The sequence below is a fragment of the Roseibium salinum genome, from assembly GCF_026240905.1.
GTDB lineage: Bacteria > Pseudomonadota > Alphaproteobacteria > Rhizobiales > Stappiaceae > Roseibium > Roseibium salinum.
The window spans coordinates 4263187-4320629 of the sequence record NZ_JAPEVI010000003.1 but is presented as its reverse complement, the minus strand read 5'-3'; the positions used below and the strand labels follow the sequence as shown (position 1 = coordinate 4320629).

53 protein-coding genes and 1 pseudogene (2 of these 54 only partly in view) are annotated in these 57443 nt (G+C 62.9%); 21 read left to right on the top strand and 33 right to left on the bottom strand.

What is annotated here, in order from left to right:
• The 10 genes from ON753_RS24640 to ON753_RS24600 form a co-directional block, all read right to left on the bottom strand.
• On the bottom strand, positions 1 to 550 hold the start of the coding sequence (locus tag ON753_RS24640; RefSeq protein ID WP_265966488.1) for an MGH1-like glycoside hydrolase domain-containing protein. The gene continues 740 nt to the left of window position 1, outside the view; 550 of the gene's 1290 nt are visible here — the first part of the coding sequence; the start codon lies at positions 548 to 550; its stop codon lies off the left edge, out of view.
• 46 nt (positions 551 to 596) lie between these two features.
• On the bottom strand, positions 597 to 1829 hold the full coding sequence (locus ON753_RS24635) for a carbohydrate ABC transporter permease (RefSeq protein WP_265966485.1): 1233 nt from the start codon (positions 1827 to 1829) through the stop codon (positions 597 to 599).
• A complete protein-coding gene (locus ON753_RS24630; protein WP_265966483.1) occupies positions 1826 to 3130 on the bottom strand; it encodes a carbohydrate ABC transporter permease in 1305 nt (434 codons plus the stop codon). Before ON753_RS24630 ends, ON753_RS24635 begins: the two co-directional genes overlap by 4 nt.
• Positions 3131 to 3342: 212 nt before the next feature.
• Positions 3343 to 4692 (bottom strand): ABC transporter substrate-binding protein, encoded by a 1350-nt coding sequence (locus tag ON753_RS24625; protein WP_265966481.1) that lies wholly within the window; start codon positions 4690 to 4692, stop codon positions 3343 to 3345.
• 11 nt (positions 4693 to 4703) lie between these two features.
• Positions 4704 to 5801, bottom strand: coding sequence for a LacI family DNA-binding transcriptional regulator (locus ON753_RS24620; protein ID WP_265966480.1), 1098 nt, complete (start codon positions 5799 to 5801; stop codon positions 4704 to 4706).
• A 647-nt stretch (positions 5802 to 6448) separates the two neighbouring features.
• Positions 6449 to 6727, bottom strand: a complete 279-nt coding sequence (locus ON753_RS24615; protein WP_265966478.1) for a GIY-YIG nuclease family protein — start codon at positions 6725 to 6727, stop codon at positions 6449 to 6451.
• 148 nt (positions 6728 to 6875) lie between these two features.
• Positions 6876 to 7286 carry a D-ribose pyranase gene (gene rbsD, locus ON753_RS24610; RefSeq protein ID WP_265966476.1) on the bottom strand — a complete coding sequence of 137 codons (411 nt, stop codon included), beginning with the start codon at positions 7284 to 7286 and terminating at the stop codon, positions 6876 to 6878.
• A gap of 79 nt (positions 7287 to 7365) precedes the next feature.
• Positions 7366 to 8547, bottom strand: a complete 1182-nt coding sequence (locus ON753_RS24605; protein WP_265966474.1) for a GAK system CofD-like protein — start codon at positions 8545 to 8547, stop codon at positions 7366 to 7368.
• Positions 8548 to 8631: 84 nt separating this feature from the next.
• Positions 8632 to 8895 carry an MOFRL family protein gene (locus ON753_RS26770; RefSeq protein WP_418068013.1) on the bottom strand — a complete coding sequence of 88 codons (264 nt, stop codon included), beginning with the start codon at positions 8893 to 8895 and terminating at the stop codon, positions 8632 to 8634.
• Between the two features lie 50 nt (positions 8896 to 8945).
• Positions 8946 to 9887, bottom strand: coding sequence for a glycerate kinase type-2 family protein (locus ON753_RS24600; RefSeq protein ID WP_323054782.1), 942 nt, complete (start codon positions 9885 to 9887; stop codon positions 8946 to 8948).
• A 254-nt stretch (positions 9888 to 10141) separates the two neighbouring features.
• On the opposite strand from ON753_RS24600, the gene ON753_RS24595 reads away from it, so the two are divergent.
• Positions 10142 to 10531: a DUF427 domain-containing protein gene (locus ON753_RS24595; protein ID WP_265966472.1), complete on the top strand. Its 390-nt coding sequence runs from the start codon at positions 10142 to 10144 to the stop codon at positions 10529 to 10531.
• Between the two features lie 54 nt (positions 10532 to 10585).
• Here the strand turns inward: ON753_RS24595 and ON753_RS24590 are convergent, their stop codons facing one another.
• Genes ON753_RS24590 through ON753_RS24570 form a run of 5 tightly spaced genes read right to left on the bottom strand, consistent with a single transcriptional unit; the run spans position 10586 to position 14341 of the window.
• Positions 10586 to 10957: a hotdog family protein gene (locus ON753_RS24590; RefSeq protein WP_265966470.1), complete on the bottom strand. Its 372-nt coding sequence runs from the start codon at positions 10955 to 10957 to the stop codon at positions 10586 to 10588.
• The gene (locus ON753_RS24585; protein WP_265966468.1) at positions 10954 to 11343 is read right to left on the bottom strand and encodes a MaoC/PaaZ C-terminal domain-containing protein; all 390 of its coding nucleotides are present in this window, start codon (positions 11341 to 11343) and stop codon (positions 10954 to 10956) included. The genes ON753_RS24590 and ON753_RS24585 overlap by 4 nt, the downstream gene beginning before the upstream one ends.
• Positions 11340 to 12887, bottom strand: a complete 1548-nt coding sequence (locus tag ON753_RS24580; protein WP_265966466.1) for an AMP-binding protein — start codon at positions 12885 to 12887, stop codon at positions 11340 to 11342. Before ON753_RS24580 ends, ON753_RS24585 begins: the two co-directional genes overlap by 4 nt.
• A 43-nt stretch (positions 12888 to 12930) precedes the next feature.
• A complete protein-coding gene (locus tag ON753_RS24575; protein WP_265966464.1) occupies positions 12931 to 13704 on the bottom strand; it encodes an enoyl-CoA hydratase/isomerase family protein in 774 nt (257 codons plus the stop codon).
• Between the two features lie 10 nt (positions 13705 to 13714).
• Positions 13715 to 14341, bottom strand: a complete 627-nt coding sequence (locus ON753_RS24570) for a TetR/AcrR family transcriptional regulator (protein WP_265966462.1) — start codon at positions 14339 to 14341, stop codon at positions 13715 to 13717.
• Between the two features lie 381 nt (positions 14342 to 14722).
• On the opposite strand from ON753_RS24570, the gene hemA reads away from it, so the two are divergent.
• Positions 14723 to 15940: a 5-aminolevulinate synthase gene (gene hemA / locus ON753_RS24565; protein ID WP_265966460.1), complete on the top strand. Its 1218-nt coding sequence runs from the start codon at positions 14723 to 14725 to the stop codon at positions 15938 to 15940.
• Positions 15941 to 16150: 210 nt separating this feature from the next.
• The gene (locus tag ON753_RS24560) at positions 16151 to 16885 is read left to right on the top strand and encodes a DUF1194 domain-containing protein (RefSeq protein ID WP_265966458.1); all 735 of its coding nucleotides are present in this window, start codon (positions 16151 to 16153) and stop codon (positions 16883 to 16885) included.
• Positions 16886 to 17024: 139 nt separating this feature from the next.
• Here ON753_RS24560 and ON753_RS24555 read toward each other — a convergent pair whose 3' ends face one another.
• From ON753_RS24555 to ON753_RS24525, 7 genes and pseudogenes are all read right to left on the bottom strand, one after another.
• On the bottom strand, positions 17025 to 17834 hold the full coding sequence (locus ON753_RS24555; protein WP_265966457.1) for an alpha/beta fold hydrolase: 810 nt from the start codon (positions 17832 to 17834) through the stop codon (positions 17025 to 17027).
• Positions 17831 to 18892, bottom strand: a complete 1062-nt coding sequence (locus ON753_RS24550) for a branched-chain amino acid ABC transporter permease (RefSeq protein WP_265966456.1) — start codon at positions 18890 to 18892, stop codon at positions 17831 to 17833. Before ON753_RS24550 ends, ON753_RS24555 begins: the two co-directional genes overlap by 4 nt.
• A gap of 10 nt (positions 18893 to 18902) precedes the next feature.
• On the bottom strand, positions 18903 to 19931 hold the full coding sequence (locus tag ON753_RS24545; protein WP_265966454.1) for a branched-chain amino acid ABC transporter permease: 1029 nt from the start codon (positions 19929 to 19931) through the stop codon (positions 18903 to 18905).
• Entirely contained in the window at positions 19928 to 20653 is a 726-nt protein-coding gene (locus tag ON753_RS24540) for an ABC transporter ATP-binding protein (RefSeq protein ID WP_265966452.1), read from the bottom strand. Before ON753_RS24540 ends, ON753_RS24545 begins: the two co-directional genes overlap by 4 nt.
• Positions 20653 to 21435, bottom strand: coding sequence for an ABC transporter ATP-binding protein (locus tag ON753_RS24535; RefSeq protein WP_265966450.1), 783 nt, complete (start codon positions 21433 to 21435; stop codon positions 20653 to 20655). Before ON753_RS24535 ends, ON753_RS24540 begins: the two co-directional genes overlap by 1 nt.
• A 134-nt stretch (positions 21436 to 21569) precedes the next feature.
• Positions 21570 to 22734: pseudogene (locus ON753_RS24530) on the bottom strand (substrate-binding domain-containing protein).
• Between the two features lie 404 nt (positions 22735 to 23138).
• The gene (locus tag ON753_RS24525) at positions 23139 to 23915 is read right to left on the bottom strand and encodes an IclR family transcriptional regulator (RefSeq protein ID WP_265966449.1); all 777 of its coding nucleotides are present in this window, start codon (positions 23913 to 23915) and stop codon (positions 23139 to 23141) included.
• A 190-nt stretch (positions 23916 to 24105) separates the two neighbouring features.
• Between ON753_RS24525 and ON753_RS24520 the strand changes: the two genes are divergently transcribed.
• The 5 genes from ON753_RS24520 to ON753_RS24500 all read left to right on the top strand — a co-directional run bounded on the left by ON753_RS24520 (position 24106) and on the right by ON753_RS24500 (position 29226).
• A complete protein-coding gene (locus ON753_RS24520) occupies positions 24106 to 24870 on the top strand; it encodes an SDR family NAD(P)-dependent oxidoreductase (RefSeq protein ID WP_265966447.1) in 765 nt (254 codons plus the stop codon).
• Positions 24867 to 25802, top strand: a complete 936-nt coding sequence (locus tag ON753_RS24515) for a 2-dehydro-3-deoxygalactonokinase (RefSeq protein ID WP_265966445.1) — start codon at positions 24867 to 24869, stop codon at positions 25800 to 25802. The genes ON753_RS24520 and ON753_RS24515 overlap by 4 nt, the downstream gene beginning before the upstream one ends.
• On the top strand, positions 25799 to 26413 hold the full coding sequence (locus ON753_RS24510) for a 2-dehydro-3-deoxy-6-phosphogalactonate aldolase (protein WP_265966443.1): 615 nt from the start codon (positions 25799 to 25801) through the stop codon (positions 26411 to 26413). Before ON753_RS24515 ends, ON753_RS24510 begins: the two co-directional genes overlap by 4 nt.
• A gap of 5 nt (positions 26414 to 26418) precedes the next feature.
• Complete coding sequence (locus ON753_RS24505) at positions 26419 to 27258, top strand: SMP-30/gluconolactonase/LRE family protein (RefSeq protein ID WP_265966441.1); 840 nt, start codon at positions 26419 to 26421, stop codon at positions 27256 to 27258.
• A 66-nt stretch (positions 27259 to 27324) separates the two neighbouring features.
• Positions 27325 to 29226, top strand: a complete 1902-nt coding sequence (locus tag ON753_RS24500; protein WP_265966439.1) for a beta-galactosidase — start codon at positions 27325 to 27327, stop codon at positions 29224 to 29226.
• Between the two features lie 51 nt (positions 29227 to 29277).
• On the opposite strand, the gene ON753_RS24495 is transcribed toward ON753_RS24500, so the two are convergent.
• The 3 genes from ON753_RS24495 to iolG form a co-directional block, all read right to left on the bottom strand.
• On the bottom strand, positions 29278 to 29967 hold the full coding sequence (locus ON753_RS24495) for a DsbA family oxidoreductase (protein ID WP_265966437.1): 690 nt from the start codon (positions 29965 to 29967) through the stop codon (positions 29278 to 29280).
• Between the two features lie 86 nt (positions 29968 to 30053).
• The gene (locus ON753_RS24490; RefSeq protein ID WP_265966436.1) at positions 30054 to 31178 is read right to left on the bottom strand and encodes a Gfo/Idh/MocA family protein; all 1125 of its coding nucleotides are present in this window, start codon (positions 31176 to 31178) and stop codon (positions 30054 to 30056) included.
• A 171-nt stretch (positions 31179 to 31349) separates the two neighbouring features.
• The gene (iolG, locus tag ON753_RS24485; RefSeq protein WP_265966434.1) at positions 31350 to 32348 is read right to left on the bottom strand and encodes an inositol 2-dehydrogenase; all 999 of its coding nucleotides are present in this window, start codon (positions 32346 to 32348) and stop codon (positions 31350 to 31352) included.
• Positions 32349 to 32467: 119 nt separating this feature from the next.
• Here iolG and ON753_RS24480 point away from each other — a divergent pair, with 119 nt between their 5' ends.
• The 8 genes from ON753_RS24480 to iolB all read left to right on the top strand — a co-directional run bounded on the left by ON753_RS24480 (position 32468) and on the right by iolB (position 42339).
• Positions 32468 to 33328 (top strand): MurR/RpiR family transcriptional regulator, encoded by an 861-nt coding sequence (locus tag ON753_RS24480; protein WP_265966432.1) that lies wholly within the window; start codon positions 32468 to 32470, stop codon positions 33326 to 33328.
• A 143-nt stretch (positions 33329 to 33471) separates the two neighbouring features.
• On the top strand, positions 33472 to 34413 hold the full coding sequence (locus tag ON753_RS24475) for a sugar ABC transporter substrate-binding protein (RefSeq protein WP_265966430.1): 942 nt from the start codon (positions 33472 to 33474) through the stop codon (positions 34411 to 34413).
• Positions 34414 to 34700: 287 nt separating this feature from the next.
• Complete coding sequence (locus ON753_RS24470; protein ID WP_265966428.1) at positions 34701 to 35828, top strand: ABC transporter permease; 1128 nt, start codon at positions 34701 to 34703, stop codon at positions 35826 to 35828.
• A gap of 1 nt (position 35829) precedes the next feature.
• Positions 35830 to 36609 carry an ATP-binding cassette domain-containing protein gene (locus ON753_RS24465; protein WP_265966426.1) on the top strand — a complete coding sequence of 260 codons (780 nt, stop codon included), beginning with the start codon at positions 35830 to 35832 and terminating at the stop codon, positions 36607 to 36609.
• Between the two features lie 46 nt (positions 36610 to 36655).
• A complete protein-coding gene (locus ON753_RS24460) occupies positions 36656 to 38602 on the top strand; it encodes a bifunctional 5-dehydro-2-deoxygluconokinase/5-dehydro-2-deoxyphosphogluconate aldolase (RefSeq protein WP_265966424.1) in 1947 nt (648 codons plus the stop codon).
• Complete coding sequence (gene iolD, locus ON753_RS24455; RefSeq protein ID WP_265966422.1) at positions 38599 to 40440, top strand: 3D-(3,5/4)-trihydroxycyclohexane-1,2-dione acylhydrolase (decyclizing); 1842 nt, start codon at positions 38599 to 38601, stop codon at positions 40438 to 40440. The genes ON753_RS24460 and iolD overlap by 4 nt, the downstream gene beginning before the upstream one ends.
• Positions 40441 to 40642: 202 nt before the next feature.
• Entirely contained in the window at positions 40643 to 41539 is an 897-nt protein-coding gene (iolE, locus tag ON753_RS24450) for a myo-inosose-2 dehydratase (RefSeq protein ID WP_265966420.1), read from the top strand.
• A complete protein-coding gene (iolB, locus tag ON753_RS24445) occupies positions 41536 to 42339 on the top strand; it encodes a 5-deoxy-glucuronate isomerase (protein WP_265966418.1) in 804 nt (267 codons plus the stop codon). Before iolE ends, iolB begins: the two co-directional genes overlap by 4 nt.
• Positions 42340 to 42558: 219 nt before the next feature.
• On the opposite strand, the gene ON753_RS24440 is transcribed toward iolB, so the two are convergent.
• The 6 genes from ON753_RS24440 to ON753_RS24415 form a co-directional block, all read right to left on the bottom strand.
• Positions 42559 to 43470, bottom strand: coding sequence for a sugar kinase (locus tag ON753_RS24440; RefSeq protein ID WP_265966417.1), 912 nt, complete (start codon positions 43468 to 43470; stop codon positions 42559 to 42561).
• A gap of 204 nt (positions 43471 to 43674) precedes the next feature.
• Entirely contained in the window at positions 43675 to 44463 is a 789-nt protein-coding gene (locus ON753_RS24435) for a DeoR/GlpR family DNA-binding transcription regulator (protein WP_265966415.1), read from the bottom strand.
• A 350-nt stretch (positions 44464 to 44813) separates the two neighbouring features.
• Entirely contained in the window at positions 44814 to 45905 is a 1092-nt protein-coding gene (locus ON753_RS24430; protein WP_265966413.1) for an ABC transporter ATP-binding protein, read from the bottom strand.
• A gap of 33 nt (positions 45906 to 45938) precedes the next feature.
• A complete protein-coding gene (locus tag ON753_RS24425) occupies positions 45939 to 47087 on the bottom strand; it encodes a carbohydrate ABC transporter permease (protein ID WP_265966411.1) in 1149 nt (382 codons plus the stop codon).
• Between the two features lie 13 nt (positions 47088 to 47100).
• Positions 47101 to 48342: a carbohydrate ABC transporter permease gene (locus ON753_RS24420; protein ID WP_265966410.1), complete on the bottom strand. Its 1242-nt coding sequence runs from the start codon at positions 48340 to 48342 to the stop codon at positions 47101 to 47103.
• Between the two features lie 230 nt (positions 48343 to 48572).
• Entirely contained in the window at positions 48573 to 49946 is a 1374-nt protein-coding gene (locus ON753_RS24415) for an ABC transporter substrate-binding protein (RefSeq protein WP_265966408.1), read from the bottom strand.
• A gap of 249 nt (positions 49947 to 50195) precedes the next feature.
• Here ON753_RS24415 and ON753_RS24410 point away from each other — a divergent pair, with 249 nt between their 5' ends.
• Positions 50196 to 51239, top strand: coding sequence for a LacI family DNA-binding transcriptional regulator (locus ON753_RS24410; RefSeq protein WP_265966406.1), 1044 nt, complete (start codon positions 50196 to 50198; stop codon positions 51237 to 51239).
• 29 nt (positions 51240 to 51268) lie between these two features.
• Here the strand turns inward: ON753_RS24410 and ON753_RS24405 are convergent, their stop codons facing one another.
• On the bottom strand, positions 51269 to 51940 hold the full coding sequence (locus ON753_RS24405; protein WP_265966404.1) for a GntR family transcriptional regulator: 672 nt from the start codon (positions 51938 to 51940) through the stop codon (positions 51269 to 51271).
• Positions 51941 to 52424: 484 nt separating this feature from the next.
• Here ON753_RS24405 and ON753_RS24400 point away from each other — a divergent pair, with 484 nt between their 5' ends.
• From ON753_RS24400 to ON753_RS24385, 4 genes are all read left to right on the top strand, one after another.
• A complete protein-coding gene (locus ON753_RS24400) occupies positions 52425 to 53861 on the top strand; it encodes a TolC family outer membrane protein (protein WP_265966402.1) in 1437 nt (478 codons plus the stop codon).
• A gap of 152 nt (positions 53862 to 54013) precedes the next feature.
• Positions 54014 to 54427: a VOC family protein gene (locus tag ON753_RS24395; RefSeq protein WP_265966400.1), complete on the top strand. Its 414-nt coding sequence runs from the start codon at positions 54014 to 54016 to the stop codon at positions 54425 to 54427.
• Positions 54424 to 55371 carry a 2-hydroxyacid dehydrogenase gene (locus ON753_RS24390; protein WP_265966399.1) on the top strand — a complete coding sequence of 316 codons (948 nt, stop codon included), beginning with the start codon at positions 54424 to 54426 and terminating at the stop codon, positions 55369 to 55371. The genes ON753_RS24395 and ON753_RS24390 overlap by 4 nt, the downstream gene beginning before the upstream one ends.
• Before the next feature lie 80 nt (positions 55372 to 55451).
• On the top strand, positions 55452 to 56270 hold the full coding sequence (locus ON753_RS24385; protein ID WP_265966397.1) for a sugar phosphate isomerase/epimerase family protein: 819 nt from the start codon (positions 55452 to 55454) through the stop codon (positions 56268 to 56270).
• A 224-nt stretch (positions 56271 to 56494) separates the two neighbouring features.
• Here ON753_RS24385 and gndA read toward each other — a convergent pair whose 3' ends face one another.
• Positions 56495 to 57443, bottom strand: partial view of an NADP-dependent phosphogluconate dehydrogenase gene (gene gndA / locus ON753_RS24380; protein ID WP_265966395.1) — the 3' portion only. It continues 476 nt past the right edge of the window; only the last 949 of its 1425 coding nucleotides appear in the window; its start codon lies off the right edge, out of view — the gene reads right to left on this strand; it ends in the stop codon at positions 56495 to 56497.

The following is a 57443-nucleotide window of genomic DNA, read 5'->3' as shown; positions in this document are numbered from 1 at the left end:
AGGGCTCGATGTCCCTGACCTCCACGGCGCGCAGGGCCTCGTCCCAGTCCGGCAGGTTGTCCCGTCCGGACTCCCAGGGGTGAATGACGGCGATGACGCCAAGCTTGTCCGGGTCGCGATAGCTGAGATACCAGCGGTGCCAGGCCATCAGCTTCGGCAGCAGCGCCGCGGCATGCTCCGGTGCCCTGCCCGTCCGGTCGTTCTCCACGAGGCTGTTGACGACCGACGCGGCGACCGGCGGCTGGGAATGGCCGGAACTGGGGATCGCGCCGCCGTCGGTTCCCCAGACGGACGGGCCCGGGAAATAGCTCGGGTCGTCCTTGCGGAACAGGATGTGCGGCACCATGCCGTCGCGCCACTGTCCCTCGAACAGCATCTCGATTTCTTGCCAGGCGCGGTCCTGGTCGAACGTGGAGAAGCCGAGGGCGACAAAGACGGAGTCCCAGTTCCACTGGTAGGGGTAAAGGCCCCTGGTCGGGATCGTGTACCCGCCCTGGTCGTTCTCGATCAGGATCGATCTTGCCTGTTTGTCTAAATCACTATGCGACACAAGTAACTCCCTTGGGCGTCCTGATGAGCCCTTCGAATGATCGGTCCTATCCCTTGACGCTGCCGGCCGTCAGGCCCTGGACAAGGAAGCGCTCGAACCAGAGAAAGAGGACAAGGACGGGCACGGTCGCGATGACCGCGCCCGCCATCAGGTGCTGACGCGGCACCTCGGAGGAATTCAGGGAAACGACACCGCGCGACAGGGTAAAGATGCCCGGGTCGTCGAGGAACATGAAAGCGAACAGGAACTCGTTCCACGCGATCATGAAGACGTAGAGCGAGACGGATGCCAGCGCCGGCAGCGACAGGGGCAGCGTGATCTTCAGGATCACCCCGACGCGCGACAGCCCGTCCATCAGCCCGGCCTCTTCCAGCTCCGACGGCAGCCCGCGGAAATAGCCCTGCAGCATGTAAAGCGCGACGGGAATGGTGGTCGCCGGATAGACGATCAGCAGCCCGGTCAGCGTGTTGCGCAGGCCGAGTTGCGAAAAGACCGCGTAGAGCGGGATCACCAGGACGATCGCCGGGACCATGTAAATCAGCAGCACCGAGCGCGACAGGAAACCCTGGCCCGGAAACCGCAGCCGGGCGACCGCGTATGCGCCCGGCACGGAGAACAGCAGCGTCAGCAGCACGGTCGCAATCGAAACATAGGCGGAAACCAGCAGGTAACGGCCGAAATTGAATTGGGTAAAGAGCTCCCTGTAGGAGCGCAACAGGCCGTCCAGCCCCTGCGAGACGTCGATCGAAAGATCCAGCGGATTTGCAAGCAGCGCCTGCTGGCTTTTCAGCGAGGTCATCACCATGACGTAGAAGGGCAGCGCCACGATGATCGTAAAGACGACGAAGCCGATACCCTTCAGGACGCGGATATAGATGACCTCGCGCTCATAGCGGCTCATGGCCTCCAGCCGGGCATCGCGCAGGCAGAGCCGGAGGGCGGCCGTCACGCCGCCGATGAAGGTCACCAGCGCCAGCCCTTGCCACACGGTCACGGTTCCCAGAGGCAGGCCGAAGGGCGCGGCGAAGGACGCCGTCATGAGCACCAGGAACACCGCCGTCGCAGCAATGGCCCAGGCCGGAATGCCGCCGGTGCTTTCGCGCGACTGCCGCCAGACGAGGGCGAGAGCCCCGGCCAGACCCGCCAGCCCGGCCGCGGTCGCCTGCGGCAGCGCAACTGCGCCGGTGATCAGTGTCAGGGCGACGCCGAGCACCACCATGGCGGTGACGCCGCAGATGAGACCGGTGACGGCCGCGATGACGACGCTGCGCGGGCTCATAACCCCTCCTCCTTCGGCGCGAAGTGAATGAACAGGGTGGCGAAGGTGACGAGGACGACGAAGACGACCACCGCCACGGCGGCGCCGGCACCGAGATTGGCAAGCGCGAAGCCCTGCTCATAGACATCCACGGTCAGCGTGCGCGTGCCCGCATTGCCGCCGGTCAGGAGGAAGATGTCGTCGAACTTGTTGAAGGTCCAGATGAACCGCAGCAGGAACAGCACCGAAAGAATGCCCATCAGTTGCGGCAGGGACAGATACCAGAATTGCTGCAAGGGCGTTGCGCCGTCCATTTCGGCCGCCTCGTACATGTCGGTGTTGATCGACTGCATGCGCGCCAGAATGAACAGGAAGGACAGTGGGAAATAGCGCCAGGCCTCGAAAGCGATCACTGTCGACAGGGCCAGCGGGAATTCGAAGGGAATGCCGAAGAGCGAAAAGCCTATGGCCCGCTGGCCGAAGAAATTGATCGGATCGGTGATCACACCCATCTTCGTGAGGAGCGCGTTCAGCGTTCCGGAGAACGGATCGAACAGCACCACCCAGGTGAAAGCCACGGCAATCACCGGAGAAACGTAGGGAAACAGAAACAGGCCGCGCAGGAAACCGCGACCGGCAAAGGCGGTGTTGAGAAGCTGGGCGGCAAACAGCCCGAGCACGACAGCCCCGCCCGTTCCGAAGATCGTGTAATAGAAGGTGACCCGCAGCACGGACCAGAATTCACGCGCGCTGAAGATCCTGGAGAAATTCTCGAACGTGAATTCGAAACTGGTGAGCACGTTGTCGGCATCGCCCGTGACGACGGCGACGCTTATCTCTTCCGGGTCGTCGGTTGCAAGGAACGCATTGGAGACGGTGCCCTCGAGCCGCAACCGGTCGCGCCAGCCGGGCTCGACCGTCCCGAGCATGCAAGTCAGACGGTTGTCCTCAAGGCCGCAGCCGTCCGGCAGGCCGGTAACATTGAAGCCTTCCGGCACTGCGTCCCTCAGCACGACATCGCGGATTTCCTCGTCCTGGGACGAATTGCGCAGCCGATATTCCAGCGTTGCGCTGTCGCCCGCAGCCTCCGGGTTGCCGCGCACCCGTTCGTTCACCAGCACGGCAGGCGGGCGCAGGTCGCCGAGTTGAACCGGCTTGACGCTGATCCAGAAATTGGCCAGCAGCGGACCTGCAACGATCACCAGAATGATGGCGAAGGTCGGCAACAGCATCAGATACGCCAGCCACATCTCACGGCGCTGCATCGGCCCGATGCCCTTGGGCGGACCTGAAGAAGCTTCTGCTGGGGTCTTTGTGCTCATCGTTCCGCTTCAGCGTTGACGTTCGGATTTGCCCTCTTTGCCGCCACTCCGTCGGGAGAGGGCCGGTGCGAGGGAATTTCATGCGGTCGGAAGGCGACTCATGGTCCCGCCCCTCACGCGGAGCGAAGCGGACCGGGCAGTCCCATTTGGAGTTGCCCGGCCCGGTCCCGGGTGGAGAGTGGTGCCGCCCCGATTCATCGGGGCGGAAACCTTTACTGGATCTTGGCCAGTTCATCGTTGAGCCGCTCGACCGTTGCGGCCGCATCGCGCTCGCCATCGATATATTCGCGCACGAGGCGGTTGATCACCTGGCTGTTGATCATCTTGGACGCAAGCGAAAGCTGACCTTCCTTGACGCCCCAGCGGCTGGCCGTGTCGAGACCGGACACCACGGTCTTGATCGTCTCCGGATCATAGACGTCGGTCAGGGCTGCCTTGCGGTCTACACCGACCGGCAATTTGGCCCAGCCGTCGACGAAGGCGGTCGGGTTTTCGGAGTTGCCGCGGCGGATCGGGAACTTGCCTTCAGGAGCGATCGACAGGGTCGTCAGATATTCGTCGTCCATGGAGAACTCGACGAACTGCATGGCCGCATTCGTGTCCGCATCGTTGGTGATGCCGAAATAGCGAATATCGGCCCAGGCTGCGCCCTCCGGATTTGACGGGCCGCTCAAGGTCGTGACGACGCCGGTTTTGGAGGCCAGTTCCGAGGATGTCGGGTCGTCGGTGATGGTCGGCGGCGCATCATCGCGCAGGCCTGCCAGTTCATCCAGGATAAACGGCGACCAGATGATCATCGCCGCCTTGCCGGCAAAATAGAGTTCACGCGACTGCTTCCAGTAGAGATCCCCCGGAGGTGATGCCTCGGCTATGGCCTTGTAGAACTCCAGCGCCTCGACGGTCTTCTTTTCGTCCAGCGGCTTGAAGCCCTCCTCGTCGACCGGGGAGATCCCGTTGGCGAGCAATACATGCTCCAGCACCTGGCTCATGAAGTTCTCGTCGACCTTGGTGGCCGCGACGAACCCGAACATTTCCGGCGGATTGTGCAGCTTTTCAACCGCTGCCAGTATGTCTTCGTAGCTGTCCGGTGCGGCAAGGCCGTTCTCTTCGAAAAGGTCCTTGCGGTAGACGACCATCTGCGTCCAGCCATCCACCGGAACGGACGCAATGCCGTCCTCGACGGAGGCCATGGCAACGGCGCCCGGGGCGAATGTGTCGGCGCCGAGCTTTTCAAATACCTCCGTCGCCGCTTCGGTATCCAGGATACCGGCTTCCGCCCAGGGCAGCGCATACTGCACGGTGTGATAGATCACATCCGGCAGATCGCCCGCGGCAAATGCCGCGGTTGCCCGCGTGCCGAGATCGCTTTCGCTCACCGGAATAACGCTCACGTCGATGCCGGTCTTTTCCTTGAATGCGGCGGCTATTTCCTCCTGCTTGGCCAGCCGTTCCGGCTGCTCTTCCGTCGTCCAGAAGCGCAGCGTGTCGGCCTCCGCCGCTGACAGACCAAACGCGAGCATGCCCGCTATGGTCGAAGTCAGGAATGTCGTCCTCCCAAACATCTCAACTCTCCCTATTTGCCAGAATGTGGCTGCTGGTTCAGCCGGTTCCGGAGCAGCCTCGACAGCGCCTCCGGTGTCATGGACGGCGCTCCGTCGGAGGCGCGCCGGATCAGGGTCGCTTTTGCGAGCGCCTGCAAACTTGTGGGTTCCTTGCCGTCCAGAACGTCGATCAGCATGCGGGCGACCCGCCCGCCCGCTTCCTGCGCGCTCTGGGAAAACGTGGTCAGCGGCGGATCCAGATACTCGCCCACCGGCAGGCCGTCATACCCGATGATGGTGACGTCCGAACCCGCTTTCAGGCCGTATTTCCGGCAGAACTGGACGGCGCCGATGGCCAGCGCATCGGTGACGCACAGCAGAGCGGTGGGCGGATTGTCGAGGGACAGCAATGCTTCGGCGCCGGCAAAGCCGCCCTTTTCGCTCAAGGCCTGGAGGCTTTCCAGGCTCGGGTCGTGAGGCACGCCGAGCGCCTCCAGTCCCTGCCGGTAGCCGTTCCGGCGCTGCAGCGAGAAATTCAGCTCAAGAGTTCCGCCGACAAGGCCGATCCGCTCGTGACCGAGACTGTAGATGTGGCGGACGCCGTCGGCGAAGGCGGCTTCGTTGTCGATGTCGAACCAGGCATATCCGGAAGGGTCTCCCGTGCGGCCATGGGCGACGAACGGAAAGTTCTGCTCGGTGAGATAGGCAATGCGCGGATCGTTGACCCCGGTGCGGGTGACGATGAACCCGTCCACCTTGCGGCGTGCGATCAGGCGCTTGAGCGTTTCGATCATGTGTTCGCGCGAGTGGGCGGTCGTCACGAGCAGGTCGAGCCCAAGCTCATCGAGTGCGCGGGCAATGCCGTCGATGAATTCCGACAGAAACGGATCCGCGCCGCTGCCATGGCCAACGGGGATCACGATGCCGAGCGTGTCCTGCCGGCCCCGCTTGAGATTGCGGGCCGTCGCCGACGGCTGGTAGCCGAGGTCCCTCACGGCTTTCAGGATGCGCTTGCGGGTCTCCTCGGAAATGTCCGTGTAGTTGTTGAGGACGCGCGACACGGTGCCCTTGGCGACGCCCACATGGCGGGCCACATCGTCAATCGTGACGGAACCGTGTGTCCGTGGCATTCATCCTCCCCCGGGGTGCCGGTCGGCCCCTCCATACCGTCGCGCCTTGCCGGACACATCGATCCAACAGCCGCGCTTTCTTGAAAAGAAGGCTTGCAAAACCGATTTCGAAAGTCAACAAAATCGGTTTCGGCGCCCCTGAAGAAATTTTCCGCACAGCGGGAAGATACTGTCTTTAAAACGAAACAAGCGGGAGCGAAGTTTCGGCGGATGCCGCCCTGAAGCGGGGCATTTTGCGTCAGCATAAGGCCGGCGAGATCAAGAGCGGACTCAGCCCTGTTCCTCGCTGGGCGAACGCGGCGAGACACCGAGGCCCATTTTGCAGAGCGATTCCTGTCTGAACGCGGCCAGTCCGGCGCTGTTCTCGTCGGCTTTACCGAGCAGACCAGCGAGTAGGCCCCGGCTCTGCGCTGCGCTGGGCCGGGGCGACACCGAGGAGGATTCGTCACGTGACTGCGCTGAACCCCTCCGAGTCACCCCGGGCAAGCGTAGCGAGACCCGGGGCCTACTCGTTTGCAGAGCGTTTACTGTCTGGACGCGGCCGGTACGACGCTGTTCTCTTCGGCTTTACCAAGCAGACCGGCAAGTGGGCCCGGCTCTGCGCTGCGCTGGGCCGGGTGACATCGAGTGTTTGGCGCCCTCGGCATTTAATGGGTAAGCAGGTCGTGCCAATCCGGATTGGATTTTTCAATCAGCTGTATCTTCCACGCCCGCCGCCACTTTTTGAGCCGCTTTTCCATGCCGATGGCGTCCTCGATTTGATCGAAGCCTTCCGCATGGACGAGCCTGTGAACAGCGTTCTTCCTCGTGAAGCCGGAGCCGATTCCCTGCCGGTGCTCTTCCACGCGGCGGGCCAGATCATTCGTGACGCCGACGTACAGCGTTCCATTCATCCGGCTTGCGAGAATATATACGAAGTAAGCCATTGATAGTTCTTACACTATCGGCTCGAGCTTGCGCTCGAAAAACTCTCCGAGTCACCCCGGGCGAGCGCAGCGAGACCCGGGGCCTACTCGTTTGCAGAGCGGCTCCCGTCTGGTTGCGGCCGTGCTGGGGTGACCCGGACGCGCTCCGCTAGAACGGCACTCCGGACACCAGGATGACATTCGCGAACGGCGTGAATTCGCCCGTGCGGATGACAGCGCGGGCGCGGGCGGTTCTAGTCTTCAACGCCTCGTGGGAACAGCGGATATGTTCGATCGGTTTGCCCGCATCGGCCGCCCAGTGCGCCAGTTTCACTTCGATCTGGGTGACGAGCTCAGCGGAAGCCTCGTCGGCGAAGATGGCTTGCTCGACGACCATCTCGTTGGCCAGGGCGTCGAGAACATCGAAAAGTCCGGGAATGCCGGGGGAGACCGCCAGGTCGATGACGCCGACATTGGCGGGAACCGGCAGGCCTGCGTCGGCCACAACGATTTCGTCCATATGCCCGAGCGATGCCACGAGCTTGCTCAGGTGGCGATTCAAAAGCGGCCTGCGTTTCATGACGTCTTCCTCTTGATCGATTCGACTATACCGGGTCCGGCTGGCGACAGGGTACCATCAGATCCAGGCCTTCCGGTTGTCATACCAGCGAAACCAGTGCATCGCACAGTGCCGCCGGATCGTAATAGGGCGCGGACTGCTCGCTAACGAGATCCAGCCTCACGACGGCGACACCCAACGCGCTGACCTCGGCAGCCTCGCTTTCAGGAACGCTTTGGTCGGCGACCACCAGATTGAGCAACCGGTTCACCGGACAATCGGATCCGGCGTCCTTGCGCAGATAGGCGAGCAGGGTCCGCACCCGGTGGGGCAGATCCATGCCGCCGGCTTCCGGGTCCGCGCCCATCGCGGGCACATAGACTTTCGGCACCGTGCGCGCGGCGATCGACCGGCCGGCGCCGTCGGCCAGCAGGTTGGCAACCAGGCTGGTATGGAAGCTTCCCGGAGCATAGCAGATGAGGTCTGCCGAACTGATAAGTTTGCGGTTCCGTTCCGGAATCTGCGAACGGGCGGGCGTCCGGCCTCTCAGGCCGAGGTTCAGGAAGAGATCCCTGATCGGCGAGGTGAGCGGCGGATGCTCCTTGCCGGTGAGGAGATGCTGGCCGATGACAGTCTCTCCGTTTTCCAGCACCGCTCCAAGATGCAGATTGTCGTCCGTTACCGCACGGACGGTGCCCTGGACGCCGACGAGTTTCGAGACCAGGAAGATGATCGGTTCGAGTTGCTGGTTCTGATGGAGATAGCCGCCCGCCAAGATCAGGTTGCCGATGCTTGCCCCCCTGAGATCGAAGCTCTCCGGGCAGGCGGCGCGGAATCGGTCGAGCTGGTTCTGGATCAGCGTGCGCATGGGAACTTCGATCGCTTCCACCAGGGGATGGGTCCCGGCAATCATCGCGTCGAGTTCACCGGCAAGGTCCGTCCCGGGAGCGGATTTGGCAAAGCGGTGGGTGAACAGGCGGAAGACGTCCGGATGGCCCAGCACCGTTTCATCGGCCAGCGCCATCAGCCGGCTGCGAAGGTCGCCGATCGCCGGCATGTCGAAGGCAACCCGGAGCCCTTGCGAGCTGCCGCCGCTGTCGAACGGCGTGACGAGATGAATGGAATTGTGAGTGTAGCGCTTCAGACGCTGCGCGACGCCGTTGAGCGCCGAGCCGCCGCTGAAGAACAGCAGCCTCGGCCCGAGTTTCGGATTGGACAGAAAGCGCTCGATCCGGAACGGATCGGGCATGCGGACGGCCCGCGTTATGGTGACTTCAGACAATACCAATCCCTATCCAAACCCGGCCCGCAACAGATGCACCATAGTCGAAGCTGCGCTTCAACAGGTTCCCAAATGGGGCCATACCTAGCAAATCCATATCGCACGGAAGTCGTTCACATTGGTCAAGGTCGGCCCGGTGACGACCTGATCGCCCAGGGTCTCAAAGAAGCCATGGGCGTCATTGTTGTCCAACGCCCTGTCGACCGAAACGGCTGCCTTTTCCGCCTTCGACAGCGTCTGCGGCCCGATGACAGCGCCGGCAACCTCGGCCGCGCCGTCGACGCCGTCCGTATCGCAGGCAATGGCGTGGATGCCGGGTGCGCCCTTCAGCGCGAAGGCAAGCGCCAGGGCGTATTCGGCATTCGGTCCGCCGATGCCGTCGCCCCGGCGGGTGACCGTCAGTTCCCCCCGGACATCAGGATCAGCGGACGGCTGCTGCCGGACCGGGCCTCTTGGCGCTTGAGGGCGAGGGCCGCGTGTTCCTGCGCAACGTCGCGCGCTTCCCCTTCCAGCGCATCACCGAGGATTTCCACATCGCATCCGTTTTCTTCCGCCAGCAGCCGAGCCGCCTCGAGAGACTGGGACGGGGCCGCGAAGATCGTGTTGGTGACACGGGAAAGCCTGTCGTCATCCGGCGCAAGAACGCCGGTCCGCCCCGCCAGAACCTGACTGACCGAGGCCGGCACGTCGATCTTCCAGCGCTCCAGAATGGCTTTGGCGTCTTGCGGCGTGCTCGCATCGCCGACCGTTGGACCCGACCCGATCTCCGCTGGATCATCGCCGGGGACGTCGGACAGAAGCAGCGCCAGCATGCGTGCGGGATAAGCGGCTGCCGCAAGCTGGCCGCCCTTCACCCGGCTCAGGTGTTTGCGTACGATATTCATCTGCCCGATGGGCGCCCCAGAAACGAGCAGTTTCTGGTTGATATCCTGCTTTTCGCCCAAGGAGATGTCGCCGGCTGGCGCCGTCAGCAGGGCCGACGCGCCCCCGGAAATCAGAGCCAGGACAAAGTCGTCTTCGCCGAGACCTTCCAGCAGATCGAGCATCCGCTGCGTGGCGGAATGACCGATTTCATCGGGCACGGGATGGGCTGCCTCGACTATCTCGATGCCCTTGCATGGCCGGGCGTATCCGTAGCGGGTGATGACCAGCCCTTCGCACGGACCCCAGACCGCCTCGACCGCTTCCGCCATCCGGGCCGAGGCCTTGCCGGCCCCGACGACGACGACCCGTCCCGCCGGCTTTTCCGGCAGGGAGGCCGCGAGGCTCTTCATCGGATCTGCCACCTCGACGGCCCTTTGAAACAACCGCCTCAACAACTCCGTTACCTGCTCACCCATGAAAACCGCCTTGCTGCATGACCTGTTCTCTCTTGAATGTGGTTTCAGCAGATTTTTCAAGCGTCAGCCAGCCGCTTTCGGTTCTGTGAATGCCAAAACCGGCCGAAACATGTCTTCACGGCAATGTCACATGCTTGCCATTGCCCACCCGGGCCAGGCACCTCACGTACTGTATTGAACAAGCGACACCTGAAACCGTTGGGGTCGCTGAAAGACCCAGCCATTTCCCGGCGAGTAGACATGAGGAGAGCACGATGGCGACCCTGGAGAGCCCCGCATTGGACGAAGCGATCCGCAACCCCGATAACCCCTCCCATCTCATGGTGGTCAAGGACGTTCCCCGCCGCATCCGCGTCTACGCAGGCGACAAGCTGCTTGCCGACAGCACGAATGCGCTCCGCGTGATCGAGTTCGGCAAGTCGCTGTATGACCCGGTGATCTATGTTCCCGAAGCCGATCTGACCGCCTCCTTCAAGACGGTAGACAAGACCACCCATTGCCCGATCAAGGGCGATGCGAGCTATGTTGCCCTGGGCGGCGAGGAGATCGGCTGGGTGTACAAGGAACCAGACGCAAAGACCGACCGGATCGCCGCGCACTACGCGTTCTGGCCCGGCAAGACGCGTTTGGTGGAAGGCGATTAGCATCAGCGACCAGATCTGCAAGAGACTGCATAGCGAGAGCAGGCGGGGTCGCGTCTATTCCTTGCCGACGTCCTCGACATAGACCAGCGCCCGCCCCTGGCAGATGCGCGTGCCGTCTGCGGCCTCACAGACGGTTTCGAGATCGACCAGATGCTTTTCGGGCCTGAGGCGGGTGATCGTGACGGACGCCGTCAGTTCTTCGCCGACGGGAGCCGGCGCCAGGAATTCCAGGCTCTGCTTGAGATAGTTCGTGCCGCGCCCGGGCAGCCTAACGCCGAGCAGGTAGGAAAACAGGCCGCCGATCAGCGGGCCGGGAACCGTTTCAGGAACCTTCGTGTCATCGCCTGAAAGAAGCGCGAAGTCGCGCATGTCCTGGTCCGAATAGGTCCGGCTCAGTCGTGCCTGCTGTCCAGGTTCGAGGGTCATCGGTCTTCTCCAAGGTCGCAGGTTCCGGACAGCGCGACAGCGCCGTCCGCGCTGCGCCTGACCTCGATCACGATCTGATCGGGCCTGTCCGGATCACCGCTGAAGAAAAATGTCAGCTCCTCATCCGCATAGGCGGGATTGGGGAACATCAGGGTCTGCAGCTTGTGTGCCCTGCCGGGATAAAGCTCCTGAAGATGCGCATGGACGCGGGTGTAAAGCAGCATGCCGTGCGACACCGTGCGGCCGAAACGCGTGCGGGCGGAAAAGTCCGGATCGACATGGATGGGGTTGTCGTCCCCGGACAGCCTGGCGAAGGCGTCGAAATCGGCCTGCCTCGGAATCCAGGTGAAAGAGGCGCGTAGCGGCGCATCTGCGGTGAGGCTCATACTCGGGCATCCTCCGGTGTCGTTTCGGTCAGAAAGGCGTCCTTCACGACGTTCTTGCGCACTTTCCCTGCGGCCGTGCGGGGAAGATCCGCCACGACGGAAAAGCTCTTCGGGATCTTGTAGGGAGCGAGCTGCTGGCGGCACCAGCCGGACAGGCTGTCCGTGTCCAGCTCTTCGCCGGGCCGGACGATCAGGAAGGCCGCACCGACTTCGCCCCATTTTTCGTCCGGAACGCCGATGACCACGGCCTCCAGGACCGCCGGATGGCCGACCAAGACCTTCTCGACTTCCGCAGGGTAAACATTCTCGCCGCCGGAGATGTACATGTCCTTGATCCGGTCGACGATGTAGTAATAACCGTCCTCGTCGCGCCGGGCGACATCCCCGGATTTCAGCCAGCCGTCCACCGTGAACGCGGCCGCTGTCGCTTCCGGATTGTCCATATAGCCGGGCGTGACATTCGGACCGCGGAACTGGACTTCCCCCTCGCCCGGCCCTTCCACGATCCCGCTGTCACCGTCGGCGAGCCGGACGTCGGTCAGGATCTGCGGCTTGCCGACCGAGCCGATTTTTTCCGCCGCGTGCGCCTTGTCCATCAGGAACACGGTCGGCCCCGTCTCCGTCATGCCCATGCCGTTGCAGATGGTGACGCCGCGTTTGCGGAAATCGTTGAGAAGGTGCCGGGGAACCGGCGCGCCGCCGCATCCCAGCGAGCGGACGCCTGAAAAATCCGTCTTGCCAATCCTGGGTGAAAGCGCCAGCGCCTGATAGATCGCCGGCACGCCAAAGAAATTCGTTACCTCGCCCGCATCGATCAGATCCAGAATCCTGTCCGCATCGAACTTGCGCAGGACCGTCGAAGAGCCTCCGTTCAGGAAGATCGGCAGCGTCGGCAGATTGATGCCTGCCGTGTGGAACAGCGGCAGGAAGTTGACGCCCTTTTCGCCGACCGTGAGACCGGTCGCCTGACTGTAATTGATCATGTTGGCATAGGCCATGCCCGCGGTCTGAATGACCGCCTTGGGCAGGCCTGTGGTGCCGGAGGTAAACAGCAGATACCAGGGCGCATCGGCCCTGATCCGGCCGCAGCCGATTGCGGCCGGGCTTGCGTTCCTGAGCAGGGCGTCCAGCGCACTGCCGGCGTCCCGCGTGGCGCCGAGCGGCAGCAGGCGGATGCCGGTGTCGGAGACCAGGTCCCCGGCCGTTTCGGCGCAGTCGCCGTCGTGAAACAGGACCCTTGCTCCGGAAGCTTCCAGGATGGGCGCCAACTCCGCCACTGGCTGGCGCCAATTGAGCGGCACCAGTTGGATCCCGGTCTTCTGAGCCGCAAACAGCAGAACGAAGAAATCGGGATGGTTCAGGCAAAGAACCGCCGCCCGGTCGCCCTTTCCAAGTCCCCGGTCCAGCAGCAGGTTGCCGAGCCGGCTGGCGCGGCTGTTGACCTCGCAGAACGTGAAGCTGCGGCCGGTGTCGTGATCGGTAAAGGCGACCGCCTCCGGCGTCAGTTCGGCCCGTTTGGCCGCCATGTCTGTCAAAAACTCCATGTGTCCTCCCCAACACCTGGTGTTCGAATCTCTTCTGAAGGCCTCAGGCGCGCTGCCGTGTGAAGCGTTTCATGCCGTCGAGCGTTTCCGGCCGTTCGACAAGCTCCAGAAACCGGGCCCTCTCCAGGTCGAGACGGCGGCGGACCTCTTCCCGCCTCCGCTCATCCCAGACCCCTTGCCGGGTGACCCGGTGCGTTCGGGCAAAGCCCTTGCCGAGGTCATCCACCCAGGCATCGATCTGTGTCGCCAGTTCCGAGCGCGGGCAAACGCTTGAAGCCAGCCCGAGGGCCAGGGCTTCGGCGGCGCCGATCCGCGCGTTGCGGTACTGGATCTCGAGCGCCTTCGACGGACCGACCCGGTCAGGAAGGAGCGCGGTCCAGCCGCCATCGGGCGCGAACCCGACCTCGCAATAGTAGGGCTGCAGGAACGCGCGGTCCGACATCGCGACCATGTCGGCAGCAAACAGCAGCCCCGCCGATCCGCCGGTCACGGCACCATTGACGGCGGCAAGAACCGGCGCGGGAAACGCGAGCAGCTCGAGAATGGCGTCATGCAGGTCGCCGACCAGGCCTTCCGAATAGTCCCTGAGCGCCTGCCGCGAGCCCGCGTGTTCCAGGAAACCGGCGATGTCGCCGCCGGTCGAAAAACTGTGTCCCCGGCCGGACAGCACCAGCGCGGCAGGTTCCTGCTCCGCCAATTCCGCGAGGGCGGATCGCAATGCGCCCGTCAGCGGCGGCACAAGCGCGTTGTGGCGTTCGGGCCGGTTGAGCCAGAGCCAGACCGCGCCATGCCGCCATTCTGTTTCGACAAGGCTCACGGCATGGGCCTCACGGCTTGATACCGTTGGCAATCAGGTCGTATGCGCCGGCAACGAGCTCGGGGATCGGCCTGCCGGTCTTGAAGACGACCAGTTGCTCGCCAAGCGCGCGGCCGATCCCCATCAGCGCCCAGGCCCTGATCTCGGCATCGCCCGGCGAAATCTGTCCGGCCTGTTCGGCCGCGATCAGTCCGGAACGGTAGCCGGCGGCGAAAGTCTGGTAGTATTCCCGGTAGGCCTGCGGGTCGACGAAAAGAGCTTCCTGGACGATCCGGTAAAGATCCGGATGGGCACAGACGAATTCCAGAAACGCCGTCAGGCCGGCCTTTTCGGCCTCCAGCCTGTCGTCAATTCCCAGAGTTGCGTCCGCGATCGTGTGGCGGACGAGGCGGCCCATTTCCAGCACCAGCTCGGAGAACACCTGTTCCTTGGTGTTGAAGTAGATGTAGAACGTGCCTTGGGCGACACCTGCCTCACTGGTAATGTGGCCGATGGAAGCGTCGTTATAGCCCCTCGCGCCGATAACGCGTTCCGCCGCGGAGAGAATCGCCTTGCGCGTTGCTTCGCCGCGAGCTGTTTTCGGTTGATTGCCGGACGCCTTCTGCAGCGCCTCCGCATCTCCGGCCGATCTGTTCACGTCCGGACCCTCCCAACGTTCCTGAAACATGAATCAGTATTCATGTTTGCTCCGGGAAAGCAAGAGACTTGTTGGCAACACTCGCATTTCCGCGCGGCCTGCCTATATTTTCGCTAGAATTTCCGAAGGGGTGTTTTAGCGGTTTGCGAGCGAATTCAGGCAGCTGCACCCGGTCCGAGGACCTATGGCGTTTGGACGCATCTGCGTCATTTGACCTTGATCAAGGACGGAAGTTTGGTAATGCAGTTTTGAATAGCTACAAGTTACCTGCTAGGCTGGGGTTGGACGCCATGGTCTCAGGCATGTGAAAAGCCGCAGATGCGCGCGGCATAGAGAGAGAGGGCGCTGCGGTACACGCGCAGCGAAGAGAGGACCGGTTTCATGGACGTGAATGCGTATCTGGAAGAACGCCTTAACAAACTTCATGACAACGGAAATTACCGGATCTTCGCCGACCTGGAACGCCAGGCCGGAAGCTTTCCGCGTGCCACGCGCTACCGTGAGGACGGCTCCGTTCAGGAGGTCACCGTCTGGTGCTCCAATGATTACCTCGGCATGGGCCAGAACGAGAAGGTCGTCGGCGCCATGCAGGAAGTCATCGCGAAATGCGGCGCAGGCGCGGGCGGAACGCGCAATATTTCCGGCACCAATCACTATCACGTCCTCCTGGAGCGGGAACTGGCGGATCTGCACGGCAAGGAAGCCGCGCTGATCTTCACCTCCGGCTATGTTTCCAACTGGGCGGCTCTCGGCACCCTGGCCTCCCAGGTCCCGGGCATAATCGTCTATTCCGACTCCCTCAATCATGCTTCCATGATCGAGGGCATCCGCCACGCGCGCTGCGAAAAACGCATCTTCAAGCACAACGACGTTGCCGACCTGGAACGGCTGATGGCGGCCGATGATCCGGATGCGCCGAAACTGGTGGCATTCGAAAGCGTCTACTCCATGGACGGGGACATTGCCCCGATCAGGGAGATCTGCGACGTTGCCGACAAGTACGGCGCGCTGACCTATCTCGACGAAGTGCACGCGGTCGGCATGTACGGCCCGCGCGGCGGCGGTGTAGCCGAACGCGAAGGCCTGATGGACCGCCTGACGATCATCGAGGGCACGCTCGGCAAGGCCTTCGGCGTCATGGGCGGTTACATCACCGGGTCCAGGACGGTTGTCGACTTCATCCGCTCCTTCGCTTCCGGCTTCATTTTCACCACGGCTCTGCCGCCGGCACTTGCCGCAGGCGCGGCCGCATCCATTCGTCACCTGAAAGACAGCCCCTTCGAGCGCAAGGCGCACAAGGCGCGGGTCGCCCAGGTGCGCGCCGCCCTCGACAAGCGCGGCATCCCGCATATGGACAATGACAGCCATATCGTTCCGGTGATGGTGGGTGATGCCAAGAAGTGCAAATGGCTCTCCGACATTCTGCTGGAGACCTACGGCATCTATGTGCAGCCGATCAACTATCCGACGGTTCCGGTCGGCACCGAGCGCCTGCGCTTCACACCGACCCCGCTGCACACGGCCGATGACATCGAACACCTCGCCAGTGCGATCAACGACCTGTGGTCCCAGTGCGCCCTCGCCCGCGCCGTGGCGTGAGCTGATCCAGTCAAATGATTTGGCAGGCCCGCTCTCATAGAGGGCGGGTTTTTCTGTTTCGCCCCGCTAAACCTGTCATTCCGGCTGGAGCAACTGGCGTTCGCGCCCGCCGGCGGCACACCTCAGCAGCAAATCCACACGCCACCTTTTCCTTTTCCGCTGTCACGCCCTAGCTAATCAAAAAGTGCCTGATTGCCGGAGCGGATCGTGATGCGGATGTTTTTGGCCGTAGTTGCCTGTTTCCTGTTTCTCTCCAGTCCTGCCCGCAGCGATGAGGTGGATCTCGAACTGGTCCTGCTGGCGGATGCCACGGGTTCGATCGACGACGGTGAAATCCGCTTTCAGCGGTCCGGATACGCCGAGGCGATCACCGATCCGTCGGTGCTGAGCGCTATTACCGGCAACGTCCATGGCAAGATCGCCCTCACCTATGTGGAATGGGCCGACATGGCCTCCCAGCATGTCGTGGTCGATTGGATGGTGGTCGACGGCATGGCGTCGGCACGGGACTTTGCGGCAAGGCTGATGGACGTGCCGCGTGAGGCCTATGGGCGAAATGCGATCGGCGCCGCCCTCTTGAGGGGCAAGGACCTGATCGACACCAATGAGCACACCGGCCTGCGCCGCGTCATCGATCTTTCCGCCGACAGCGCCAACAACTGGAACGGCCCGACCATTGCCGAAGCCCGGGAGACGGTGGTCTCCTCCGGCATCGTCATCAACGGTCTTGCCGTCCTCTGCCGGCACTGTTCGGGCCGCCCGGTTGCCTATGATCTGGAGGACAGGTTCTACCGCGACATCATCGGCGGGCCGGCAGCATTTGTGGTAACGGCGGACAGCCCCGCGACCTTTGCCGATGCCGTGCGCAAGAAACTGATCCTGGAAATCGCCGCCCGCCCCGCCGATGCGGATCAGCTGCTCAATCAACTGGCGCAACGCCGCTGAAGGCACCGCTGGACGTCGCGGCAACAAAGTCCTCATCTTGAGGAGGTCCGACAGGACCGTCTCAGGATGAGGCTGCGTGCCCAGCTTCTCGCGAGTTTAGATCAACCTGCGTTCAGGTTGTTCCGCGCCTGCTGAGAGCCTAGCACCTGATCGGCTTCCCCCGGATCACATCCAGCAGCAGCCTATTGAACCTCGCCGGCTCTTCCAGATGCGGCGCGTGGCCGGAGCTTTCAAACTGGTGGAGGTGAAGACCCGGCACGTGTTCCTGATGCCAGCGGTGCACGGCCGGCCCGTAGAGCTGGCTCCGCAGGCCGGCCGCCAGATGGAGCGGCACGGGGAACTCCTTCAGGAACGGCCGGAAATCCTGCGCGGTGAGCGAGGCCCACATCGGCTTCAGAAGGGCCGGGTCCGCCGCTTCGATCTGCGCTGTGGCAAAGGCCAACAGCTCGGGATCGGTCGGCAGATCGTCCGCGAACAGCCGCCTTGCGATCCTGCCCGGCAATCTGGCCCAGTCGGCGACCATGACGTCCAGCACATGGGCGTTGAGCTCCGCGGTCAGGCCGCTGATGGTTCCGTTCCGCCAGTCTTCGCTGTTGAGCACTTTCGGTGACATGTCGATGGCAACGACAGAGGCGATGCGTCCGCTCCCGTGGCGTTCCAGCATTGCATAGGAAACCAGCGCGCCCATGGACCAGCCGCACAGCACCGCGTTGCGCACATCCCGTTCCTCCAGCGAGGCGTGAACGGCATCGGCGGCCGACTCGATGCTCAGCGGCAGCCGGCCGCCGGTTTTTCGGTGGCCGGGCAGGTCCGGCACGATGCAGTGGGCATGGGATTTCAACGCGTCCATCTGGCCCTGAAAGAACTGGCCGGGACAGGACCAGCCGTGGATCATCACCAGCGGGCGCCCCGCGCCCTCCTCCCGGATATGAAGCAATTGACCGCTCACCCGCGTCCTGCCCTGAGCCGCCCGACAATTCCGGTGGGGAAGAAGTAGACCGACAGGATGAACAGAATGCCCAGCCAGAGCAGCCAGCGTTCCGGCGCCACAAGCATCGAGACGAGCGGAACCGCGCTGGTCGCTTCGGACGCGGCGCCCATCAGGTCCTGCAGATAGGTCTGCGCCAGAATGAACAGGGTCGCCCCGAGGACGGCTCCGTAGAGCGTGCCCATGCCACCGATCACGACCATCAGCAGGATGTCGATCATGATCTCCAGGGAAAGCGTCGTCGCCGGACCGGTGTAGCGCAGCCAGATCGCCAGCAGCGAGCCTGCAAGCGCCGCCATGACGGCGGAAAGCACGGTAGCTGTCGTCCGGTACCAGACGACGCGGTAGCCGATCGCCTCGGCCCGGAACGCATTGTCACGCACCGCCTTGAGCGTGCGGCCGAAGGGCGAATTGACGATCCGGAGCATCACCAGAAACAGCATCACCGAGACGAAGAACACCAGGTAATAGGCGAGCAGCTTGCCGTTGATGCGCACGTCGAAGATCTTTTCGTCGATCAGCTTGAAGGCCGGCGTCAGCTCGCGCGGGATCTTGTAGTTGAGCCCGTCCTCGCCGCCGGTCAGCCAGGAGAGCTGCGACACGAGGACCGCAAAGGCGCTGGCAACCGCCAGCGTCACCATTGCGAAGAAGATCGCCTTGACGCGCAGGGAAAACAGCCCGATGGCAAGCGCGAAGAGCGCCGCCACGCCGGCCCCTGCCGCCATTCCCCAGATCAGCGCCCCGTATCCCGGGCCCGTCGTCGACAGGGCGAGGGCCGTGCCGTAGGCGCCGATGCCAAAGAACATCGTATGCGCGAAGGAAACGATGCCTGTGTAGCCGAGCAGGAGATCATAACTCGCCACCAGCACGATGAAGATGCAGATGCGCGCCGCAGTTTCCACCGACTTGGTGCCGGGAAAGAGAAACGGCGCGAAGGCGAGCGAGATCAGGATGATCAGCAGGAGCGCCGTCAGGAGGCTGCTGCGCGGCGTGTCGCCGGAAAGAAGTCTGGTGAGCATGTCCGCGTCCTCACTTCGCCTTGACGACCGGGTAGAGCCCCTGCGGACGCCACATCAGGATGACCACCATCAGCGCGATGGTCGAGACAAGGGCGACCTTCGGAGCAAGGAATGCGGTGTAATTGGCCAGCAGGCCGACCAGCATCGCGCCGATGAAACAGCCCTCGACCGAGCCGAGCCCGCCGATAATGACCACGATGAAGACCGGCACCATGATGTCCGAGCCCATATGCGCCGTGATCGTCTCCTGATAGAGCCCCCACATGACCCCGCCGAGACCGGCAAGCGCCGAACCGGTCATGAACACGATGAGGAACAGGCGGCGGATACGATAGCCGAGCGCCTCGACCATCTCGCCGTTCTCGACGCCGGCCCGGACGAGAAGCCCGACCTTGGTGTACTTGAGAACGTGGCGCATGGCCAGGAACAGCGCGAGCCCGACGCCGACCGCCACGAGACGGTATTTCTCGATGGCCGCCTCGCCGATCACCAACGCGCCCTGAAAGGCCTCCGGCCGGGAAAGGTGCAGTTCATCCGGCCCCCAGACCACATAGATCATCTGCTGGGCGACGATCAGCCCGCCCATGGTCACCAGGATCTGTTTCAGATGCTCGCCATAGACGGGCATCACGATCACCCGCTCGAAGGCGATCCCGAGCAGGCCGGTGACGACCATGGCCGCCAGAATGGCGATCAGCACCGCCGCAAGGTTCAGCATCACGCTGGGAGACGCCGTCCAGCCCGCCAGCCAGGCCAGCACCGTGAAGCCGACAAAGGCACCGACCGCCACGAAGGCGCCGTGGCCGAAATTGATCACGTCCATCAGTCCGAAAACCACGGTGAGGCCCGAAGCCATGATGAAGACCATCATGCCCATCGCCAGCCCCGCGACCGTCAGCGTCAGCCAGCTGGCCGGATCGCCGATCGCGACAAGCCCGACGACCGCAAGCAAGGGCACGAGCAGGACCGGCAGCTTCTGGAAAAACTGCTCCTTCAGCGGGATCCTCTCGATCCGCGGTTTGATTGCTGTCCCGTTCATTGGTGCGCCTCCAGGCTCAGGCCCATCAGTTTTTCCTGCAAGGCGGCGTCCGCAGCCAGTTCCTGCATGGATCCGGAATGAATGATACGGCCGTCGTCCATCACGGCGACGGTGTCGCCGATGCTGGAGGCCATGGCGAAATTCTGTTCCACCAGCAGGATGGTCGTGTCGGTTTCCTTCAACTCCCGCAAGGCATCGCTCATCGCCTTGATGACCGCCGGCGCCAGACCCTTGGTCGGCTCGTCGATCAGGATCAGCCGGCGCGGCTCGATGATCGCCCGGGCGACGGACAGCATCTGCTTCTGTCCCCCGGAAAGCGTGCCGGCGGAGGAATTCCAGAAGGTGCCGATGGGCGGAAACAGCTCCTTGATCCAGGCAAGGCGCTTTGCATCCATCGGGCCGTTCGCCGCCGCAAGAAGCATATTCTCCGCAACGGTCAGATCGGTGAAGATCCCCATGTCTTCCGGCACGAAGGCAATGCCGCGCCGGGAGATCTCGGGTGTCGCCAGGCTGGTGATGGCATGATCGTCAAACTGGATCTCGCCCCGGCTGGCGGTCCACAGCCCCATGATCGTGCGCAATGTGGTGGTCTTGCCCGCGCCATTGCGGCCGAGCAGCACGGTCACCCCGCCCTCGGGCACGATCAGATCCACGCCCTGGAGAATATGGTAGGGGCCGATATGGGTGTGAACGCCATAGAGGGAAAGCAGTGTCGAAGCCATTATGCCGCCTCCCCCGAGCTTTCCGGTGCCTTGCCGAGATAGGCTTCCTGCACGATCGGCAGCGCGATCACGTCCGCCGGATCGCCATCGGCAACCAGTTCGCCGTTGTGGAGAACGATGATCCGGTCCGCAAGGCTGCGGATCACGTCCATCTTGTGCTCCACGAGCAGGATCGTGCGATCCATGTCGCTCTTCAGCTTCTGGATGAGTTCGAGGATGACGGGCACTTCATCGACGCTCATGCCCGCCGTCGGTTCGTCGAACATCAGAACCTGGGGGCCCATGGCGATCAGCAGCGCCACTTCCAGCTTGCGCTGGTCGCCATGCGACAATGAGGAGACGATCCTGTCGGCATGTTCCAGCAGGCGGACTTCCGAAAGCACGTGGTTGGCCCGCTCCACAAGCTCCACATGGCTCTCGGCGATGGAGAAGAGATCGAACCCCTTGCGCGCCTTCGCCTGAACCACGAGCCGGACATTCTCGCGCACGCTCAAGCTGGGAAACAGGTTGGTGAGCTGGAAGGCCCGTCCGATACCGCGGTCGGTGCGCTCCGGCACGGACATCCGGGTGATCGCCTCGCCGTTCAGCAACACCGTGCCGCTGGTCGCCGTCAACTGGCCGGAGATCAGATTGAAATAGGTGGTTTTCCCCGCGCCGTTCGGCCCGACGATCGCGGTGAGGCTCCCCCGGTCAAAACTGCAGGAAACCCGGTCCACCGCCACATGGCCGCCGAAGCGGATGGTCAGGTCCCTGGTTTCCAGAATGGCGTGTTCCCTGGCCACGGCAAATCCTCAGGCTTCAATGAGAGTTCAAGGCGAAGGAGGGCCCGGCCGGACCGACATCGGACCGACCGGTCGGGAGACGGCCTTGCGGGCCGCGCGGCGAGCAGGTCGGACCGCCGCGTGCCGCAAAGGTATCACTTGTTGCGGATCGGGATGTTCATGTCCTCGATCTTGAGCTCGCGCACCAGCTCCGGAATACCCCATTCGACATCCGGATCGACCTTGATCTTGAAGTGATACATGGATTGCAGCGCCTGATGGTCCTCTGCGCGGAACACCATCTTGCCCTTCGGCGTCTCGAATTCCATGCCTTCCATCGCGGCGATAAGATCCTCGGTGTCCGTCGAGCCCGCCTTGCGGATCGCCTCGACGATGGCAATGCCGGCCGACATGCCGCCCGCGGTGAAGAAATCGGGCGGGGCATCGAAACGCTTCTGGTGTTCGGCAACCAGCCAGTCGTTCACCGGATTCTTCGGGATCTCGTAGTAGTAATAGGTCGCCCCTTCCATGCCGGGCAGATCCTTGTAGGCCTTCATGGCCGCCAGGATGTTGCCGCCGGTCGCGATCTCGATGCCGAAGCGCTCCGGCTCCATGGCATTGATCTTGCTGATCGGATTGCCGCCGCCGGCCCAGATCACGAACAGGAACTTGCGGCCCGGCGCGTCCTTCAGGGCATCGAAGATGCGCTGTGCGTTGGCGGTGAAATCCTGGGTGTCGGTCGGCGCGTATTCCTCGAAGACCAGCTCAGCGCCAGTGCCCTCCAGGGCTTCCTTGAAGGCGGCGACCCCGTCGCGGCCGAAAGCGTAATCCTGGGCCAGCGTGGCAATGGAGACGCCTTCCTGGCCAAGCGCGACCGCGTTGGAAATGGCATCCTGGGAGGAGTTGCGCGCGGTGCGGAAGATGTAGCGGTTCCAGTTTTCGCCGGTAATCGAGATCCGCCACTGCCGGCTCCACGATCAGGATCTTTTCATATTCCTCGGCAACGGGCAGCATGGCGAGCGCAACCCCGGAGGAAACCGGACCGACCGCGATGTCGACCTCATCATCCCCATAGGCTTCCGCCAGCGCCGCCTTGCCGACATCCGGCTTCAGCTGCGTGTCTTTCTCGATGACCGTGATTTTGCGGCCGTCGATTTCCATCGTCCCGTCCGTGGCGTATTCCAGCCCCATCATCAGCCCGGTATGCGATTGCTTGGCATAAGCTTCCAAGGCACCGGTTTTGCCGTAGACATGGGCGATCTTGATATCCTCGGCCAGGGCACTCGAAGTGCCGGCCGCCGCCAGGCCAATGCTTGCCATAAGCGGCAGGGCCCAGCGCAAAGCGCGTTTCGTCATGAATAGTCCTCCCAATGAGCGCAAGGCCCGGCGCGCCGTTTCAGGCCGCTCCCACAGCCTGCGCGAACCATCAATCTGCCTGACGCTGAGCTGTATATGAAACCTGAATCAGTATTCATGTCAACAAGAGATCCTGCGTTCACCATGCGGGATGGACGCGTACGCAGGCGCCCGAGACCTGCCCCGACTGCTCGCACCCGCGTCGGGCGCGCGGGATTATCGGGATCTTGTCGTGATCTCGTGCCTTGTGATGACAAAGTGTGCCGAGCCGCATGCAACGATGGACACCGGCCGGCCATCGTGCCCGGCCCCACACCGCTCCGCGTCGCGTCCCGCGCAAGCCGTGACGACGGCCGCCTGGAAAGTGATCAGGCTGGAAACTGCCAGTCTTCGACGGCGGCCGCGATCCTGGCGGCCGTACCCAGAAGCGCCGGGCGCAGTTCCGTCAAGTCCTCGACGCTCTTCCGGCGCGTGGACGTGGTGACCGAAAGGGCTCCGACAGGCCGGCCCTTCGAGGACAGGATCGGCGCGGCGATGCAGATGATGCCGGGTTCGTGTTCTTCCCGGTCGAAGGCAATGCCGTCCTCTCTGATCCTTGCAAGATCAGCCCGCAACGCCTCTTCGCTGGTCAGCGTTGCCGGCGTAAAGCGGTAGAAAGACTGCTTCTTGAGAACGTCATCGAGCTCGGCAGCCCCCAGAAACGCCATCAGCGCCTTCCCCACGCCGGTGCAATAGGCGGGACCGACCTTGCCGGCCTGGGAAAACATATCGATCGGGTCGGCGGCATTGCGCTTTTCGACATAGAGCACCTGCCCGCTGTCCAACTGCGCAAGGTGAACGGTTTCGCCGACCGTTTCGGCCAGCGCCTTCACGAAAGGCCGGGCGATCGGCGCGATCGAGCTCTGCCGCCAGGCGGCGTGAGCCAGCCTGACAAGGCGGATGCCGAGCGAATAGGTCTGGCGCTGATCGTCATAGACCAGCATGCCCTGGCTCACCAGGGTCTGCAGCAGGCGGTAAAGCGTTGCCTTGGGATGAGAGCTCTTCGCCAGCAGTTCGGAGAACCGCACCGGCCGTCCGACTGCGGCAACCCTGTCGAGCACCTCCAGCGCCTTGCCGACCGTCCCGATGCCCGCTTGTCTGCTCATCATCTTCTCCAGTCGCCCGGGTTTCTTCTCCCGCCCCTGTTGACAACCTAACGCGGATCGCAGCAAAGTATCAACATGCAAAACAATGTTCCAAATAATGGAACTATTGTGGAAGAACATCAAATGTTCCTATGCTGAAAACCTCCGCCTGCCCGCCAGACGTCTCTTTGAACGCACGAAGGAAACATCCATGGTCGCGAATTTTCCAGATCTCAAGGACGCATCGGTTTTCATCACCGGCGGCGGCTCCGGTATCGGCGCGGCACTGACCGACGGCTTCCTGGGCCATGGGGCGAAGGTCGCCTTTGTTCAGCGCTCGGACGCCGCCCCCTTCTGCGACGAGATGGAGAAGAAGCACGGCAGCCGTCCGCTGTTCCTCTCCTGCGACATTACGGACATCGCCGCCCTCAAGGCCTCCATGGAAAAGGCTGCCGAGGCCCATGGCGCCATCACGGTGCTGGTCAACAACGCCGCGAACGACACGCGCCACAAGGCGGAAGAAGTCGACGAGGCCTTCTGGGAGTGGTCCATCGGCATCAATCTGAAGGCCTATTACTTTGCCTGCCAGCAGGTGATCGCCGGAATGCGCGCGGCCGGCGGCGGGTCGATCGTCAATTTCTCGTCGATCTCGTACATGATGGGTGCGGCCGGGTATTCCGTCTACACGACCGCCAATTCCGGCATCAACGGCATGACCCGCAGCCTTGCCCGGGAATTCGGTCCGGAAAACATCCGCGTCAACGCCATTGCCCCCGGCTGGATCCTCACCGAGCGGCAGAAAGAGCTCTGGGTGACGCCGGAGTCGCTCGCCGCCCATATCGACCGCCAATGCCTCAAAAGGGAACTTGTGCCCGACGACATAGTCGATCCGGTTCTCTTCCTTGCCTCGAAAGCCAGCCGGGCGATGACGGGCCAGGCCCTGGTCGTCGACGGCGGGGTCGCGGTGACCGGATGAGCTCACACGCAAAAGCCGCCTGGATCGCCGTCGATTGGGGGACGAGCAACCTGCGCATCTGGGGTCTCGACCCGGCGGGCAATGCGGTTGCCCACCGCATCTCGGACAAGGGCATGGGCGCGCTTTCAAGGGACGAATTCGAACCGGCGCTTCTGGAACTGATCGGCGACCTGCTTGAGAGCGACGGCACGACCCCTATCATCATCTGCGGCATGGCGGGCGCGCGCCAGGGCTGGCTGGAAGTACCCTACATAAGCGCGCCCTGTGCACCGCCGGGCATTGCCGAAGCCACGGCGGTTCACGCGCAAGATCCGCGGCTGGACGTGCGCATCCTGCCGGGCATCATGCAATCCGACCCCGCCGACGTCATGCGCGGAGAAGAAACGCAGATCGCCGGGTTTCTGGCTGAAAACCCGGGCCATACAGGCACGCTCTGCCTGCCCGGCACCCATACGAAATGGGTCGCGCTTCGCGGCGGCCGGGTCGAGCGCTTCCGCACCTGCATGACCGGAGAGACCTTCGCGCTCCTTGCCAAGCATTCCGTGCTGCGCCACGGTTTGTCCGCCGACGATGTCGATCAGGATGCCTTCAGGAAGGCCGTTACCGAAATGGCCGCAGCGCCCCAGGCGCTTGCGGTGGAGCTTTTCGGCATCCGCGCGGCCGGTCTCGTTGCCGGGCTTTCGCCGCAGGCCGCCGCAGGCAGATTGTCTGGATTGCTGATCGGAGCGGAGCTCGCCGCAGTCAGGGACGAGTTCGACTTCGCCGAAGTCTGTCTGCTGGGCAGCGACAGGATCGCCAAGGCCTATCAGGCCGCGCTGGACTGCCACGGCTGCAAGGCCAGGCTCCTCGATGCGGACACTATTACACTGAGCGGCCTCGCGCTCGCCTATTCTCACCTTTCAGTTTCTTCCCATTCGGGGGCACGCTCATGAACCGGAACCTCATCGCGATCCTGAGGGGCCTCACCCCTGCCGAAGCGCTCCCGGTCACCGAATGCCTGATAGAGGCCGGGATCACCCGCATCGAAGTGCCGCTCAATTCGCCCGAACCGCTCAAGAGCATCGAGGCGATGGCGAAGACATATTCCAGCCAGGCCGAAATCGGGGCGGGGACCGTCCTGGAGCCGAGCCAGGTGCTTGCGGTCAAGGGGGCCGGCGGCACGCTGATCGTCTCTCCGGACTGCAATCCGAATGTCATCAAGACCACCAGGGCGGAAGGCATGTCGTCTTTCCCGGGCGTCATGACCCCGAGCGAATGTTTCACCGCCTTGCGGAGCGGCGCCAATGGCCTGAAGTTCTTCCCCGCCTCGCTCATCGGCCCGGCGGGCCTCAGGGCCATGCTCGCCGTCCTGCCGAAAGGCACGGCGACCTATGCGGTCGGCGGCGCGGGACCGGACAATTTCAAGGACTGGCTCGAAGCCGGCGCGACCGGCTTCGGTATCGGCACAGCCCTCTTCAAACCCGGATTTACCGTTGCGGACATCAAGGCCCGCGCACAAGAAATCGTCGCCGCCTATGACACGGCCGTTGCAGCAAGCGAGTGAATTCCATGAGCAAGATTTTCGATGAGCGCCAGTGCACTCTGGGCGAAGGCCCTCTCTGGCATCCCGAACGCCGGCAGCTTTTCTGGTTCGACATCCTGGGCAAGCAGCTGCTGACCCGTGAGAACGGCACGCCCAGGTCCTGGCAGTTCGACGAATATGTCTCCGCCGCCGGCTGGGTCAGCAAGACCGAGCTGCTGATTGCAAGCTCCAGCAAGCTGTTCCTGTTCAACCTGGAAACGGAAGCTTCGAAAAAACTCTGCGATCTGGAGGCGGACAGACCGCTGAACCGCTCCAATGACGGCCGCGCCGATCCGAAGGGCGGGTTCTGGATCGGCACCATGGGGATCGCCAAGGAACCCAATGCCGGGTCGATCTACCGTTTCCACAAGGGCGAACTGCGCCGGCTGTTCGCCGACATCACCATCACCAATGCCATCTGTTTCTCGCCCGACGGCACGACCGCCTATTTTGCCGACACCGATGCACAGACGCTCCACAAGGTCGCCCTGGATGACGACGGCTGGCCCGCGGGAGAGCCGGAACTGTTCAAGGACTTCAAATCGGAAGGCCTCTTCCCGGACGGCGCCGTCGTCGACAGCGAAGGCCACCTGTGGAACGCGCAATGGGGCGCAAACCGTGTTGCACGCTATGCGCCGGATGGCAGCTTCGTGGAAGAAGTCCTTGTTCCCGCCAAACAGGCCTCCTGCCCCGCCTTCGGCGGCCCGGACCTGAAAACTCTGTTCGTCACCACTGCCGCGGTGAACGTTTCCGGCGAAGAGCAGGGCAAGACCTATTTTGCTGAGACCTCCGTCAGCGGCCAGAGCGAACACCGCGTCCTGCTTTAGCGACACTCGCCTGGCCATGCAGAACCCGATCATCTGACATTACAGCGGACGGCAATGAGCACCCCCATGAAACGCACCCTGGGCACCTGTTACTATCCTGAACACTGGCCGGAAGAGATGTGGGAGGCCGATGCCCGCCGCATGGCGGAAACCGGTCTCACCTGGATCCGCATCGGCGAATTCGCCTGGTCGCGGCTGGAGCCTTCCCCGGGCGAGCTGAATTTCGAATGGCTCGACCGGGCGATCGAAACCCTTGGCCGCGCCGGACTGAAAGTCGTGCTGGGCACGCCGACCGCGACCCCGCCGCGCTGGATGATCGACAGGCATCCGGACATGCTGGCCGTCGATGCGCACGGCCGGCCGCGCAAATTCGGCTCCCGCCGCCACTATTGTTTCTCGCACGAAGGCTACGGGCGGGAATGCGACCGCATCGTGCGGCTGTTCGCCGAACGCTACGGCAAGAACCCGCATGTCGGTGCCTGGCAGACTGACAACGAATACGGCTGCCACAAGACGATCCTCTCCTATTCGGATGCGGCCGCACGTGCGTTCCGGGTCTGGCTGCAGGACCGCTACGGCTCCATCGGGGCGCTGAACCGCGCATGGGGCAACATCTTCTGGTCGATGGACTATGCGTCGTTCGAGGAAATCGATCCGCCCAACCTGACAGTCGCCGAGCCCAACCCGTCGCACACCCTTGCCTTCAGGAGGTTTTCCTCCGATCAGGTGGCACGCTTCAACAAGCGCCAGGTGGACATCATCCGCGAATACTCGGATGCGCCGGCCAGCCACAACTATATGGGCAGGTTCACCGACTTCGACCATTTCAAGGTCGGCGACGATCTCGACATCGCCACTTGGGACAGCTACCCGCTTGGCTTTTTGGAGGACAGGGTCGGCGCCGACCGGGAGCACAAGCGCGCTTTCGTCCGCCAGGGCGATCCGGACTTCCAGGCCTTTCACCACGATCTTTACCGCGCTGTCGGCAGGGGCCGCTGGTGGGTGATGGAACAGCAGCCCGGCCCGGTCAACTGGGCGCCGTATAATCCGGCTCCGCTTCCCGGCATGATGCGCCTGTGGGCCTGGGAGGCCTATGCCCATGGGGCTGAAGCGGTCTGCTATTTCCGCTGGCGCCAGGTTCCCTTCGCGCAGGAGCAGATGCATGCCGGCATGCTGCGTTCGGACAATGCCGATGCCCCGGCGCTTCTGGAGGCACGCCAGGTCGCCGACGAGTTGCGCGACGCGCCGGATGTTTCCGCACCGCAGGCGCCGGTCGCGCTGATTTTCGACTACGACGCCGACTTTGCCTGGACGACCCAGCCGCACGGTAAGGGCCTCAGTTATTTTCAGCTCATCTTCGACACCTACAAGGCGCTGCGCAAGCTCGGGCTTTCCGTCGACATCCTCCGCGGCGAGACCCGTGACTTTGGCGGCTACAGCATCGTTTCCGCACCGGGCTTGATCTACATGCCGCAGGACCTGAAGAAGGCCCTTGGTCAAACGCAGGCCCACGTGGTGCTCGGCCCGCGCACCGCCGCCCGCAACGCCGACATGGTGATCCCCGTGCCGCTGCCGCCGGACATGCCCGGCCTGGAGGTCACGGTCTCGCGCGTCGAAACGCTCGGCCTCGACATGCCGATGCCGCTCAAGGGCGGCGGTCATTTCACCGGCTACCGGGAAGAGCTGGAAGGCGCGGCCGATGTCGCCGTGGAACTGGAAGATGGTCAGCCGGCCGTCTTCAGACACGAGAAACTGACCTATGTCGGCGGCTGGGGCGACGAGACGGCACTGAAGCGCATCTACAGCGAGATTTGCGCCCTGGCCGGGATCGAGACCCGCGAGCTTGCCGGCGGCGTGCGCTGCCGGGACACCGACGGTCTGCGGATCTGGACCAACTACGGTGCGGAGCCGGCCGAAACGCCGGCGGGCCGCATCGAGGCGGCCGGGGTGCTGCTCGAGAAGCTTTGACGCCCCTGCCGGCAAGGGATGCAAGCCTGCACCCGGCCGGAGAGGGTGCAATCAGTGGCGGCTGATACTGGCCGCGTCTTCGCCCACCAGTTGCCTGATGATCGAGGAATAGTTGTCCGCACCCTGGGCGCCGCTGATCAGGTGGCGGCGCTCGAAGATGACCGCGGGGACGCCCTGAATGCCGTTGCCGGTCCAGAAGGCCTCCTCCTGCCGGACAACATCCGCGAACCGCCCGTCCTCCAGAACCTTGAGGGCCTCGTCCCGGTCCAGCCCGACGCCGGCGGCGATATCGGCAAGGACTTCAGGTTCGTTCAGGTCCTTGCCATCGCGGAAATAGGCTTCGAACAGGGCCAGTTCCAGCGGATGTTCCTTGCCCTCCGGTCCGGCCCAGTGAATGAGCTGGTGCGCCTTGAACGTGTTCACCATGCGCATGTCGTCGGAGAAGCGGAAATCAAACCCGAGCCCCGCCGCCAGTTCCGTCAGCCGGTCGCGCACCGCCTGGGACTGCTCCGCCGTGGAGCCGTATTTGCGCATGATATGCTCGCGCAGGTTCTCGCCGTCTTCGGACATATCGGGGTTGAGCTCGAACGGATGCCACTTGATCGCGGCCGAGACGCCGGTCTGCTCGATCGCCATTTCCAGCTGCTTGAAGCCGACGATGCACCAGGGACATACGACATCGGAGACGATGTCGATCTGCAGAATATCCTCAAGGTCGGTCTCGGTATCATCCGAATTCATGAAGTGTCCTTTCCCGCCGGGCTCGTGATTCATGCCCTTCTTCGCCAAGCATATAGGCAGATGGCGTCCGGGTGCAAAGACCGGGATTACTTCACGAAAACCCGCTTCTGCCCGGAAGCGGCCTCGGCAATCGCGTGAATGACCGCTTCGAAATGAAGCGCCTCCCGGAAGGACGGCACGGCCGGCCGGTGCTGCGAGATCGCCTGAAGGAACTCATGCGCCTCGATGACCTTCAGATCGTTGAAACCCAGCTGATGGCCGGCTGCCGGAACGAACTGGCCATAGGGCGGATGCGCCGGGCCGCTGAGCAGCGTCTTGAAGCCCTGTTCCCCGAACGGGCCGCGGTTCTGATAGAGCCGCAATTCGTTCATGCGTTCCTGATCGAAGGTGATCATGCCTTCGGTCCCATGGACTTCGAACGCGATATAGCTCTTGCGGCCCCAGGCGCTGCGCGAGGTGGAGATGACCCCGTGGACGCCGTTTTCGAATGTGACCAGCGCCGAGGCGATATCCTCGTTTTCCACCGGCCGGCGCTCGGCCGACCCGTCGTCGAGCGGCCTCGTGGCGTGAACGGTTCTGGTCTCGGCAATCAGGCTTTCGACCGGTCCGACGAGCGCCGTTGCCAGCGAGACCAGATGACAGCCGAGATCGCCGAGGGCGCCAAGCCCGGCATCCGCCCTGGTTGCCCGCCAGGTCCAGGCAAGCTCCGGATCGGCCTGGTAGTCCTCGTCCACCATGCCGCGGAAGTGAACGATGCGGCCGATGGCCCCTTCCGCGATCAGCTTGCGGGCATGGCTAATCGCCGGATTGTGCAGGTAATTGTAGCCGACAATGGTCTTCGCGGCGGTCCGTTCCGAAACCGCCAGCATCTGACGGGCATCTTCCAGCGTCAGCGCCATCGGCTTTTCCAGATGCACGTGCTTACCGGCTTCCAGGGCCGCCAACGCCATCTCCTTGTGCACCTTGTTCGGCGTGGTGATGCAGACGATATCGACCTTCGGATCGGCGATCAGGTCCTGCCAGGTTGCCGTCGCCCGGGCAAAGCCGAACTGGTCGGCGAAGGCATCCGCCTTGTCGGCCGGCACGTCGCAAAGCACCTCCAGCCGGATATCCGGCACATCCCCGAAAACGGCCTTGACCGACCCGTAGGCAAGCGCGTGGCACTTGCCCATGAAGCCGGTGCCGATCAATCCTATGCCGAGACTGTTCATGGCACGTGTTCCCTGAATTTCTCTCAGAACCTGGTCTCAACCACTTGCAGCCTCATCCTGAGAAAGCGCGAAGCGCTGTCTCGAAGGATGTGCCGCTTGTTCTGGAATATGCCGCCTATCCTTCGAGACGGACCTCACGGTCCTCCTCAGGATAAGGTTTCGTAGATGGTCTCAGATCTCGTCCATGCCGATGGCGCGGCGCTCTGCGATGGACTTGAGGGCGGCTTCGGCGAGGGCGAGGGCCTTCAGGCCGTCCTCGCCGCTCGGCGAGGGCATCTGGTCGTTCTCGATCGCCTGAACGAAGGCGGCGATCTCCGCCGCATAGGCTTCCGTGTAGCGGGTCATGAAGAAGTCGTGCAGCGGCGGGCGGGTATAGCCGTCCGCGCTCGCCACTTCGATGGAGATCGGACGCTGGTTTTCCGCGCTCACCGCACCCAGCGAACCATGCACCTCGATCCTCTGATCGTAGCCGTAGGTGGCACGGCGGGAATTGGAGATGGAGCAGTGTTTTCCGGACGTCGTGGTCAGCACCACCGTGGCGCTGTCATAATCGCCGAGCTTGCCGATTTCCGGATCGACCAGCACGGAGGCCGTCGCATAGACCGAAGCGACTTCTTCGCCTAGGAGAAAGCGCGCCATGTCGAAGTCGTGGATGGTCATGTCGCGGAAGATGCCGCCGGAGGATGTGATATAGGACGGCGGCGGCGCGCCGGGATCACGGGAGACGATCTGCACCATTTCCACCTCGCCGATCCGGCCCTCGTCGATCGCCTGGCGCACCGCGCGGAAATGCGGGTCGAAGCGGCGGTTGAAGCCGAGCATCAGCGTCGCGCCGAGCTCCTCGACGGTCTTGAGACAGGACTTTACCCGCTCGAGGGAGAGGTCAATCGGCTTTTCGCAGAAGATCGCCTTGCCGGCTCTTGCGAACTGTTCGATCAGGTCGGCATGGGTATCGGTCGGCGTGCAGATGATGACCGCATCGACATCCCCGGCCGCGGCGATTTCATCGATCGAACTGACCCGGGCACCATAGGCCGCCGCGAGCGCATCGGCCGCGTCCGGGAAGGCATCTGCCACGGCAACGAGCGATGCACCTGCCGTTGCCGCGATTGCCTTCGCATGCACCTTGCCGATACGTCCGGCCCCTAGCAGGGCGACAGTGACTGCCATGATGTTTCCTCCCGGGATGGCGAACGGCCGATCGGTTCGTTCCGTCGGCTTGCCAAATTAGAATAAAAATTCCAAAATCATTTTCGACGGTCAGTGTCAAGCCGGAAAAGAAGATCAGAATGAATGATGCTAGGTCAGGCGAACCTTCAGCCTCCATGGATGATAACAGCGATACCGCTCCCAAGACAATCGACGCGTTCTTCAATCGTCTCGGCGGCAAGGCGGATCAGCTCCCGAAAAGGCTGAAGCAGTTCGCCAATTACATCGCCGCCAATCCGGACCGGGTCGCCGTGTCGACCGTTGCCGAACTGGCCGAGAGCGCGGATGTCCAGCCGTCCGCGGTGATGCGCTTCAGCCAGGAGATGGGGTTTTCCGGCTTCTCGCAAATGCAGAAGCTTTTTCGCTCCGGATATGCGCAGAAATGGCCGGATTACGCCACCCGGCTCGCCAAGCTGCGCGAGCACGGCACCGAGTCGCCTTCCGCGCTGCTCGCCGAATTCGTCGAGGTCGGACGGGCATCGCTGGAGAACCTGCTGACAACCGTGGACCCGGTCGCCCTGCAGCAGGCGGTGGACGTGCTCGCCCGGGCGGAGACCATCCACATGATCGGCTTCCGCCGGGCGTTCCCGGTGACGTCCTATCTCGCATATGCCTTTGAAAAGATGAATGTTCCGGCGGTCCTTCACTCGGGCATCGCCAACATGAACATGGAACATCTGATTCGCCCGAACGATGCCGTCATCGCCGTGACGTTCGCGCCCTATTCGGAGATGACCATCGATATGGCGACCAAGGCCCGGGCCACCGGCGCGGACATTGTCGCCATCACGGATGTGGTCACGAGCCCCCTCTCCCGGCTCAAGGCGATCCAGCTTCTGGTCTCCGAACTCGACGTCGGCGCATTCCGCGCACTCTCCGCAAGTCTTTCTCTCGCAATCGCTTTGGCGGTCTCGGTGGGGGCAGCCCGGAACCGCATGTGACGTTTTTTGGAAAAAATCTGTTGCATAAAAAGTCAAATAGAATTTAAATTCCAAAAGTGGCGCTGAAGTCTCGGCGCCACGAATGACTTCTGAAGTCGCGGGCAGGGAGTCGAGTCCCGCGGCACACGTTCTGGGAGGAACACATGAAGAAGACACTTATCGCAATGGCCGCTGCAGCCGTTGCCTTCACCGGCTATGCCGCCCCGGCCGCTGCGGAGGGCGAACGCTTCGTCCTCGTAAGCCACGCACCGGACAGCGACAGCTGGTGGAACACCATCAAGAACGCCATTGCGGTGGCCGGCGAGCAGATGAACGTTGAAGTGGAATACCGCAACCCGCCCACCGGCGACCTGGCGGACATGGCCCGCATCATCGAGCAGGCGACCGCCTCGAACCCGGACGGCATCATTGCCACGATCGCCGACTACGACGTGCTCTCCGGCCCGATTTCCGATGCAGTTGCCAAGGGCATTCCGGTGATCACCATCAACTCCGGCACCATCGAGCAGTCCAAGCAGCTCGGCGCGCTGATGCATGTCGGCCAGCCGGAATATGATGCGGGCAAGGGCGCGGGCGAAAAGGCCAAGGCGGCCGGCGTCACGCAGTTCCTGTGCGTGAACCACTATATCACCAACCCGGCTTCCGTTGAGCGGTGCCAGGGCTATGCCGACGCGCTCGGCGTCGAACTCGGCAACCAGATGATCGACAGCGGCCAGGATCCGTCCGAGATCAAGTCCAAGGTCATGGCGCACCTGCAGACCAATCCGGACACCAACGGCATCCTGACCCTCGGCCCGACCTCTGCTCATCCGACCCTGGCGGCCCTGGACGAACTCGGCAAGTCCGGTACGATCCACTTCGGCACGTTCGACATCTCCAGCGAGATCGCCGACGCCATCAAGTCCGACGTCATCGCCTTTGCCATTGACCAGCAGCCCTATCTGCAGGGCTACCTGCCGGTGGTGATCCTGACGAACCTTGCCCGTTACGGCGTGGTTCCGGGCAACTCCATCAACTCCGGCCCCGGCTTTGTCACCAAGGACAATATCGCCCTCGTGGAAGAATACGCAGGCGAATACCGCTAAGACGCCAAAGGGGGCACGATTGCCCCCTCACGGTCCTGCGAAGAGGCGGCCCGCCGCCTCTTCGCCAACTCAGGATCAATTCCGCGCGGTTCGGAACCGAATGCGCGCGCACTCATCCGGAACAGGATCGACCTGCATTCCAATCGAAAGAGCTGAATGCAGACAAGTTGATCGTTCAAGGTGCTGGAGCATCTTTGCCGACGTCATTGCGGCGGGCATGCTCCGGAGTTCTGCGGCCGGGCCGCACAGGAAAGCGGCCGGCCCGTCCGGCACGCAGGAGGACACTTATGGCTGAGACCCAATCGGCAGCCGCCCCTCACAAAGACGAGCGCATCCGTGAAATATCATCCGTGCGCAAGGCGCTGATCCGCCCGGAACTGGGCGCCATTTGCGGCACCATCCTCGTCTTCATGTTTTTCATCGCCATTGCTGGCGACAGCGGCATGTTTGCCCCTGAAGGCATCATCAACTGGGGAACGGTGTCCGCACAGTTCGCCATCATCGCCGTCGGCGCCTGCCTCCTGATGATCGCAGGCGAGTTCGATCTCTCGGTCGGCTCCATGATCGGCTTTTCCGGCATCATGATCGCCCTGATGACGGTCCATTGGGGCTTCCCGACCTGGATCGCCATTCTGGTCGCCATCGCCCTGGCGCTGGCAATCGGCGCGCTCAACGGCTACCTGGTGATGAAGACCAGCCTGCCGTCCTTCATCGTTACCCTCGCATTCCTCTACATTCTGCGCGGCCTGACGATCTTCATTTCCATCGCCACCACGCGGAAAACCATTATCGGCGGCGTCCGCGAGGCGGCCGAAGGCGATCCGATCGCCTGGCTGTTCGGCGGCAAGGTGTTCTCCGGCCTCTTCGTCTGGCTGGCCGACATGGGCGTCGTCGGCAAGTTCGTTGCCGGCCCGAGGGCCGGGCAGCCGGTTGTCGAAGGCATTCCCATGCTGATGATCTGGGCCATCGCCCTGATCGTCTTCGGGCATTTCCTTCTGACCCGCACCCGTTTCGGCAACTGGATCTTCGCCTCCGGGGGCGACGCCCAGGCCGCGCGCTATGTCGGCGTGCCGGTGAACAGGGTCAAGATCCTGATGTTCATGTTCTCCGCCTTCTGCGCCACCATATTCGCCACCTGCCAGGTAATGGAATTCGGCTCCGCCGCCGCGGACCGCGGTCTGTTGAAGGAGTTCGAGGCCATCATTTCCGTGGTGATCGGCGGCGCGCTGCTGACCGGCGGCTACGGCTCCGTCGTCGGTGCCGCGCTTGGAGCGCTCATCTTCGGCGTGGTCCAGCAGGGTCTTTTCTTCGCCGGTGTCGAAAGCTCGCTCTTCCGGGTCTTCCTCGGCGTGATCCTGCTGCTCGCCGTGATCCTCAACACCTATATCCGGCGCATGATCACGGGGGAACGCTGAGATGTCTGACACGCTGATCGAACTCATCGATATCGAAAAGCATTTCGGTCCCGTCATCGCGCTCGCCGGCGTCTCCGTCTCCGTCAGGGCCGGCGAATGCCATTGCCTCCTCGGCGACAACGGCGCGGGCAAATCCACCTTCATCAAGACCATGTCCGGGGTCCACAAGCAGACCAAGGGCAAGATCCTGATGGAGGGAAAGGAAGTCAGCTTCGACAGCCCCCGCGATGCCATGGAAGCCGGTATCGCCACCGTCTACCAGGACCTGGCGATGATCCCGCTCATGTCCGTCACGCGGAACTTCTGGATGGGCCGCGAGCCCCGCAAACGCTTCGGTCCGTTCAAGTTCTTCGATTTTGCCGAGGCAAACGAAGTGACCATGACGGAAATGGCCAAGATGGGCATCCGTCTGCGCTCCCCGGAACAGGCCGTCGGAACGCTGTCGGGCGGTGAGCGCCAGACCGTGGCCATCTCCCGGGCCGTCTATTTCGGCGCCAAGGTGCTGATCCTCGACGAGCCGACCTCCGCTCTCGGTGTCCGCCAGACCTCCAATGTGCTGGCGACCATCGACAAGGTTCGCAACAAGGGCATCGGTGTCGTCTTCATCACGCACAACGTGCGCCATGCGATGGCGGTGGGGGACCGGTTCACGGTTCTCAACCGCGGCAAGACGCTCGGCACCGCTGCGCGGGGTGAGATCAAGGCCGAAGAGCTTCAGGACCTGATGGCCGGAGGCCAGGAACTGGCGGAGCTGGAAGGATCCCTCGGCGGGACTGTCTGACGGCTCGATTCGAACCCGTGGCCCTACGAACTTATGGAATGTTGACGTGAAGAAACTCGATGTCATCACGATCGGCCGGTCCTCGGTCGATCTCTACGGGGCGCAGGTGGGTGGCCGGCTGGAGGACATGGGATCCTTCAACAAGTATATCGGCGGCTCGCCCACCAACATGGCCTGCGGCACCGCCCGCCTCGGCCTCAGGTCCGGGCTGATCACGCGGGTGGGCAACGAGCATATGGGCCGCTTCATCTGCGAGGAGCTGGAGCGACACGGTGTGGCGACCGACGGGGTCGTCACCGACAGGGAGCGCCTGACCGCCCTCGTCCTGCTCGGCATCCGCGACCAGGAACAGTTCCCGCTGATCTTCTATCGCGAGAACTGCGCCGACATGGCGCTGTGCGAGGACGACATCGATCCGGACTTCATCGCCTCGGCGAAAGCGGTGGTCGCCACCGGCACCCATCTGTCCCATCCGCGCACCGAAGCGGCCGTCCTGAAGGCCCTGCATCTTGCCCGCGAAAGCGGCGGCCGGACGGCGCTCGACATCGACTACCGGCCGAACCTGTGGGGCCTTGCCGGCCATGATGCGGGCGAAAGCCGGTTCATCGCCTCCGACCAGGTGACGGCAAAGCTCCAGTCCAGCCTGCATCTCTTCGACCTGATCGTCGGCACGGAAGAGGAGTTCCACATTGCCGGCGGCACCACCGACACGGTTGAGGCGCTGAGGAACGTCCGGAAGGTCTCCGGGGCGACGCTGGTCTGCAAGCGCGGCCCGATGGGCGCCGCCGCGTTCGAGGCGGATATTCCGGACAGCCTGGACGAGGGCATCTCCGGCCCCGGGTTTCCGATCGAGGTGTTCAATGTGCTGGGCGCGGGCGACGGTTTCATGTCGGGCCTGCTGAAGGGCTGGATTACCGGTGAAGACTGGGTGACCAGCCTCACCTATGCCAATGCCTGCGGCGCCTTCGCGGTCTCGCGTCACAGCTGCACCCCGGCCTATCCGAGCTGGGAGGAGCTGCAGTTCTTCCTGAAACGCGGCATCGAGCGCAAGGACCTGCGCAACGACCTGGCGCTGGAACAGATCCACTGGTCCACCAACCGGCACCGCACCCATGGCGGTGACTGGTCGACCATGCGCGTCTTTGCCTTCGATCACCGCATTCAGCTGGAACAACTCGCCGATGAAGCCGGCGCCAGCCGCGAAAAGATCGGCGCCTTCAAGACACTCTGCCTCGCCGCGGCCCGGCAGGTCGCGGGCGGTGAGCCGGGTTACGGCATCCTCTGCGACAGCCGGTTCGGCCGCGAGGCGCTCTATCAGGCCGCCGGAACCGGACTGTGGATCGGTCATCCGGTGGAGTGGCCTGCCTCCCGGCCGCTCTCACTCGAACCGGAAATCGGTCCGGATTTCGGCGGCCTGGCCCAATGGCCGCTGGAGCACGTGGTCAAGGTCCTGTGCTTCTACCACCCGCAGGATCCGGATGAGCTGAAAGCCGAGCAGGAGGACGTGCTCAAACGCCTCTTTGCCGCCTGCCGTCGCAACCGGCTGGAAATGCTGCTGGAGGTCATCCCCTCCAAGGTTGGCCCGGTCGATGACGACACCACGTCCGATATCATCCGCCGGATCTACGACATCGGCATCTATCCGGACTGGTGGAAGCTGGAGCCGATGACCTCGCACACCGCCTGGGCGAAGGCCTGCGAGGCCATTTCGCAGAACGACCCGCACACGCGCGGCATCGTCGTTCTCGGCCTGGACGCCCCCGAAGAGCAGCTTTCGGCGAGTTTTGCCGAGGCGGCACAGTTCGACCTCGTCAAGGGTTTTGCGGTCGGCCGGACGATCTTTGCCGATGCGGCCCGGAAATGGCTTGCAGGCGCGTTCACCAGCGAACAGGCTGTTGCCGACATGACCGACCGCTTCGGGCGCCTGTGCCGTGCATGGGACGAGGCGCGCGCCGGGGCGCAGTCCATTGAACGCCAGGGAAAAGAAGCATGAGCACAATCCGACTAACTGCCGCTCAGGCACTCGTCCGCTATATCTCGGCACAGATGACCGAAGACGGCGAACGCTTCATCGACGGCGTCTGGGCGATCTTCGGCCACGGCAACGTTGCCGGTCTCGGCGAAGCCCTGGAACGGGCGGGAAATGCCCTGCCGACCTGGCGGGGCCAGAACGAACAGACCATGGCGCACACGGCGATCGCCTACGCCAAGGCCAAGAAGCGCACCCGCGCCATGGCGGTCACCTCTTCCATCGGCCCGGGGGCGACCAACATGGTGACGGCAGCGGCCCTTGCCCACGTCAACCGCCTGCCGGTGTTGCTGATCCCCGGCGATGTCTTCGCCAACCGCGGCCCGGACCCGGTGCTGCAACAGGTCGAGGATTTCGGCGACGGCACGGTATCGGCCAACGATTGTTTCCGGCCGGTGTCGCGCTATTTCGACAGGATCAGCCGTCCGGAACACCTTCTGACGGCCCTTCCCCGCGCCTTTCAGGTGATGACCGATCCGGCCATGTGCGGCCCGGTCACGCTCGCATTCTGCCAGGACACCCAGGCCGAGGCTTTCGATTACCCGGAAAGCTTCTTTGAACCCCGGGTCTGGCGCATTCGCCGTCCGGAGCCCGACAGCCGCGATATCGCGGATGTTGCCGCGCTGGTGAAGGCGGCGAAGGCCCCGGTCATCGTCTGCGGCGGCGGCGTCATCTATTCCGGGGCCGAGGAAACCCTCGGCGATTTCGCAACCCGGCACGGCATAGCGGTGATCGAGACCCAAGCCGGCAAATCGGCGCTGGCCCAGTCCCATCCGATGAATTTCGGCGCAGCCGGCGTGGATGGGGCGGAAAGCGCCAACAAGCTCGCCGAGGCCGCCGATCTGGTGATCGGCGTCGGCACGCGGTTCCAGGATTTCACCACCGGTTCCTGGGCGCTTTTCAAGCAGCCGGACCGCAAGCTGGTCTCGATCAATGTACAGGGCTACGATGCCGCCAAGCACGGTGCCGTGAGCGTGGTCGGCGATGCGAAGGTCTGCCTGGAGAAGATCTCCGCCGCCCTCGGCGACCACAAGGCCGATGCCTTCGATCCCGGCTCACGGCTCGACTGGCTTGCCAAGGTGGATGCCCATTGCAGCGCCCGAACCGATACGCCGGAAGGCTATCTGCCGCTCGATGCCGAAGTGATCGGCGCCGTCCAGCGCACCGCCAGCGAAAAGACCATCGCGATGTGTGCCGCCGGCACGATGCCGGGCGCCCTGAAACTGCTGTGGCAGGCGCCCCAGGGCGGCTATCACATGGAATACGGCTATTCCTGCATGGGTTACGAAATCGCCGGCGCCATGGGCATCAAGCTCGCCCAACCGGACAGGGACGTGGTCTGCTTCGTCGGCGACGGGTCCTACATGATGGCCAATTCCGAACTTGCCACCGCAGTCATGCGCCGGGTGCCGTTCACGGTCGTCCTGACCGACAACCGGGGCTATGGCTGCATCAACCGGCTGCAGATGGGAACCGGCGGCGAACAGTTCAACAATCTCTATCAAAACTGCAATGTCGAGGCCCAGCCGGATATCGATTTCGTCGCCCATGCCGCTTCCATGGGCGCGCATGCGGCGAAGGCGAAGGACATTACCGACCTGGAGGCGCACATCCTTGCCGCCCGCGACCGGGCCATCCCGACGGTCATCGTCATCGACACCGACCCGATGCACGGTCCCGGCGAAAACGGCGGTGGCCACTGGTGGGATGTCGCGGTGCCCGAGGTTTCCGACCGGGCGGAGGTCAACAAGGCACGCGAAGGATATGTCGCCGCGCTGAAACATCAGCGCGCGGCGGATTGACGGAGTGGACAGGCACCGCAGCACTTTTACAACTCCCCTCATCCTGAGGAAGCGCGCAAGCGCTGTCTCGAAGGATGGGCCACTTGCTCATGAGTGTGCCGCCCATCCTTCGAGACGGACCCGAAGGTCCTCCTCAGGATGAGGTTTGAATTTTCGAGAACCCCGAACCCAACATTTCGCGACAGCGGACCAGGACACGAACATGATCCTTTACGGCACCAACCCGATCGCATGGGCCAATGACGACGACCAGACGCTGGGGGCGCATATCCCGACCGAGCAGATCCTGAAGGAAGCCTCGCAGATCGGCTTCGACGGCATCGAGAACGGCCATCGCTGGCCGGACGATCCGCAAGAGCTGAAGCAGCTTCTGGGCGGCTACGGCCTGAAATTCATTTCCGGCTGGTATTCCCTGAACCTCCTCACCCGCTCCGTCGAGGACGAGCAGAAAGCGATCCAGCCGCATCTGGACAAGCTGAAGCACAACGGCTGCAAGGTTTGCATTGCCTGCGAAACCTCCAACACCATCCAGGGTTCGGATGTCGACATTTCGAAAAGCCCGGTTCTGAGCGCGGACGAAATGAAGGCATTCGGTGCCAAAATCGAGCAACTTGCCGCCTTCTGCGCCGGACAGGGCATCGACCTCGTCTATCATCACCACATGGGCACTGTTGTGGAAACGCCGGAAGAGATCGATGCCTTCATGGCGGCGACCGGACCGGCAACCAAACTGCTGTTCGATGCCGGTCACTGCTATTTCGGCGGCAACGGCCGCGATCCGGCGCCGGTCCTCGCCAGATATGTCGACCGTGTCCGGCACTTCCATGCCAAGAACGTCCGCCCGGCTGTGATGAAGGATATCCGCGACAACGGAAAGTCGTTCATGGATGGCGTCCGCGCAGGCGTCTTCACAGTGCCTGGCGACGATGAAGGCGGAATTGATTTCCGGCCGCTGCTTCAAATCCTGAAGGACACCGGCTATCAAGGCTGGATCGTTATCGAGGCCGAGCAGGATCCGGGCGTCCGCAATCCGTTCCAGTATCAGAGCCTCGGCCTGAAGACGCTGAAATCCATTGCTAATGAGGTGGACCTGACATGAGCGACCTACTCGTCAAACCCTCCGGCACATCCGGCAAGGTGCACGACATCACACCGGAAAGCGCCAATTGGGGCTATGTCGGCTTCGGACTCTATCACCTGAAAGCCGGGGAAACCGCGGCCGAGGAAACCGGCGACCGGGAAGTCATCCTTGTTCTGGTCGAAGGCAAGGCGGAGATCTCCGGCGCCGGAGAGGACTTTGGCGAACTGGGTGATCGGATGAGCGTCTTTGAACGCAAGAAGCCCCATTGCGTCTATCTTCCCAACGGCACGAACTGGTCCGCCAGGGCGGCGACCGATTGCGTCCTGGCGGTCTGCAGCGCACCGGGCAAGGGCAACTACAAGGCCCGCGTCATCACCGGCATCGAGGACGTGGTGCGCGGCAAGGGCGCCAACACCCGGTATATCAATCCGATTGCCATGGAAGAGACCGACATCGCCGACAGCCTGCTGGTGACGGAGGTCTTCACGCCGCAGGGCAACTGGTCGTCCTATCCGCCGCACCGGCATGATGAAGACAATTTCCCCGAGATGACCTATCTGGAGGAGACCTATTATCACCGCCTGAACCCGAAACAGGGCTTCGCTTTCCAGCGCGTTTTTACCGAAGACGGCGAGTTGGACGAGACCATGGCAGTCTCCGACGGCGACGTGGTTCTGGTTCCCAAGGGCCACCACCCCTGCGGCGCGCCCTATGGCTACGAGATGTATTATCTCAACGTCATGGCCGGCCCGATGCGCAAATGGCGTTTCAAGAACCACCCGGACCACGACTGGATTGCCCAGAGGGACGCGGGTTAATCCGGGGGCTGCGGATGGGGTCGGAGACTTCGTCTCCGGGCCGGTCTCCGCTTTGTCGCGCGGCCCTTCAGTCTGCTGACTTCGTCTTTATTCCTGGGTCATCCCGGCCGAGCGGAGCGTAGAGCCGGGACCCACTCGCCGTTCGGCTCATAAAAGAGCGTGATGGATCTGCGAGCATGTCTCACTCGACTTCGTCAGACAACCGAAAGGCGCACCCGTCTATGCCGTCTCGAAACAATCGACGAGCGCGCCGCGATGCTGGATGACCTTGGCCGCCAGCCTGGCGCCGGCGTCGACGCCGGCCTCGAGATTTCCGGAAGTCAGATATTCGGCCAGGAAAGCGGCATTGAAACTGTCGCCCGCGGCGGTGGTATCGACGATGCTCGTGACCGGCTGCGGCTGAAAGGCCTTCTGCGTGCCGCCACGGGAGGCACAGATCACTTCCTCCGGCCCGTTCTTGACGACGACCATCTCCGCTCCGGCAGCGAGATAGCGTTCCGCGCTGGCCTTCGGATCGGCGTCGCCGAAATGGGCAAGTTCGTCTTCAAAGGACGGCATGACGAAATCGCACAGGCCCGCCGCTTCCGTGACGCTCGCCCGCATCGTATCCAGATCTTCCCACAAGCGCGGACGAAGGTTGGGATCGAAGGCGATCTTCGACCCGCCGCCGCGCGCCTTGCGAAGCGCGTTCATGAAGGAAACACGGTCCTCGGCGGAAAGGATCGCCAGCGTGATGCCGCTGAAATAGACCAGTCCTGCCCCATCCAGCGCCGCGTCGAGCGCTCCCTTGTCGGCGGCAAGGCAACGGGCCGCCGACTGGGACCGCCAATAGGCGAAACTGCGCTCGCCGTCCTTCAGCTGGATCAGGTAGAGGCCGACCGTGCGCTCGTCCATGAGGCGCACCGCTCCCGTATCGATGCCTGAGCGCTGCAGGAAATCCAGCATCTGAGCGGACACCTGATCGTTGCCGACCGCCGTATAATAGCTGACCGACCAGTCCGCCGGCAGGCATCTGCGCGCATACCAGGCGGTGTTGAGCGTGTCTCCGGCAAAACCCATCGCATAGGTACCGTCCCCGGTCGGGGCCATTTCGACCATACACTCGCCAATGGCCAGGAATCTTGACGGCACGGGATACTCCTTAACGCTCGACAGCTGAAAAACGAAAGACGGACAATCCGCAGAAACGCTGGATTTAAATCCATTAGCATAGGTCACACATAGATAGAAAGTGCGCCCGCATAGCCAAAGCGGTTTGGGAGATTTAATCTGCCGTGGAAAAGATCCGGCACTCGGCCGCAAGACGCCAAGGGCCGAGCCGTCAGCGGGTCAGCCCTAAGCCGCGCTGCCGCCTTCGGCGACATGGACTTCGGTGGTTGAGCCCTTCAGGCTCTCCAGGTAGGACGGTGGCACGGGCCGGTCAGTGAAGACGGCATCGACATCGCTCAACCGGCCTCCCCGCACATGGGCGCTGCGCCCGAACTTGCTGTGGTCGAGAACCAGAAAGGACCTGCGGCAGTTGGCCAGGATCGCCTGGCGGGCGGCAACCTCGTCCTCGTGGAAGTCCAGCAGGGTTCCATCCTCGTCGACACCGGCCACGCCGAAAATGCCGATATCGACCTTGTAGTTGGCGAAAAACGCCTGGGCGGACGCCCCGAGAACGTCCCTGTCGCCATGGCGCAGCCGCCCGCCCGCGATCGTCACCTGGAAGGTCGGATTGGCGGACGCCGTGAAGGCAACGTTCAGGTTGTTGGTGAAAATGGCCAGCCTGTCGTGGGTGACCAGTGCCTGCATCACGATTTCCGGCGTGGTTCCGATCGAAAAGGCAACCGACTGATTGTCTTCGACCTGGCCGGCGACCAGCTTTGCGATCAACTGCTTTTCCGGCAGGTTCAGAATCTGCCGGGTGGAATAGTGAATGTTCGCCGCAGCCGCCGGAGGTTCCACCCCGCCATGCGTCCGCCGCAGCACGCCAAGTTCACACAGACCGTTCACGTCGCGGCGAATGGTCTGGGCGGTCACATCGAAACGTTCGGCCAGTTCCTCGACGGAGGCGAAACCTGCCTTCTGCACAAGATCGGCAATTTCAGCCTGCCGTTTTGAAAGATCCATCTGACCAAGCATACGTTTCCGCCCGAAATCACTTACCCGCCCCGGCAACTCACCGGCCGCGGGTTACCCTCCAGGGACGCTCGTGTTGATCTCGAAAACGGCCGTCCGCGAAGTCTGACAAAACACGTTCATATGAACGTTGTTCGTCGTTCATATGAAAATTCTATGACAGTTTGCGAATTTTGGACGATTAACTCAAGTGCCTTGCGAAGGCAGCAATGGAACAGAGGAAGACCTTGGAAACTGCAAGGCCGGCCTGACTACAGGCCGGCCCGGTGGCAATTCAGGCACGCTGCTCGCGTGGTCAGGACGTCGCCGCGCGGAACCCGGCCGCCCGTCTGCAGAACAAGCCAGGCTTGCGGTCACCGGTAGAGGAACGACTGCCCCTTCCCGTCGAAGAGATGCAGCTTTTCAGGAGCCGCGGTCAGGCGGATGGGCGTGCCCTTTGCGATCTTGTGAATGCCGGGAAGTTTGGCGATCAGGGCCGGAACTCCGCCCGTGGCCTGGAAGTAGAGAACGGTGGTTTCACCGAGCGCTTCCACGATCTCCACGTCGGCGGTGATCAGGAAATCGTCGCCATCGGTAACCGTCAGGTCTTCCGGCCGCACGCCCAGTTTGACGACGCTGTCCATGTCGCTCTCGAACGAGGCGATCGGCAGGTCCGCATGGCCGCCATCGGTCGTTTGAACCGATGTCGTGTTCCCCGTGGCCGTGACCTTTGCCTCCAGGAGGTTCATGGCCGGCGACCCGATGAACTGGGCGACGAAGGTGTTCGCCGGCCGCTCGTAGAGCTCCAGCGGCGCACCGACCTGCTCGACGTCACCGCCATGCAGAACGACGATGCGGGTTGCCAGCGTCATCGCTTCCACCTGGTCGTGCGTCACGTAGACCATCGTGCTTTCGGGCATGCTTTCCTTCAGCTGAGCGATCTCGATACGGGTCGCCACGCGCAGGGCGGCGTCCAGGTTCGAAAGCGGTTCGTCGAACAGGAAGACCTTCGGGTCGCGCACGATGGCGCGGCCGATGGCGACACGCTGGCGCTGACCGCCGGAAAGCGCTTTCGGCAAGCGGTCGAGATAAGGCTCAAGCTGCAGGATGCGGGCCGCGTTGGCGATCGCCGCATCGATTTCCGTCTGCGGCTTCTTGGCGATCTTCATGCCGAAAGCCATGTTGTCGCGCACCGTCATATGCGGGTAGAGCGCGTAGGTCTGGAACACCATGGCGATACCGCGCTGAGCGGGCGGCACGTCGTTCATGCGCTCGCCGTCGATCTCCAGCGTCCCGCCGGTGATCGTTTCCAGCCCGGCGATCATGCGCAGGAGCGTGGACTTGCCACAGCCGGACGGGCCGACGAAAACGATCAGCTCGCCTTGATCGATCTCCAGGTTGATATCTCTCAGGACTTCAACACTGCCGTAAGATTTGCTGACATCCTTCAAGGACAGAGATGACATGCCGGCTGCTCCCCAAGTTGAATTTTGCTCATGTTATTTCACCGACCCGGCCAGGAGGCCGCGGACGAGGTAGCGCTGCAGCGCAAAGAAGACGGCCAGCGGCACGACGATCGAAATGAACGCCGCCGTGGCGAGGATTTCCCAGTTGCCGCCCCTGGTACCGAGCAGCTCGACGATCTGCTTGGTCATAACGGTCGTCTCGCCGGTGGCGTCGATCAGGAACACCATTGCGACCAGCAGATCGTTCCAGGTCCACAGGAACTGGAAGATGGCGAAGGACGCAAGCGCCGGGAAGGACAGAGGAAGGATGATCTTGGTGAAGATCTGGAAGTCGGTCGCCCCGTCCACCTTGGCGTTTTCGATGATGTCCCGCGGCAGGCCGACCATGTAGTTGCGCAGGAGATAGATCGCCAGCGGCAGGCCGAAGCCCGTATGGGCCAGCCAGACGCCGAGATAGCCCTTGCCGATGCCGACGGCCAGATGCAGCTTCAAGAGCGGAATGAGCGCCAGTTGCAGCGGCACCACCAGCAGCCCGACAACCGCGGCGATCAGGAGCGCACGCCCGGGAAAGCGCATCCAGGCCAGCGCATAGGCGGCAAAGGCGGCAATCACGATCGGAATGATCGTCGCCGGGATGACGACGGTCAGTGTATTGAAGAACGCCTTGGTCATGCCCTCCCGGTTGGACGGGTCGAGCAGCATGTTCTTGTAGTTCTGCAGCGTGAATTCAGGCGGCGTCTGGATCGTGACGAACACCCGTTCGCCGCGCCGGCCGGAAAACTCCTGGCTGTTCACCAGCCGGTAGTCGCCGTTTTCCTGAACTGTCAGGCGCCCGTCCTCGCCCATGTCGGCCGTGTCGCCCGGTGCGTAGGCACCGATATCGCGCATGGATGTTCCCCAGGACGAGATTGTTGCGTCCGTTGCTCCCTCAAACAGATTGCCCTGTATGAGCCATTGCCCGTCCTGTTGAACCTGACTGTCCGGAGCGCCGGTGCGCAGCGACTCGTTCCGCTCCGCAGGCAGCATTGCCGCCCACCAGCCGCTCGACGTGATCTGGTCCGCCGTGCGGAAAGACGACACGAAGAGGCCTAGGGTCGGGAACAGCCACAGCGCGACGAGAAGCACGACCGAGATGTGGACCGCCCAGGTGAGGCCGGATTTGGTGCCAGCGATTGATGACATTCTTCAGCCCCCCTCAGCGCATTTCCTTGCGAGCGTTGTAGACGTTCCAGACAAGGATCGGCATCACCAGCAGCATGATCACGATCGCACTTGCGGAGCCGACGCCCCAGTCGCTTGCGCGGAACAGCTTGTCGTACATGTAGTTCGCCAGAACCTGCGTCTCCCATTGGCCGTTGGTCATGGCGAACACGATATCGAAGATCTTCAGGACGACCAGCGTGATGGTGGTCCACACGACGACGATCGTGCCCATGATCTGGGGAACCTTGATCTTGAAGAAGATCTGAAACGGGTTGGCCCCATCCAGGATGGCGGCCTCGATCGTCTCTTCCGGAATGCCGCGCAGCGATGCGGAGAGGATCACCATGGCAAAGCCGGTCTGGATCCAGATCAGCACGGCCATCAGAAAGAAGTTGTTGTAGAACGGAATGGTGAGCCACGTCTGCGGTTCGCCATAGGGCAGCGTTGCCGTGAACACGGAGACGGCGGACTTCAGCGACAGCCAGATCATCCAGGCGGCAGCGAGCACGATAATCAGTCGCAGCGGCACGGACCACCAGGTTCCCGTGCTGCGCCCCGCCCCCTTGGGCAGCATCGCCGTGACCAGCAGATAGATGATATAGGCCATCAGAGCGGCGAAGCCGAGCAGGATGACGGCCGGCAGAAGGCGCAGCACGATGAAGGATCCCGCGCCGCCATCGAACGCCAGCCAAAGGGCGTTGAGAACACCTATCTGCTCCTGGTTGGCAGCACGTGTGTCATAGATCAGCTTGAAGATCACAGCGGCGCCGACAAAGGAAATCGCCATCGGCATGAAGATGAACGACTTGGCGACATTGCCCCAGGAGATGCGGTCGGTCAGTTGCGCGGCCAGGAGGCCGAACGCGGTCGCAATCGCCGGCACGACGATCAGCCACAGCATGTTGTTGCGCATCGCTTCCCAGAATTTCGGCTCGCTCGCCATCTGGGAGTAATTCGCAAGGCCGACAAAGGCCCCGCCTGCCGACCGGTCCGTCAGCGACAGCCGCAACGTCTCGATCACCGGATATCCGAGGTACAGGCCGAGAGCGAAGATGGCCGGAAACAGGAACAGCCACGGCCGGATCATGTTGGCCCGGTTGATGTTGCGCCCCGCGTCCTTTCCCTGTGGCGGAAAGAGAACCTTGTCCAGAATCTGATTGGAAAAATAGAAGTAGCCGATGCAGCCGCCAACACCAATGATGATGGTGATAAGCCCCTGAAGTGCCGGATTCATGGTCTCCTCCCGAGAACCTGTCTCTAGAACAACCTGCCTCCTGCCGGACGCCACATGGATGCTCTAGCACTTTGAAAGGGATCAACTTTCCCGCACTCAGGTCAATCAACCCGAATGCAGGTCGATCTGGGTCATACCGTTTTCAGCGATTTTTCTTGGAGGTACGGCCCGGCGATCCCGGTCCTGTCCGGGGCAGCGCACTGCCCCGGACATTGTTGTTCCAATGGCCCTTACTTCAGGCCTTCCCAGGAAGTCTGGATCTCCTCGGCCACCTGTTCGGCGGGCTTGCCGCCGACAAAGTCGACCATGCCGGTCCAGAACGCCCCGGCGCCAACGCCGCCGGGCATGAGGTCGGAGCCGTCGAAGCGGAAGACCGTCGCGTTGAGAAGAATGTCGCCGAGCGCCTTGCGCGTCTCCGTGACATAGACTTCGTTGTTCACGCTCGTTAGCGGCGTCAGGAATCCGCCGCCCTCCAGGGACATCCAAAGCTCATGCGCGATCGGGGTTTCCAGGAACTCGACGAAGGCATGCGCGGCCTTGCTGTCCTTGGTGATCGCGAACAGGGTGCCCGCGCCCAGGACCGGCTTGCCAAGATCCTTCTCGGCATAGGCCGGGAAATAGAAGAAATCGGCATCAAGACCCACTTCGGTCCCTTCTGGGAAGAAGGCGGGAATGAAAGAGGCCTGGCGGTGCAGGTAGCACTGCGGCGGCACCGAGAAGAGCCCCTTGGGACTGTCGCGGAAATCGGTCGAGGCAACGGCATCGGCGCCGCCGGCCACAAAGTCGTTGTTGCGTGCGAACCAGCCGAATTCCTCGATCGCCGCGACGACTTTCGGGTCGTCGAAGGGGATCTCGTTGGTCACCCACTGGTCATAGACCTCCGGCGGCTGCGTACGCAGCATCAGATCCTCGACCCAGTCGGTTGCCGGCCAGCCGGTTGCCGCACCCGATCCGAGTCCGATGCACCAGGGCGTCCCGCCGTCCGCAACGATCTGCTCGGTCAGCGCCTTCAGCTCTTCCATGGTCTGCGGAATTTCGTAACCGGCGTCCTCGAGGTTCTCCGGCACATACCAGACCAGCGACTTCACGTCGGCCTTGTAGGGGAAAGCATAGAACGCTTCGCTGCCGTCCTTGCCCTCATACGTGCCGAGATCGACCCAGGACTGGCCCGCGGCGTAGTTTTCCTTCATCCAGTTCGCGGCTTCGTCGCCGAGCGGCGTCAGGAAGCCGCGGCTGGCGAGATCGGCTGCAAGGCCGGGCTGCGGGATGACCGCGATGTTCGGAGCAGAGCCGGCCTCGGCATCGACCATGATCTGCTGTTCCATGCTGTCGGAGCCGGTGTAGCGCACGTCGACATTGGCGGCTTCACCGAAATAGGCGAGCACCTTGTCGAACGCCTCCTGGTCCGGCCCGAGCCACGGCCCCAGAATGGTGAGCTGCTCACCACCAAGGTCATGAGAGTCGGCATAGGCCTGATAGCTGTCCCAGTTGAAACGGGAATCTTCACCGGGCGCATACATCAGATCCTGCGCCGCCGCTGCGCTGATGCCAAAGGCAACGCCCAGTGCTGCGCCTGCCGTGCAGGCCATCAAACGTGATTTCATGTCAATCCTCCCAGATTGTCCTTACCCCAGGACCCTCTATTTAAAGTGGCACACCTCACCACCTGGCAGCAATACCCACGCACTTGCCGATACAGGCATCCCTCCCAGAACCGGCTATCCAAACCGCTTTGGATTTCGCCCTCACCATGTCGTTACACTACGGTCTTGTCAAGTCGACAACTGAGGAATTAATGTTGCATTTCAATAACAGGCCTACGGGAGGGCGCTTTCAAAGCGTTTTGAGCCTTCATGAGCAAAGGTGTAAACCTTAAGGAACTATCGCAACGGCTGAACCTGTCGCAAACGACGGTCAGCCGCGCGCTGAACGGCTATCCGGAGGTCAGCCCCGAAACGCGCAAGCGCGTTGTCGAAATGGCGGACAAGCTCGGCTATGCCCCCAACAGCCAGGCAAGGCGGCTGGCCACGGGGCGCTCCATGGCGATCGGCCACGTCATACCGCGCTCGATACACGAGATGATGAACCCGATCTTTCTGGAGTTCATTGCAGGGGCCGGAGAAACCTACTCGAAGCACGGCTACGACATGATCATAAGCGTGGTCGACGACGCCCATGAGGAGGAGGCCTATCGGCAGATCGCGTCACGCAAGAAGGCCGACGGCGTGATCGTTCACGGCCCGGCGACCAGTGAACACAGGCACGAACTCCTGAAGGAGCTCAATCTGCCGTTCGTGGTCCACGGCCGCATTCCCGGCGCCGAGAACGAGACCTCGTGGATCGACATGAACAACCGCCGGGCTTTCGAGCGGGCAACCAATCTGCTGCTCGACCTCGGCCACACCCGTATCGCGCTGCTGAACGGCCTTGAAAACATGGATTTCGCCCGGCGGCGGCGGACGGGCTTTGAAGAGGCGCTCGCCGCCCGCGGGCTCGCAGCCGACCCGGCGCTCATGCGCAGTGCGGACATGACAGAGCCCTATGGCTGCGACAACGCGATGGAGATGCTCCGGATTGAAAATCCGCCGACCGCCTTTCTCGTCTCCTCGATGATCACGGCAATCGGTGTCGCCCGCGGCGTCGGACAGTGCGGATTGAAAACCGGCAAGGACGTTTCCATCATCACTCACGATGACGCCCTGTCGTTCCTCCCCAACAGCGGGGAAGTGCCGATCTTCACGTGCACGCGGTCTTCGGTGCGCTACGCGGGACAGAAGGCCGCCGAACTGCTGCTCGCCATGATCGCCGACCCGGGGGCCAAGCCGGCGTCCCTCCACCTGGACGCCGAGCTGATCATCGGCCAGTCGACCGGTCCGGCACCCGCCCGTACAGGTTAAAGCCTTTGCCAACCGGCAAGGAGGCGGGCTCAGACGTGGGACAAGCCGCAGGCTCCCAGCACGCGCTGCATGGTCGTCATGCCGCCCAGCCGGTGCGCGGTCGCGATGCTGGAGGCCTTGTCCGGATCGCCGGCGCTGATCGCCTCGTAGATGCCGCGATGATCGTCGGCGTTGGAGGCCGGCGCCTTGTTCAGCCGCAGCAGCATGGAATTGGCACGGAACACCTGGTTGAGAAGTCCTTCGATTTCGTGCTCGAGCCGGGAATTGCCGCTGGCCTGCGCGATCAGCTTGTGAAACCGGTCATCGAGTTCGGCCCACCGTTCCATGTCGCTGGCGGCAAGCGCCGCGTTCGCATCATCGATCACGACTTCAATGGTTCTCAGGAGGTCTTCGCCGCAATTGCCCTTGGCGGCGGTACCGGCGGCGAGCCCTTCCAGGGCCGCGAGGATTTCGAATATCTCGGAAAGATCCTTGTTCGAGATCGGCAGGACCCTTGCCCCGCGGCGCGGAATGAGATGAACCAGCCCTTCCGCCTCCAGACGGATCAGGGCCTCGCGCACGGGGGTTCGGCTCATGCCCAGGCGGCCGGCAATGTCCGGCTCGGGCGCCTGAAACCCCGGCGGCAGTTCACCTTTCAGAATTTCTGCCTTCAACCGCTCGTAAGCTTTGTCGACGCGTGTTGATTTCCCGTTAGATGGCATTGCAGTCGGTATCCAGATTCCAGAATTATATCTCTTCCAGCACGCACGAGCCCACCCCGGGACTGACTTCCCGCCGCGCGCGCTACGTTTCTCGGAGCAAATCAATTCCGCTTCGATAATTTTATCGGTCGAATTTTAGATAATGGCTTCTCCGCGAGCCTCGACAACGCCGGAAGATTCCTTCCAAACCCGCCGATTTTCCTGCTTATTCCACCAAAATGTGGCTTTCCGCGGACCACAATTTTATTGTGAAAAATATCAAGGAAGGAGTGGTGCGGGAACGGAAAGCCGGCCAGGAGCATCCTTTCGAGCCTGGGTATTTATGCCCACGCTCAAACGACGCCGAGAACGTCGCGCGCACGGTAAAAATCGCAATTAGGGCGCTGAATTAGCTTGCAGAAATCGATTGCAGAACCATCAAACGGCTTACCTTTGATTAACCATAAAAACTTACCTTAAGCGCCAACAACAAGCAGGTCGTTTCATGACAGTGTTCATTGCCCCGGCAAACCTGATGCGCGGACGGAAAAGCCATCTGGTCCGGCTGTGGGCAAGCGCATCCCTCATCGGCCTTTCGCTTGCCGGCGCACCGGCCTCGGCCCAGTCCCTGGAGGAGGCGATGGCCTCCGCCTATGCGGTCAATCCGGGACTGAAGGCGGAGCGCTCGAGATACGAGGCGACGAACCAGGGCATCTGGACGGCACGGTCCGAATTTCTGCCGCAGGTAACCGGCACTTATCTCGGAGAGCAATACGCCTACCGCAACGATCGCAACGGCACGAGCGACCGGTCCTATTCTCACGAGCTGGGCGTGAGCATGTCGCAAACGCTGTTCCAGGGTTTTGCCGGGGTCAACCGGCTGAACCAGGCCCATGAAGAAGCCGTCTCCGGCCGCAACCAGTTGATCGGCGCGGAGCAGAGCCTGCTGTTCGACACGGCGGACGCCTATCTACGGGTCGTGCGCGACCGTGCGATCCTTGCTCATCTGCAGGCTTACAGGAACGTGGTGCAGCGGGAGGTGAACGCGGCCCGCGCCCGCTTCAAGTCAGGTGACGCCACCCGGACCGACATCGAACAGGCACTCGCCCGCTATGCCGAAGCCGAGGGCAACTCCGACCAGGCCGTCGGTGACCTGCAAGCTTCCGAAGCGCTCTATGAGCGCCTGACCGGCCGCAAGCCCGGCAAGCTCGGCTGGCCCGCCATTCCGAAGTCGATCGAACCTGCCGGTCTCGACGATGCAATCACGACGGCATTCCAGAACAACCCCTCCATCCGTGCGGCGATCGCCGATGCAAGGGCCGCCCGTTTCGCGGCGCGGGCCTCGGTCGGCGACATGCTGCCCAGGGTGTCGGTGGAAAGCGGCTGGGAGACCGGCTACAGAGGCAATCTCGGCAATCAGGACGAGGACGAATTCCGGCTCGGGCTGCGGGTGACCGCGCCGCTGTTTTCCGGCGGCCGCAACGTTGCCGCCGTCAAGCGCGCCAGGCACACTGCCGCTCAGCAGGAATACGAGCTCGACGACACCCAGCAGATCATCCGCGAAAACGTCATCCGGGCAATGAAACAGCGCGCCGCCTCGCGCTTGCGCGCCAAGGCCGCCCAACGTGCGATCGAGGCCAACCGGAGAGCGGTCAAAGGCCTGCAGGTGGAATTCGACAGCGGCCAGCGCACGCTGCTCGACGTTCTCAATGGCGAGCGGGAACTGCTGCTGAGCAAGGTCGATGACGTCCGTGCCCGCTATGATGCCCGGATCGCCGACTTTCTTTTGCTGGCCAATATCGGCCGGCTGGCGCCTCAGCATTTTTCGATCATCGAGAAACGCCCTGCGCCGGTTCCACGGCTGGTTCCGCAATTCAATACCTGGGACCTGCGTCTCGGCCCGACCGAGAACGACGTCTTCCTGGCGGAGACGGACCAGTAGCTTCAATGGCAGCCAACGCCTCGCGCAGGCTCTGAGCGTACCGGCGAAGACGGCGCCAGCGCACGATGACACTTGCGTTGTGGACGGAAATTTTCGTAGAGCCTGATGTCAGCACCCTGCCGCCGTCATCATCGCTGCCTCGAGGAGCCCCCATGCAACCCTGTTTCCATCTCGCCTATCATGTCACCGATCTGGACGAAGCCCGTGCCTTTTACGGCGGGCTGCTTGGCTGCCGGGAGGGCCGCAGCACGCAGACCTGGGTCGACTTCAATTTCTTCGGCCATCAGATCTCGCTGCATCTCGGCGAACCGTTCAAGACCACCAACACCGGCAAGGTCGGCGAGCACATGGTGCCGATGCCGCATCTGGGCGTGGTGCTCGACATGCCGGCCTGGAAGGCCCTTGCGGAAAAACTGACGGCGGCTAACCTCGACTTCGTGCTTGCTCCGACGATCCGGTTTCAGGGCGAACCCGGCGAGCAGAGCACCATGTTCTTCAAAGACCCTTCCGGCAACCCCATCGAGATAAAGGGCTTTGCCGACGAGGCCGGAGTATTTGCCGCATGACGCCTATCGTCCCCTTCGTTTCCGAAGCAGGCGCAGATGAACGCCAGAGCTGGCGCGCCGCCTTGCCGGCGGCTCTGGAGGGGATCGCCGAGGTGAAGCCCTTTGAGGACCTGAGCGAACGCGAACGCGCTGAAGCAAGGGTGGCGATCGTCGCCAATCCCGATCCGGCCAAGGTGGCTGCCCTTGGAAATCTCGTCTGGGTTCAAAGCCTTTGGGCCGGCGTCGAACGGCTGACGGCGGAACTGCCCGCCGACGGACCGCTGATTGTCCGCCTGACCGATCCGCAAATGGCCGAAACCATGTCGGAGGCGGTGCTGGCCTGGACGCTCTATCTGCACCGGGACATGCCGCGCTACACGCGCCAGCAGCGGCAAAAGATCTGGCAGGAACACGAGCTCAAACTCCCCGGCGAACGCACGGTCGGCGTGCTCGGACTCGGCAACCTGGGCAGCGCGGCGGCCCTGCGCCTGAAGGCCAACGGCTTCAACGTGATCGGCTGGAGCCGCAGTGAAAAGAAGCTCGACGGCATCGAGGACTTCCACGGTCCCGCGGGTCTGCAGTCCGTGCTGGAGCAGTCGGACATCCTCGTGCTTCTGATGCCGCTGACGGATGACACCCGCGGCATGATCGGCCGCAAGGAACTGCAATCGTGCAAGACGGGAGCCGCGCTCATCAATTTCGCCCGCGGCCCGATCCTGGATACGAAGGCGCTGATCGGGGCTCTCGACAACGGCCCTCTCGACCACGCGGTCCTCGACGTCTTCGACGAGGAACCTCTGCCCCGGTCCAGCCCGCTCTGGCAGCACGAGAAGGTCACGGTCCTGCCGCATATCTCCGCCCCGACGATCACCAGCACCGCGTCGAAAATCGTTGCCGAAAACATCGGCCGGTATTTCGAGACGGGTGCTGTTCCGGAAAGCGTCGACCGCAAACGCGGATACTGAGGACGGGCAGGCGTCGCAATAGTGTCAAGGATCACCCTCTATCAGACACGCAACACATCCCTCTCGCCAACAGGTGTTTCATGGCCGACCTTCCCATTCTCGGAGCCGCGCTCAATCTCAAGACGCTCGAAACCCACCGCGACCTGATGCTCGACAAGCAACGGGACCTCGAGTTGCAGGATTTCGTGATGGCCGATGTCCTGAACGGTGACTGGCAGCCGCTGGTGGACCGTGCGAAAGTCCTGCTCGACGGGCACCGGGGACGCGTCGGCATACACGGGCCGTTCTGGGGCTTTACCATCCACACCCGGGACCCGGATGTCCGCGAGATCGTCAAGAGACGCCTGCTCCAGGGCCTTGAGGTCTGCGAGGCGCTCGGCGGCACTCACATGGTGGTGCACAGCCCTTACTCGACGTGGGACTACAACAACCTCGACAACAGCGACAGCAGCCGCCAGGAGGTTCTCGAGTTCTGCCACCTGGCCATGAAGGACGCCGTCAGGCGCGCCGAAGATATCGGCTGCGAACTGGTCATCGAGAATATCGAGGACAAGGATCCTCATGCCCGCGTGGAACTGGCAAGGAGCTTCGGCTCCGATGCGGTCAAGGTGTCCATCGATACCGGCCACGCCTATTACGCCCACGGCTCGACGGGTGCGCCGCCGGTCGACTACTACGTCAAGGCTGCCGGCAACAGCCTGCGCCATGTCCACCTGCAGGACGCCGACGGCTATGCGGACCGCCACTGGGCGCTCGGCGAAGGCACGATCAACTGGCACGCGGTATTCGGCGCGCTCGGCAAGCTGGACAGCAACCCGCGCCTGATCGTGGAACTGCGCGATCACTCCGGGCTGGCTACCTCCATTGCCAACATGGCGGCGCTCGGCCTGGCGCAGTAGGTTTCCGACAAGAAAGCCCGGCCTCCTGGCCGGGCAAACTGCTGAGAAAGCTTAACTCTGCCTTTACGTCGTCATCCCGGCCAAGCGCAGCGCGAGCCGGGATCGGAGAGCCACAAGCCTTCGCCACTTATCCGAGAGATCTCAGCTCACCGATCCCGGATCTCCGCTTCGCTGCGTCCGGGATGACGATCTAGAGATCGATAATCAACTTCGCAGGCCGGTCCTCACCCCATCGCCCAGGGGCCGTGATAGCCGCCGCCGTCCTTGTCGGTGCGCTCGAAGCCGTGCGCTCCGAAGAAGTCGCGCTGGCCCTGCAGCATGTTGGCGGTGGAGCGGCTGGTGCGCATGATGTCGAAATAGGACAGTGCGGCGGAGAGCGCCGGAACCGGCAGACCGTGAAGCGCCGCCTGTGCCACCACCTGGCGCAGCAGGGCTTCGGTTTCCTTCAGCTTTTCGGAGAAGAACGGCGCCAGCATCAGGTTGCGCTCCGCGTCGTCGCTCAGGGCCGAAGCCATGTCGTTCAGCATGGCGGAGCGGATGATGCAGCCGTTGCGCCAGATCCGGGCGATCTGCGGCAGCGGCATGGCCCAGCCGTATTGCCTGGCGGCTTCCAGGATCAGCCCGAAACCCTGTGCATAGCAGATGATCTTGCCGGCAACGAGCGCGCCTTCCAGGGCCTCGACACTGACCGCCTCGCGGTCCATGGCGGCCGGTGCCGGCCCGAATTCCGCTTCGCCTTTCCTGCGTTCATCCAGGCGTGCAGACATGTTGCGCACGGCGACGGCCGCTTCGATCGCGCTGGCGGGCGTGCCCAGCATCAGGGCCTCGATGGCCGTCCAGCGGCCGGTGCCCTTCTGGCCGGCCTTGTCGAGAATGATGTCCAGCATCGGCTCACCGGTTTCCGGATCCGCCGTCTTGGCCACCTTTGCGGAAATTTCGATCAGGTAGGACTGCAGAACGCCGCCGTTCCAGGTCTCGAACACATCGCCGATCTCGTTTGCGGACATGCCGAAGCCGTCGCGCATGACGCCATAGACTTCGGCAATCATCTGCATGTCGGCATATTCGATGCCGTTATGGACCGTCTTGACCAGATGGCCCGCCCCGGCTTCCCCGAGATAGGCGGCACAGGGCTCGCCCTCGTGCTTGGCGGAAATCGCTTCCAGGATATGG

Bases quoted from the DNA above. Each gene is read 5' to 3' on its own strand.
- ON753_RS24635 (WP_265966485.1), bottom strand. From the start codon at position 1,829: ATGAGCCCGCGCAGCGTCGTCATCGCGGCCGTCACCGGTCTCATCTGC.
- ON753_RS24630 (WP_265966483.1), bottom strand. From the start codon at position 3,130: ATGAGCACAAAGACCCCAGCAGAAGCTTCTTCAGGTCCGCCCAAGGGC.
- ON753_RS24625 (WP_265966481.1), bottom strand. From the start codon at position 4,692: ATGTTTGGGAGGACGACATTCCTGACTTCGACCATAGCGGGCATGCTC.
- ON753_RS24620 (WP_265966480.1), bottom strand. From the start codon at position 5,801: ATGCCACGGACACACGGTTCCGTCACGATTGACGATGTGGCCCGCCAT.
- ON753_RS24615 (WP_265966478.1), bottom strand. From the start codon at position 6,727: ATGGCTTACTTCGTATATATTCTCGCAAGCCGGATGAATGGAACGCTG.
- rbsD (WP_265966476.1), bottom strand. From the start codon at position 7,286: ATGAAACGCAGGCCGCTTTTGAATCGCCACCTGAGCAAGCTCGTGGCA.
- ON753_RS24600 (WP_323054782.1), bottom strand. From the start codon at position 9,887: ATGGGTGAGCAGGTAACGGAGTTGTTGAGGCGGTTGTTTCAAAGGGCC.
- ON753_RS24595 (WP_265966472.1), top strand. From the start codon at position 10,142: ATGGCGACCCTGGAGAGCCCCGCATTGGACGAAGCGATCCGCAACCCC.
- ON753_RS24590 (WP_265966470.1), bottom strand. From the start codon at position 10,957: ATGACCCTCGAACCTGGACAGCAGGCACGACTGAGCCGGACCTATTCG.
- ON753_RS24585 (WP_265966468.1), bottom strand. From the start codon at position 11,343: ATGAGCCTCACCGCAGATGCGCCGCTACGCGCCTCTTTCACCTGGATT.
- ON753_RS24580 (WP_265966466.1), bottom strand. From the start codon at position 12,887: ATGGAGTTTTTGACAGACATGGCGGCCAAACGGGCCGAACTGACGCCG.
- hemA (WP_265966460.1), top strand. From the start codon at position 14,723: ATGGACGTGAATGCGTATCTGGAAGAACGCCTTAACAAACTTCATGAC.
- ON753_RS24560 (WP_265966458.1), top strand. From the start codon at position 16,151: ATGCGGATGTTTTTGGCCGTAGTTGCCTGTTTCCTGTTTCTCTCCAGT.
- ON753_RS24550 (WP_265966456.1), bottom strand. From the start codon at position 18,892: ATGCTCACCAGACTTCTTTCCGGCGACACGCCGCGCAGCAGCCTCCTG.
- ON753_RS24545 (WP_265966454.1), bottom strand. From the start codon at position 19,931: ATGAACGGGACAGCAATCAAACCGCGGATCGAGAGGATCCCGCTGAAG.
- ON753_RS24540 (WP_265966452.1), bottom strand. From the start codon at position 20,653: ATGGCTTCGACACTGCTTTCCCTCTATGGCGTTCACACCCATATCGGC.
- ON753_RS24525 (WP_265966449.1), bottom strand. From the start codon at position 23,915: ATGAGCAGACAAGCGGGCATCGGGACGGTCGGCAAGGCGCTGGAGGTG.
- ON753_RS24520 (WP_265966447.1), top strand. From the start codon at position 24,106: ATGGTCGCGAATTTTCCAGATCTCAAGGACGCATCGGTTTTCATCACC.
- ON753_RS24515 (WP_265966445.1), top strand. From the start codon at position 24,867: ATGAGCTCACACGCAAAAGCCGCCTGGATCGCCGTCGATTGGGGGACG.
- ON753_RS24510 (WP_265966443.1), top strand. From the start codon at position 25,799: ATGAACCGGAACCTCATCGCGATCCTGAGGGGCCTCACCCCTGCCGAA.
- ON753_RS24505 (WP_265966441.1), top strand. From the start codon at position 26,419: ATGAGCAAGATTTTCGATGAGCGCCAGTGCACTCTGGGCGAAGGCCCT.
- ON753_RS24500 (WP_265966439.1), top strand. From the start codon at position 27,325: ATGAAACGCACCCTGGGCACCTGTTACTATCCTGAACACTGGCCGGAA.
- ON753_RS24495 (WP_265966437.1), bottom strand. From the start codon at position 29,967: ATGAATTCGGATGATACCGAGACCGACCTTGAGGATATTCTGCAGATC.
- ON753_RS24490 (WP_265966436.1), bottom strand. From the start codon at position 31,178: ATGAACAGTCTCGGCATAGGATTGATCGGCACCGGCTTCATGGGCAAG.
- iolG (WP_265966434.1), bottom strand. From the start codon at position 32,348: ATGGCAGTCACTGTCGCCCTGCTAGGGGCCGGACGTATCGGCAAGGTG.
- ON753_RS24480 (WP_265966432.1), top strand. From the start codon at position 32,468: ATGAATGATGCTAGGTCAGGCGAACCTTCAGCCTCCATGGATGATAAC.
- ON753_RS24475 (WP_265966430.1), top strand. From the start codon at position 33,472: ATGAAGAAGACACTTATCGCAATGGCCGCTGCAGCCGTTGCCTTCACC.
- ON753_RS24470 (WP_265966428.1), top strand. From the start codon at position 34,701: ATGGCTGAGACCCAATCGGCAGCCGCCCCTCACAAAGACGAGCGCATC.
- ON753_RS24465 (WP_265966426.1), top strand. From the start codon at position 35,830: ATGTCTGACACGCTGATCGAACTCATCGATATCGAAAAGCATTTCGGT.
- iolD (WP_265966422.1), top strand. From the start codon at position 38,599: ATGAGCACAATCCGACTAACTGCCGCTCAGGCACTCGTCCGCTATATC.
- iolE (WP_265966420.1), top strand. From the start codon at position 40,643: ATGATCCTTTACGGCACCAACCCGATCGCATGGGCCAATGACGACGAC.
- iolB (WP_265966418.1), top strand. From the start codon at position 41,536: ATGAGCGACCTACTCGTCAAACCCTCCGGCACATCCGGCAAGGTGCAC.
- ON753_RS24435 (WP_265966415.1), bottom strand. From the start codon at position 44,463: ATGCTTGGTCAGATGGATCTTTCAAAACGGCAGGCTGAAATTGCCGAT.
- ON753_RS24430 (WP_265966413.1), bottom strand. From the start codon at position 45,905: ATGTCATCTCTGTCCTTGAAGGATGTCAGCAAATCTTACGGCAGTGTT.
- ON753_RS24425 (WP_265966411.1), bottom strand. From the start codon at position 47,087: ATGTCATCAATCGCTGGCACCAAATCCGGCCTCACCTGGGCGGTCCAC.
- ON753_RS24420 (WP_265966410.1), bottom strand. From the start codon at position 48,342: ATGAATCCGGCACTTCAGGGGCTTATCACCATCATCATTGGTGTTGGC.
- ON753_RS24415 (WP_265966408.1), bottom strand. From the start codon at position 49,946: ATGAAATCACGTTTGATGGCCTGCACGGCAGGCGCAGCACTGGGCGTT.
- ON753_RS24410 (WP_265966406.1), top strand. From the start codon at position 50,196: ATGAGCAAAGGTGTAAACCTTAAGGAACTATCGCAACGGCTGAACCTG.
- ON753_RS24405 (WP_265966404.1), bottom strand. From the start codon at position 51,940: ATGCCATCTAACGGGAAATCAACACGCGTCGACAAAGCTTACGAGCGG.
- ON753_RS24400 (WP_265966402.1), top strand. From the start codon at position 52,425: ATGACAGTGTTCATTGCCCCGGCAAACCTGATGCGCGGACGGAAAAGC.
- ON753_RS24395 (WP_265966400.1), top strand. From the start codon at position 54,014: ATGCAACCCTGTTTCCATCTCGCCTATCATGTCACCGATCTGGACGAA.
- ON753_RS24390 (WP_265966399.1), top strand. From the start codon at position 54,424: ATGACGCCTATCGTCCCCTTCGTTTCCGAAGCAGGCGCAGATGAACGC.
- ON753_RS24385 (WP_265966397.1), top strand. From the start codon at position 55,452: ATGGCCGACCTTCCCATTCTCGGAGCCGCGCTCAATCTCAAGACGCTC.